This window comes from Pseudomonas sp. IPO3778, assembly GCF_013386825.1.
Classification (GTDB): Bacteria; Pseudomonadota; Gammaproteobacteria; order Pseudomonadales; family Pseudomonadaceae; genus Aquipseudomonas.
Window position 1 is genome coordinate 263,600 of record NZ_JACARC010000034.1, and the last position, 50,889, is coordinate 314,488.

Here is a 50,889-nt window from a genome sequence, read left to right on the forward strand (position 1 = left end):
CGACAGGCTATATTCAGTCGAGCCGTGCAACCATGCCCGGCACTGATATGCTTATTTCTCATCGCCTTTCTGAAACGGATGCCTTCAACGTTATGAGCCAACTGCCCTTTCTGCCGTTTTCCAAGCCCACCATTGATGAAGCCACCATCTCGGCGGTCGGCGACGTACTGCGCTCCGGCTGGATCACCAGCGGGCCGAAAGTGCAGGCGTTCGAAGCGCAGCTGTCGGAATACTTTGGCGGGCGCCCGGTGCGCACCTTTAACTCGGGCACCTGCACCATGGAGATTGCCCTGCGCATCGCCGGCATCGGGCCTGGGGATGAAGTCATCACCACCCCGATTTCCTGGGTCGCCACGGCTAACGTGATTCTTGAGGTCGGCGCCACGCCGGTGTTCGCTGATATCGACCCGGTGACCCGCAATATCGACCTCGCCCAAGTTGAAGCGGCAATCACGCCGCGCACCAAGGCGATCATCCCGGTGTACCTGGCCGGCCTCCCCGTGGACATGCCGTTGCTCTACGCGCTGGCCAACAAGTACAACCTGCGTATCGTCGAAGACGCCGCTCAGGCCCTGGGTTCCAGCTGGGATGGCGAGCGGATTGGCGCCACCGGCGATTTCGTGTCGTTCAGCTTCCAGGCGAACAAGAACATCACGTCGTCCGAAGGCGGCTGCCTGGTGCTGAACAACGCAGAAGAAGCACGCCTGGCAGAGAAATATCGCCTGCAGGGCGTTACCCGCACAGGCTTCGACGGCCTGGACGTGGATGTGCTAGGCGGCAAGTTCAACATGACCGATATCGCAGCAGCCATCGGCCTGGGTCAGTTTGCCCATATCGAGACGATCACCGCCCACCGCCAGGAACTGGCGCGGCACTATTTTGAATGCTTCGGCAGTGATTTAGAGGCGCAGTACGGTGCGCAATTGCCACCTGCCGACTTCGAAAACAGCAACTGGCACCTCTTCCAGCTGGTACTGCCAGAGCGCCAGGACGGTTTGCCGGCACGCGCCACGTTCATGGAGCAGATGCAGGCCCATGGCGTCGGCATTGGCTACCACTACCCGCCGATCCACCTGCTGAGCTTGTATAAGGCGCAGGGATTCAAGGAAGGCATGTTCCCGGTAGCGGAAAAAGTGGGGCGTTTGATTGTGTCGTTGCCGATGTTCACAGCGATGACGAAGGCGGACGTAGAACGTTCGGTAGCGGCGGTAAAAGCGGTGTTGAAGCGCTGATCAAACCTTTGCGGGAGCCGATTGCCGGCTCCCGCAGCCGGATCACTCGCCGATGGCAGCCTTATAACCGGCAGCGTCCAGCAGCTTTTCCAGGTCAGCCGGGTTGCTTGGCTTGAGCTTGAAGATCCAGGCGCCGTACGGGTCGGTATTCAACAGCTCGGGTTCGCCGCTCAAGGCGTCGTTCACCGCGATCACTTCGCCAGCAATTGGCGAGTAGATATCCGAAGCGGCCTTTACCGATTCAACCACACCCGCCTGATCAGCCGCAGCAAACACGTTGCCGACTTCGGTCAACTCAACAAACACCACATCCCCCAATGCTTCCTGGGCATGGTCCGAGATCCCGACGGTCACGGTGCCGTCAGCTTCCAGGCGGGCCCATTCGTGACTTTCGGCAAAACGCAGGTCGGCAGGGATATCGCTCATAGTCTGTGTCCTCAAGAAAAATGTCAGCGGCCATTGGCCCGCCGGAAAAGTTAAATCAGTGTTTTGCCATGGCGCACGAAGGTCGGCTTGACCACTCGAACCGGGTACCACTTGCCGCGGATTTCCACCTCGGCCCGGTCAGCCGTCGCTGCCGGCACGCGCGCCAGGGCAATGGATTTGCTTAGCGTAGGAGAGAAACTACCACTGGTGATCTCTCCTTCGCCAACATTGGCGATGCGAACCACCTGATGAGCACGTAAAACCCCACGTTCTTCCAGGACCAGGCCCACCAGCTTGGACTTCACTCCCGCGGCCTTTTCGGCCTCCAGGGCAGTACGGCCGATGAAATTGCGCTCGGCCGGTTCCCAGGCGATGCTCCAGGCCATGTTGGCGGCCAAGGGCGACACGTCCTGGTGAATATCCTGACCGTAGAGGTTCATGCCGGCCTCAAGGCGCAGCGTGTCGCGGGCGCCGAGGCCGATGGGCGAAATGCCTGCGCCCACCAGATCGTTGAAAAACGCCGGCGCCTGATCGGCCGGCAGGACGATTTCCAGGCCGTCTTCACCGGTGTACCCGGTGCGCGCAATAAACCAGTCGCCATCCGCCTGGCCCTCAAAGGGCTTGAGCTGGTGGATCAAGGTGGCACGGGATTGGGTCACCAGTTCGGCAATTTTTTGCCGGGCATGGGGACCTTGAATAGCGAGCATGGCCAGCTCGGGCCGCTCGTGAAGCTGGGCCTGATAGCTGCCGAGCCGGGCCTGCATCCAGGCCAGGTCCTGGTCACGGGTGGCGGCATTGACCACCAGCCGGTAACCGCTCTCGGTGCGATAAACGATCATGTCGTCCACCACGCCGCCCTGCTCGTTAAGCATGGCGCTGTATAACGCACGGCCGCAGCCGTGCAAGCGGTCAACATCATTAGCCAGCAAATGCTGAAGCCATTCCTTGGCCTGGGGGCCTGTGATATCGATCACGGTCATGTGGGATACATCAAACACCCCGCAGTCACGTCGCACCTGATGGTGCTCCTCGACCTGCGAGCCGTAGTGCAAAGGCATATCCCAACCGCCAAAATCGACCATTTTCGCGCCGAGGGCGAGATGCAGGTCATACAGAGGCGTGCGCTGTCCCATGGGTTTCTCCTTCCGGGCGTGGCGAAGGTGCGGACGGTTGCCGTTCGGGCCACACGCCTTGAAATACAAGGCCTGTAGCCGCGCTCAGCGACCCGATCTGAAAGATCGACCGCACCGAATGCCGCGCATTGTAGCCTCAAGGCGTAGGACTGGCACCTAACCGATTCGTCGCGCCGAACGTCGGATCAACCCGATGACCGGTAACAGGCCCACCAACACCAGGGTCAAGGCCGGCAGTGAAGCCCGCGCCCACTCGCCTTCGCTGGTCATTTCAAAAATCCGAACCGCCAGCGTATCCCAGCCGAACGGGCGCATCAGCAAGGTGGCCGGCATTTCCTTGAGCACGTCGACAAACACCAGCAGCGCCGCGCTCAAGGTGCCCGGTAGCAAAAGTGGCAGATACACTTTGCAAAACAGTCGCGGGCCACTGACCCCCAGACTGCGAGCGGCTTCCGGCAAGGACGGGCGGATTCGCGCCAGGCTGTTTTCCAGCGGTCCGTACGCCACCGCGATAAAGCGCACCAGATAGGCCAGTAACAAGGCCGACACACTGCCCAATAGCAGCGGCTTGCCGGCGCCGCCCAGCCAGCCTGACACCGGGATCACCAGTTCCCGATCCAGATAACTGAACGCCAACATGATCGACACCGCCAGCACCGAGCCCGGCAGCGCGTAGCCCACATTGGCCAGGCTGATACCTGAACGGATGGCCCGGGTGGGCGCCAGACGATGGGCGAACGCCAGCACCAGGGCCACGCTGACGGTGATCAGGGCGGCCATACCGCCCAGGTACAGGGTATGAACGATCAACCCGGCGTAGCGCTCGTCCAGATCGAAGCGGCCGCGCTGCCAGAACCAGGCCACCAGTTGCAGCATCGGAATCACGAACGCGCAGGCAAACACCAAGCCGCACCAGCCACTGGCCGCCACCGCCTTGACCCCGCGCAGGTGATACAGCGCCTGGCCGCGAGGCCGTTCGTTGCTCGGCCGGCTGGCGCCCCGGGCACGGCGTTCGCCGTACAGCACCAGCATCACCACCAGCAGTAAGAGGCTGGCCAGCTGCGCCGCACTGGAAAGGCTGAAAAAGCCGTACCAGGTCTTGTAGATGGCGGTGGTAAAGGTGTCGAAGTTGAACACCGAGACAGCGCCGAAATCCGCCAGGGTCTCCATCAGCGCCAGGGCCACGCCCGCGCCGATGGCAGGGCGCGCCATGGGCAAGGCCACGCGCCAGAACGCTTGCCAGGGCGACTGCCCCAATACCCGCGCGGCTTCCATCAGGCCTTTACCCTGGGCGAGAAACGCAGTGCGCGCCAGGAGGTAGACATAGGGATAAAACACCAGCACCAGCACGATGATAACGCCGCTGGTGGACCGCACGCGCGGCAGGCGCAGGCCCGTGCCAAACCATTCGCGCAGCAGGGTCTGCACCGGGCCGGCGAAGTCCAGCAGCCCGACAAAGACAAAGGCAAGGACATAGGCGGGAATCGCGAAAGGCAGCATCAGCGCCCAGTCCAGCCAGCGCCGGCCGGGAAATTCGCAGAGGCTGGTCAGCCACGCCAGGCTGACGCCCAGCAGCGTAACGCCCACGCCGACGCCCAGCACCAGGGTCAAGGTGTTGCCCAGCAGGCGTGGCATCTGGGTGTCCCACAAATGGGACCAGATCTGTTGATCGACGGTCTGCCACGACAGCAACAGGACGCTCAGCGGCAGCAGCACCAGGGCTGCCACGGTGAAGACCGGCAGGTACCAGCGGCGTTGGGCGGGATGGGCCAAGGAAGAACTCTCGGTCGTGGTAGGAATGCGGAACACGCCGCAACGCTACTGTAGGAGCGAGCTTGCTCGCGAAAAACGTCAACAATAACTCGGGCAGCTTGGAAGAACGCGGTGCCCTCAGGTTTTTCGCGAGCAAGCTCGCTCCTACAGGGGACACCCATCAAGCAAAACGCCCCGCAAATGCGGGGCGCAGTATATCGGACGACTTAGTTCCAGCCAGCCCGATCCATCAAGCGAATGGCCTCAGCCTGGCGCTTGCCCGCCACTTCAACCGGCAACGTATCGGCCACAAACTTACCCCAGCTGGCGACTTCAGCCGACGGCGGCACCGCCGGGTTGGCCGGGAACTCCTGGTTCACATCGGCAAAGATTTTTTGTGCTTCCGGGGTGGTCATCCACTCAACCAATGCCTTCGCCGCTTCCGGGTGCGGTGCATGCTTGGTCAGGCCGATGCCCGACAGGTTGACGTGCACCCCACGGTCGCCCTGGTTCGGCCAGAACAGCTTCACCGCCAGGTCCGGCTTCTGCTTGTGCAGGCGGCCGTAGTAGTAGGTGTTGACGATACCCACATCGCACTGCCCGGCGTTGATCGCCTCCAGCACGGCGATGTCATCGGAGAACACGTCGGTGGACAAGTTGTTGACCCAGCCCTTGACGATCTCCTCGGTCTTGGCCGCGCCATGGGTTTCGATCAGGGTGGCGGTCAGCGACTGGTTGTAGACCTTCTTGGCAGTGCGCAGGCACAGGCGGCCTTCCCACTGCTTGTCGGCCAGGGCTTCGTAGGTGGTCAGGTCGCCCGGCTTCACGCGGTCGGTGGAGTAGGCGATGGTGCGCGCACGCAGGCTCAAGCCGGTCCAGGCATGGGCCGAAGAACGGTATTGAAGGGGGATATTCTTGTTGATCACGTCGGAGGTGAACGGTTGCAGGATGCCCATCTGCTCGGCCTGCCAGAGGTTGCCGGCATCGACAGTGAGCAGCAGGTCGGCGGTGGCGTTTTCACCTTCGGCCTTGATGCGCTGCATCAGCGGCGCTTCCTTATCGGTGATGAACTTGATCTGCACGCCGGTCTTCTTGGTGTAGGCGTCGAACACCGGCTTGATCAGTTCGTCGATGCGCGAGGAGTAGACCACGACTTCGTCGGCCGCCTGCACGGTGGTGCTGCCGATAAGGGTGAGTGCCAGGGCAGTCAGGAGGCGCTTGGGTGCCAACATGGGTGCGGTCTCTCATTTGCAAAAAGAGGGCAAATGATAAGGACTCACATTTGGTAGCGCTCGACGGAGCCGTTACCAGATGTTGCACAAGCCCCTCAGGCCTTGGCCAGCGCCGGCAAATCCCCGGTCAAGCCCAACGCCTGGCGCACAAACAACGCCTTGGCTTCCGGCAGTTGCTCGACCACCTTCAACCCGGCATTACGCAACCAGCGCAACGGCAGTTGATCGGCCTGGAACAACCGCTCAAAGCCTTCCATCGCGGCCATCAGCGCCAGGTTGTGGGGCATGCGCCGGCGCTCGTAACGGCTGAGCACCTTCACATCCGCCAGGCGCTCGCCGCGCTCGTTGGCGGCCAGCAGCACTTCGGCCAGCACCGCCGCGTCGAGGAAGCCCAGGTTCACGCCCTGCCCTGCCAGTGGGTGAATAACGTGCGCCGCATCGCCAATCAACGCCAGGCCCTCGGCCACGTAGCGCTTGGCATGGCGCTGACGCAATGGCACGCACAACCGTGGGTCGGCGTTTAACACCGTGCCCAGGCGGCCTTCGAAGGCGCTCTCCAGCTCACGGCAGAAGCGTTCGTCGTCCAGGGCCATCAAGCGCTCGGACTCACTCGGCGTGGTCGACCAGACGATCGAACACCACTCTTCCTGCCCGTCCCGCACCAGCGGCAAAAATGCCAATGGGCCGTTGTCGGTAAAACGCTGCCAGGCCGTCTTCTGGTGCGCCTGACTGCTGCGCACGCTGGTGACGATGGCGTTGTGCAAATAATCCCACTCGCGGGTCGCGGTGCCGGTCAGGCGGCGCACCGCCGAGTTGGCACCGTCTGCGGCGACCACCAGCGGCGCGCGCAAGGTGCGGCCGTCGGCCAGGGTCAGCAGCCAATCGTCGCCGGAGCGGCGCATTTGCTCCAGGCGCGCATTGGCCAACAGGCCGAGGTCGCAATCATGCAGTCGATCCAGCAAGGCATCCTGAACCACACGGTTTTCGACGATATGCCCCAGCACCTCGGCGTGCACACTGGCCGCCGAAAAGTGGATCTGCCCGGTGCCGCTGCCGTCCCACACCTGCATCTCGCCGTACGGGCTGGCACGTCGTTCAACGATGCCGTCCCACACGCCAAGGCGCTCGAGGATGCGCTGACTGGCAGCCGACAAGGCGCTCACCCGCGGCTCGAACGGCGCTTGCAGGTCGAACGGCTTGACGCTCAGCGGGCTGCCGTCAAGCAGCAGCACCTGCAAGCCACTGCCCTGCAACGCCAGCGCCAAGGCGCTTCCGACCATTCCGGCCCCGACAATCAGCACATCTGCGCGCATGTCCATGCTTTAAGCCTGTCTCGATTGCGGCTTGCGCCGCACGTAAAGGGTTTTGTCGACCCGCGCCACCAGGGTGCCGGAGCCGTCATGAATCTGCACCTTGAGCTGCGGCAAGTACTTCTCGCCACTGGCGGTGTGCTGGCGAATCTCGTCCAGCAACGGTTGGTCGATGGAAAATTCGGCAAACACCGGGCCTTTGCCCGGCGAGATAAAGTCGATGGTGGCAGCCTTGTCCCAGACGATGTAGTCGCGCCCCAGGTTCTCCATCAGCATCAACATGTAGAACGGGTCGACCATCGAATACAGGCTGCCGCCAAACTGCGTGCCGACGTAATTACGGTTGTACCAGCCCAGGCCCATGCGCACCTTGACCTCGCGAAAGTCGCTGCTGAGGTGCTGCACCCGAACCCCGGCGCCGAGGTACGGCGGGTACAGGGTCATGATCCAGCGTAACAGCCGAGCCTTGCCCAGGCGCTGGGTCAGCCACTTACGCATCGGGGCGAGTGCCCAGGCCCATGGCCTGGCGCGCGAACCAGCGCTTGGCCGGCGGCAACAGGTCCAGGCCCAGCAGGCCCATGTTACGCCCCAGCGCCACCAGCGGCTGGGCACTGCCAAACAGCCGGGTGACTTGATCGGAGAAGCCGACGGTGAGCTTCTGGTCCATGCGCTGACGCTCGCGGTACGCCTGCAAGGTCGCCAGGTCGCCCGGGATCGCCGGCCCGGCCAGCAACGCCTCGGCCAGGGCGCAGGCATCGCGCAGGGACAGGTTGAAGCCCTGGCCGGCAATCGGGTGCAGGCTGTGGGCGGCATTGCCGAGCACGGCCAGGTGGGAGCGCACTTGCTCTTCCGCTTCCACCAGGGTCAGCGGGTACAAGTGACGGGCACCGACCTGCTTCAGGGTGCCGAGGCGATAGCCGAACACGCCCTGCAATTCACTGAGGAAGCTGCGCTCGTCCAGCTCGGCCAGACGCTGGGCGTCCATGCCGATGCGGGTCCACACCAGCGCGCAGCGGTTGTCGGGCAACGGCAGCAAGGCCATCGGCCCTTCGTCGGTGAAACGCTCGAACGCCTCGCCGTTGTGGGCTTCGCTTGGGGTGATATTGGCGATCAGCGCACTCTGGTTGTATGGGCGTTTTTTAACGCCAATGCCCAGTTGCTCGCGCAAGCCGGAGCGGCCGCCATCGGCCAGCACCGCGAGGTCGCACTCCAGCACGGTTTCATCATTGAGGGTCAGGCGGTAGCCATCGGCAAGCGGCTCCATGCGGGTAACTTCCGCCGGGCAACGCCAACTGACCACATCGTTATCAAGGCCTTGCCACAGGCACTGGCCGAGCCAGGCGTTTTCCACCACGTAGCCGAGGGCGGGCACGCCTTCTTCCATGGCCGACAGGCGCGCGGTAGAGAAGCGGCCACGGTCCGACACATGAATCTGCTTGATCGGCTCGGCGCGACGGGAAATCTCCTGCCACACGCCCAACCGTTGATAAATCTGCCGAGCGCCGAAGGACAGCGCCGAAGAGCGCGCGTCATAACTCGGCTGGTAACTGTCGCCGGGGGCAAATGGCTCGATCAGCACGATCTTCCAGCCACGGGCCTTGGCCCCGGCCTGCAACGCCAATGCGAGGCTGGCGCCCACCAGGCCGCCGCCGATAATCGCCAGACTGACCCGGCTCATCGGGCGCTCGCCATCAGCGCTTCAATCTCGGCGACGGCCTTGGGCACGCCAGCGGTCAGAATTTCACAGCCTTGCTTGGTCACCACCACGTCGTCCTCAATGCGTACGCCAATGCCACGCCATTTCTTCGCCACGTGCTGGTTGTCGGGCGAGATGTAAATCCCCGGTTCCACGGTCAGCGCCATGCCGACTTCCAGCACGCGCCACTCGCCGCCCACCTTGTATTCGCCCACATCGTGCACGTCCATGCCCAGCCAATGGCCAGCGCGGTGCATGTAGAAGGCTTTATAGGCTTCGCTGCCGATCAACTCGTCGACGTCACCTTGCAACAGTCCCAGCTTGACCAGCCCGGCGGTGATCACGCGCACCGTCGCCTCGTGGGCCTGGTTCCAATGCTTGTTCGGGGCGATTTCGGCAAACGCGGCTTCCTGGGAAGCCAGCACGATTTCATAAATCGCCTTTTGCTCGGCGGAGAACTTGCCGCTCACCGGCCAGGTGCGGGTGATGTCGCTGGCATAGCAGTCGATCTCGCAACCGGCGTCGATCAGCACCAGGTCGCCGTCCTTGAGCACCGCGTCATTCTGCTGGTAATGCAGGATGCAGCTATTGCGCCCGGAGGCGACGATGGAGCCATAGGCCGGCATCTTCGCCCCGCCCTTGCGAAACTCGTAGTCGAGCTCCGCTTCAAGGCTGAACTCATACAACCCGGCGCGACTGGCCTGCATCGCCCGCACATGGGCTGCGCAGGAAATCCGCGCGGCCTCACGCATCACCTTCACTTCTGCCGCCGATTTATACAGGCGCATGTCGTGAAGCAGATGATCCAGGGCAACAAATTCGTTCGGTGGCTGGGCGCCGAGGTGTGCTTTAGAGCGGATCACATTGATCCACTCCATCAGGTGCCGGTCGAATTCGGCATTGCTGCCCATGGCCGAATACACCCGGTCGCGGCCTTCGATCAGGCCGGGCAGGATGTCGTCGATATCGGTAATCGGGAACGCATCGTCGGCGCCGAATTCGCGGATCGCGCCTTCGGTGCCCGCCCGCAGGCCGTCCCACAGTTCGCGCTCGGCGTTGCGTTCGCGGCAGAACAGCACGTACTCGCCGTGCTGGCGGCCGGGCATCAGCACGATCACCGCTTCCGGTTCAGGGAAGCCGCTCAGGTACTGAAAGTCGCTGTCCTGACGGTAGACGTGCTCGACGTCCCGGTTGCGGATGGCCACCGCGGCCGCCGGCAGGATGGCGATGCTGTTGGGTTCCATCTGCGCCATGAGCGCCTTGCGGCGCCGGGTGTATTCCGCTTTGGGGATATGGATCATGGGCAGATGGGCTTCCTTTCTTAGTGCAGCGACGGCTTGGGTGCTGCGGGCTCAGCCGACTTTCGGGTCTCGGTGAACAGCAGCAGCGGCGCGACGCGCAGGTATTCCATCACTTCCATGTAGTCGCTTTCGCCGTCTTCGGACTCTTCCAGGGCGTCTTGCACCTGGGAGATGGCGGCCAGGTCTTGCAGCACTTCCTGGGCATCGGTGCTCAGGTCGAGGCCGCCGGCGTTCACGCCAAAGCCGTGGAGGAAGCCTTGGCACCACTGGCCCAGTGCGGCGGCGCGCTCAGTGAGCGGCGCGTCATCGGTAGGCAGCAGCAAAACGACGGTGACGTCATCACCCGTCAGCTCGCCTTTGACCATCTCTTGCAGGCCGATGAGGGCGTTGCGCACGTTTTCGGTGGGCTCGGTTTCCAGCAGCTCGGCAACGTCGGCCAACCAGTTGTCGGCATCGAAGCCGACACCGGTGCAACTGCGGCCCAGCAGCACGCCGTGGAGCTCGGCAGGCGAGCAAGGATGACCGCTGGTGCTCAGCAGTTTGGAAAAAGCATCGTACGGGGAGTTCTGAATGGGCATGGTGAGCTAGGCGCCAGACGGCGCAATGTCTAGAATGAAGCGCTGTATCCTAGCATCGGCAGACGTACCAAGACTATCGAGGGCGTCAGATCGTTTATCCAGCAGTTGCCATTCATCAGACAAATCCAGTGGAACCCAATGGAAGACACCGACCTGCAAGCGCTGATGGCCAGACTCGAGCTGCTAATTAACCGGGTCGAGCAACTTAAGAGTCAAAACGGACTCCTATTAGCTCAGGAAAAGACCTGGCGCGAGGAACGCGCTCACCTCATTGAAAAAAACGAAATCGCCCGGCGTAAGGTCGAATCGATGATTTCGCGCCTGAAGGCCCTGGAGCAAGACTCATGAGTTCAAGCAATAGCGTCACCGTGCAGATTCTCGACAAAGAATATTCGATCATTTGCCCACAGGAAGAACGCAGCAATCTGGTGAGCGCTGCCCGCTACCTGGACGGCAAGATGCGTGAAATCCGCAGCAGCGGCAAAGTCATCGGCGCCGATCGCATTGCGGTGATGGCCGCGCTGAACATTACCCACGATTTGCTGCATAAGCAGGAACGGCCTGACGTGCAGGCCAGCGGCTCGACACGCGAGCAGGTGCGCGACCTGCTGGAGCGGGTTGATCTGGTACTTTCTACCGATCCAGAGCCACCCAAGGGCTGATTGCGGCGTCGGTTTCGGGTATACTCGCCCCACTCCCTGGCGTGCTTGCCAGTCGGCGATGTCCCTGAGCCGATTCGCACTACCCTGGAAGTTACACGTTGGGCTGGTGTGCATGTCCGCTAGACGGAAAGCCTTAAAGCCTACTGTTTCTTCCACCTTGAACTTTCGGGTTCAAGGGCTAAGTCGACAGCGGTTCTGTCGGGGAGCCTGATTCCCAAATCCAATGCCAGTCTCAGGACTGGCATTGTTTTATGAGCCGAACACCATGACCGAACCTGCGCCGCTTTCCCGCCCGCAACTTCGACGCATGCTGCGCAAAGCCCGCCGCGCCCTGACGCCCAGCGAGCAACGCCAGGCCGCCCTTGGCCTGTATCGGCAACTGGCACAGCACCCGCTGTTTCGCCGGGCCAAACACATCTCTTTATATCTACCGACGGACGGTGAAATCGATCCGCGCCTGCTGCTGCGCGCTGCACAGCGCCGGGGCAAGGCGACGTATCTGCCGGTGCTCAGCGCGTGGCCGCGAACCAAGATGGTGTTTCAGCAAGTGCGCCCGGGCGAGAAGCTGAGCCCCAACCGTTTCCGCATCCTGGAGCCACAGGTGAATGTCAGCCGCCAACGCAAGGTCTGGGCGCTGGACCTGGTGCTGCTGCCCTTGGTCGGGTTCGATGATGTGGGCGGACGGCTGGGCATGGGCGGCGGCTTTTATGACCGCAGCCTGGCCTACATGGCCCGCCGCAAATCCTGGCGCAAGCCGACGCTGTTGGGCCTGGCCCATGAATGCCAGAAGGTCGAACGATTGGCGCAGGCGAGCTGGGATGTCCCGCTTGAGGGCACAGTCACCGATAAGGATTGGTATGTAGCAGAGACGCCACTGGAATCAGCAGCGCCTTGAAGACGGGTCAGCGTTTGAACGGTTGCGGCTGTTGCTGTGCGAGTTCAATCGGTGCGTCAGTCTTGTTCGACCACAAGCTCTGCGCATAGCCGGTGGTCACAACGCCCAGGCCGAACAAAATAACCAATATCCATAGTAAATCCGGTTTGCGTTTCATCGATTGCCCCCCTTCAGGCATCTTGCACACGATGACAGCAACGTTCCATTAGTAGTCCGTGCCAGCTGCGTCAAGCTCAAAACCCCGGCATTCTGCGTTAACGTGAACCAACACGCAAACCTTGACGCCAACCGACTGTCGGTTTGTCATAAAATTGCAGGACAACTTTCCCAATCGACTTTTGAGGAGCGAAAACATGGCCTATTGGCTGATGAAATCCGAGCCCGATGAACTGTCCATCAAGGGCCTGGAAAAGCTCGGCGAAGCCCGTTGGGACGGAGTGCGCAACTATCAGGCACGCAACTTCCTGAGGGCGATGGCGGTGGGTGACACGTTCTTTTTCTACCACTCCAGTTGCCCGGAACCGGGGATTGCCGGCATCGGCAAAATCGTCGAGGCGGCCTACCCGGACCCGACCGCACTGGAGCCGGACAGCCATTACTTCGACGCCAAGGCCAGCCCTGAAAAAAACCCGTGGAGCGCAATCAATGTCGCCCACGTTGAGACCTTCCCCAAGGTGCTGGGGCTGGGCTATCTGAAACAGCAGACTGCCCTCGCCGAGTTGCCCCTGGTGCAAAAAGGCAGCCGCCTTTCAGTGATGCCGGTGACCGCCGAGCAGTGGGCTGCCGTGCTCGGCCTGCGTTAACCGGAGCGAGCCTGCTCGCGAAAGGCGCGAAGCGACCGGATTACTGGATGATCAGGTTGTTGAACAACAGATCCTCGACCATCGGCTTGCCGGTTTCGTCGTTCATCACTTGCTGGGTCTGTTTCAGGGCTTCCTGGCGCAGTTTTTCCTTGCCGTCGACGCTGCTCATGGTGTCGTTGGTTTGCTGGGTAAACAGCGCCACCAGTTGGTTACGAATCAGCGCGTCGTTGGCTTTGACGGCCGCCGCCGCCTCGGGGCCAGTCACCCGCAGGGCAATATCAGCCTTGAACACCCGCAATTTGGCAGTGCCATCCAGGCCATAGTTACCCACGAACGGCGGGCTCAGGCTGATGTAGCTGACCTTCGGCGCGTCGCCTTCTTTGGCTTCTTCAGCCAGGGCTGCCGTCGGCAGTGTCAGGGCCAGCATCAACAGGATCCACGCTTTCACAGTTCATTCCTCAATTCGGTTGCCCAGTAGCATAACGCTAGCAGCCCTGAGCACAAGCTTATGGCGACTTATCAGGCCGGGGCATGCTCGTTGACCCGCCGCCCTGCCCACCTACACTTATCGGCCAACACGCCAAAAGGAATAGTCCGATGAAAGCTGTGCTGTGCAAAGCCTTCGGCCCCGCCGAAACCCTGGTGCTGGAAGACGTCGAAAGCCCGGCGATCAAGAAGAACGAAATCCTGTTGGACGTGCATGCGGCCGGGGTCAACTTTCCGGACACCCTGATCATTGAAGGCAAATACCAGTTCAAGCCGCCCTTCCCGTTTTCGCCAGGCGGTGAGGCGGCCGGTGTGGTCAGCGAAGTCGGTGAGAAGGTCAGCCACCTGAAGGTCGGTGACCGGGTGATGGCGTTGACCGGCTGGGGCAGCTTTGCCGAACAGGTCGCCGTGCCGGGCTACAACGTGCTGCCGATCCCGCCGAGCATGGACTTCAATACCGCCGCCGCCTTCAGCATGACCTATGGCACCTCGATGCACGCGCTCAAGCAGCGGGCCAACCTGCAACCCGGGGAAACCCTGTTGGTGCTCGGCGCCTCCGGCGGCGTCGGCCTGGCGGCGGTGGAAATCGGCAAGGCCATGGGCGCCCGGGTGATCGCCGCGGCCAGCAGCGCCGACAAGCTGGCGGTGGCCAAGGCCGCCGGCGCCGATGAGTTGATCAACTACAGCGAAGCCAGCCTCAAGGATGAAATCAAACGCCTCACCGGCGGCAACGGGGTGGATGTGATCTACGACCCGGTAGGCGGCGACCTGTTTGATCAGGCCATCCGCGGCATCGCCTGGAACGGCCGGCTGCTGGTGGTGGGTTTTGCCAGCGGGCGCATTCCCGAGCTGCCGGTCAACCTGGCGCTGCTCAAGGGTGCGGCAGTGGTGGGGGTGTTCTGGGGCTCGTTCGCCCAGCGCCAGCCCCAGGACAACGCGGCCAACTTCCAGCAACTGTTCGGCTGGTTCGCCGAGGGCAAGCTGAAGCCGCTGGTGTCCCAGGTGTACCCGCTGGAGCAGGCCGCGCAGGCGATTAATGACCTCGGCCAGCGCAAGGCTGTCGGCAAGGTCGTGGTGCAGCTACGCTGACTATTGTTTCATTTTGTCCACGAGGTGCCTGGGCCCATGATCGGCCGAGGCACTCATTCATTGGCAGGAAGAATAATGGTCACACGGTTGCGCGCGCTGTTCCTGGGGGTGTTGATGGTGGTGTCGGCCCAAGCCTTTGCTCATAAAGAGGACAAGGACGTACGCGGGCTGAACAATGTGACGGTGCTGATCGTGCGCCATGCAGAAAAACCCGATGAGGGCCCGTTGCTGAGCCCCAGAGGCGAACAAAGGGCGGCAGCCTATGCCAGCTATTTCGACCCGCTGCTGTTGAACGGCATCTCTGTGGTGCCCCAGCGGCTGATCGCTACCAGCGACAGCAAGGAAAGCTCCCGCCCGCGCCTGACCCTGACACCCCTGGCCCAGCGCCTGCAGCTCCCGCTTGAAACACCCTACTCAGACGATCAAGTCGGCAAGCTGGTGAAGTCCCTGCGCAAGTCCAACCAGGCGCAAACCGTGCTGATCGCCTGGCACCACGGGCATATCGATAAGTTGATCGAAGCCTTTGGTGGCGACGGCCAGGCGCTGACCGGCATGAAAAAATGGCCGGAAAATGTGTATGACTGGCTGATCGTGTTGCGCTTCGACGAACAAGGCCAACTGGTGGAGTCCCGCAGCCAGAAGGTCCAGGAGCACCTGCTTCCAGGGGATATTGCAGCGAATGGATAGAGCGCTCACAGCTGTCGAATAACAACGGTGGCGAGGGGGCTTGTCCCCCGTTGGGCTGCGAAGCGGCCCTGAGTCAGCCCACGCCGTCTTGCTGAAAGAACTCAATACCTTTCTGGGGCCGCTTCGCAGCCCAACGGGGGACAAGCCCCCTCGCCACAGGGTGTTAGCCAGGCGATCATCCCTCTGAAAACGCCCCTCACTTGCCTCTAAGCGACATGTTCGTAAAAGAACATGCAATTGCACTCTATTCCTATGCCCGCAGATAAGAGGCGGTGCTATTTTCGGTAACGAAACTGTAACATTCGCATCCGCAGTCAAAACAAGAAATCTGGAGCTCTTGAATGTTTGCTTTCTTCCGTCCTGCCGCACATCAGGCGCCCCTGTCTGAAGAAAAAATAGACAACACCTATCGACGCCTGCGCTGGCAGATCTTCGCCGGTATTTTCTTCGGTTACGCCGGGTACTACCTGCTGCGCAAAAACTTCTCCCTGGCCATGCCGTACCTGATCGACGAGGGTTACACCCGTGGTCAGCTGGGCCTGGCGATGTCGGCGATTGCGATTGCCTACGGCCTGTCCAAGTTCCTTATGGGCCTGGTGTCCGACCGCTCCAACCCGCGCTATTTCCTGCCCTTCGGCTTGCTGGTATCCGCCGGAGTCATGTTCATTTTCGGTTTCGCACCTTGGGCTACTTCCAGCGTGACGATGATGTTCATTTTGCTGTTCATCAACGGCTGGGCCCAGGGCATGGGCTGGCCGCCAAGTGGGCGGACCATGGTGCACTGGTGGTCGCAGAAGGAACGCGGCGGTGTGGTTTCCGTATGGAACGTGGCACATAACGTCGGCGGTGGCTTGATCGGCCCGCTGTTCCTGCTGGGCATGGCCTGGTTCAACGACTGGCACGCGGCGTTCTACGTCCCGGCCACCGTGGCCCTGCTGGTGGCGGCGTTTGCCTTCATCACCATGCGCGATACCCCGCAATCGGTGGGCCTGCCGCCTATCGAGCAGTACAAGAACGATTACCCGGAAGGCTACGACGCCAGCCACGAAGACGAATTCAGCGCCAAGGAAATCTTCGTCAAATACGTGCTGCGCAACAAAATGCTCTGGTACATCGCCTTCGCCAACGTCTTCGTCTACCTGCTGCGCTACGGCGTACTGGACTGGGCACCGACGTACCTCAAGGAAGCCAAGCACTTCGACGTGGATAAAACCTCGTGGGCGTACTTCTTCTACGAGTGGGCGGGCATTCCGGGCACGCTGCTGTGCGGCTGGATGTCGGACAAGATCTTCCGTGGCAACCGTGGCCTGACCGGCATTGTGTTCATGGCATTGGTGACAGTGGCGACCCTGGTTTACTGGCTCAACCCGCCCGGCAACCCGATGGTCGACATGATCGCGCTGTTCTCCATCGGCTTCCTGATCTACGGCCCGGTGATGCTGATCGGCCTGCAGGCGCTGGAACTGGCACCGAAGAAAGCCGCCGGTACCGCAGCGGGCTTTACGGGTCTGTTCGGTTATCTGGGTGGTTCGGTGGCAGCGAGTGCGGCCATGGGCTACACCGTTGACCATTTCGGCTGGGACGGCGGGTTTGTACTGCTGATCGGCGCGTGCCTGCTGGCAATCGCGTTCCTGATCCCCACCTTGTGGCACACCAATAGCGTCAGTGCCGCACGTTAATCGTCGGAACAGCCTTTGGAACACCGCTTGAGCCGCGCCTCCAGATTCTTGTCTGGCATGGCGTGGCTACGCAGGGCGTTGACGGTCTGCTCGACATAATCGCGAGTGGTACCGTAACGCCCGCAAGCGCTTTGCAGCACGTGATTGAGCACGATGTCGGGCAAGTTTCCGGCATAACTGGGCAGGTGCCGCTCCAGGACAAATCCCAATGCCTGTACCTGACTGCCATCTTCAAGACGGCAGGTGAGCCAGTGTGGCCGGTAGGAAGGGTAAGGCATCTCGCGTTGCCACAGGGCATAAAGCGAGGCCTCCAGTTGATCTTCCGGCAAGCGATAGGCGAACCCGCTGCACGAGCCACCGCGATCCAGGCCAAACACCAACCCCGGTATTTCCGGCGTGCCCCGGTGCTCATGGGACCACAGGTACAAACCCCGGTGATAACCGTGAACCCGGGCCCGCATCCGCTGGGTCGACGAACATTCAGGCCGCCAGATCAGCGAGCCGTAAGCGAAGAGCCAGACCGGCCCACCCTTATGCCGGGCCATGGTGGCCTGCATCGAGCTCATCAACTGTTCGTGAGTGAGTTGCGGCCCCAGATCGAGCCGCGGAGGGTAAGCCAATTGCAAAAGATCGGATTCAATGGCGGTCATGGCAAATCGCTTAGGTCTCCTTTGTTGTGACGGGAAGCCGTTACCAGTTGTAAGCAACTTTACCGTAATAGAACGCGCCGCTGTAACCGTACGGCGAAAAAGTGCTATAGGCCAAATTGCCACCACTGCTGGCGTAGGCGTTGAGCTTCTCCGGGTACTTGTCGGTGACGTTGTCGCCGCCGACGGTGAAGGTCCAGTTTTTCAGCTTATAGTCGGCCGACAGGTCCAATAGCCAGGCTGCCTTGAAGCGCTGGTCGTTGGTGGGGTCTGCCTGATAGCTGGTAAATGAACCATAGCGCACCAAATTACTGTGCAGCGCCCAATTGCCGAAACTCAGGTCGTTGCCCAGGCTCAGCTTGTGCTGGGGCGTGGTGTCGCCCAACAGGCCGATGCGCTCGCGGCGGTCCACCCGCACCAAGCTCGCCCCCAGGCTATCCAATACCGCCGGGTTGGCTTTTACGTCGGTGACCTTGGTGTGGTTGTAGTTGTAGCCCACGGTGCTGTTCCAGCGCACACCGTTATCCAGCTGATAGCGATAGTTGGCCACCAGATCGACGCCATCGGTGGTGGTGTCGGTGGCGTTGGTGAAGTAGCGCACAGTGGTGTAATTGATGTTGCCGACACCGTTGGCCTGGAGATACGCGAGCGCGGCCGGGTTCTTGCTCAGGTCCAGGTTGGAGGACAGGCTGATGCGGTCGCTGATGTCGATGCGGTAGACGTCGGCCGTCACGGTCAGGCTGTCGGTCGGCTCCAGCACCAGGCCGAGGCTGTAGTTGCGGGACTTCTCGGCTTTCAGGTCTTCAGCGCCGAGCAGGCGTGCCACCTGGCTGTTGGCCGGGAAGGTGCCGGCCTCCTGAATGGTGTTGCCGATCAGTTGCGACGAGGTGTAGGCGAAGTTTTGCTGTGCCAGGGACGGCGCACGGAAACCGTTGGAAACGCTGCCGCGCAAGGCCACTTGCGGGGTGAAGTCGTAACGGGCCGAGAGCGAGCCGCTGACGTTGGAGCCAAAATCACTGTAGTCCTCGTGACGCACGGCAGCCGAGGCGCTGAGTTTTTCGGTGAAGTTGGTTTCCAGGTCCAGGTACTGGGCCCAGTTATGCCGTGTGCTGGTGCCGGCGTCGGAATCCCGGAAGCCGCCCAGGCCCGAACTGCCGGTCTGGTAGTAGGACGCCGGATCGCCCGCCTTGATCTGGTAACCCTGGTCCAGGTATTCGCCACCCAACGCGACCGACACCGGGTACGGCAACCAGCCCAGGCTGAATTCCCGCGACAGGTCCAGGCTGAGCTGCTTCTGGTCATTGACCAGGGTGCCGTTGTCGAACTTGCGCGGCGTGGCCAGGCCCAAGGAGGTGTTGATGGTTTCAGTGCCGATCTGATACTGGTTCTTGCCGTAGTTGACCGACACATCGTAGTGCCAGTCATAGGCCAACAACCCGCGCAGGCCCACCGCCAGGGACGTGTCTTCCACGTCACCGCGAATCAGCGGCAGGTAACCGTTGGGGTTGAGCGCAGGAATGTTGTTGCTCGCGTTGCTGGCCCGGTAGAACGCTGCGGTCTCGCCACGGGTCTTGCTGTAGCCGCCAAACGCGTAGAACTCAGCCGCTTCGCTGAAGGAATAGGCCGAGTTGAGAAACAGCTTGCCCTGATCGGTGGCCGGTTCGCCCTGGCGGAATACGCGCTGGCCATAGGTCGTCGAACCGACGCTGCCCGGACGGAAATCCTTGCCGGCGCGGTTGGTGTAATCGTTGTCGGCACCTTCGGCCGAGAGGTTGATAAAACCGTTGTCCCCCAGCGCCACACCGGTGTTGCCGCTGAGATTGCGCTGGATACCGTCGCCCTTTTTGTATTCACCGAACTTGCTGGTGATCGAGCCGCCGTGGTCGTCATGCTTGAGGATCACGTTGATCACCCCGGCAATCGCATCGGAGCCATAGCGGGCGGAGGCGCCGTCACGCAGCACTTCGATATGGTCCACCGCCGACAGCGGGATCGCATTCAGATCCGCCGGGGCCGAGCCGCGCCCAACTGCGCCACCAAGGTTGACGAAAGCGCTGGTATGGCGACGCTTGCCGTTGACCAGCACCAATACCTGGTCCGGTGACAAACCGCGCAATTGCGCCGGGCGCACCAGTTCGGCGCCATCCACCAGGCTTGGGCGTGGGAAGTTGATGGAAGGAATCAAACGGGCCAACACCGCGCCCAGCTCGTCAGAACCGGTGCTGCGCAGGGTGTCGCCGGAAATCACATCGATGGGTGACAGCGAAGCACTGGCGGTGCGCTCTTGGGCGCGGGTGCCGGTGACGATGACTGTATCGAGTTTGGGTACATCGGCAGTGGCCGTTTCGGCGGCTGTCACTGGATTGAACCCCACAGCGGTCAGCAAATTAGCCGACAAAATCGCCGTGTACAGCAGGTGCTGCTTGTTACTCCCCATACCGCTCCCCTTGGAATCAAAAGCCAGAGCTTCAATGCTCTGAGCTCATACGATCGATCCGTGTGGCGGACGGTGGCGGTCATTTATTGGTTATTGGCAGATAGTCGGTAGTCCGTTGTCATATAGCTTAATGATATTTATGTAACAAATTAAATACCTTTAAGGAATAAGCGAATGCATAAGCGCCGCCCGTCCGCTCATCAGGATTGAGCCGCACAAGGCCGCTACCTTCAGCGCCCGTTCAGCCTTTATGGGGTTTGAGCCTTCAAAATGGCCATCTGTCACGACCCACTTAGCCGCCCAATCACCGACTATCGAGGTCGCATCATGAAATATCGACTTTCCAGCCTGCTGCTCCTGGCCCAGGCCACCACCGCCCTGGCGGTTGAAGCACCAAGCCAGGACGAAAAGGGCTTCTGGTACGCCCAGACAAGCGTCTACACCCGGCACTTTGCACCGGACAAGGACCACAACAACAATCAGGACCTGATCGGCCTGGAGCGCAATGAAGCGTCAGGCCTGGTGTATGGCGGGGCAACGTTTCGCAACTCGTTCAGCCAGCGCTCGTACTACGTCTACGCCGGCAAGCGCTACGACATGACCGATTACCCGGTGTACCTGAAGCTGACGGGGGGCGTGATCCAGGGCTACCGCGGCAAGTACCGCGACAAGATTCCACTGAATGGGCTGGGGGTAGCGCCCGTGATCATCCCGTCGGTGGGTACTCACTACGGGCCGGTCGCCGCAGAACTGGTGTTGCTGGGGTTTAATGCGGCGATGGTGACGACAGGCGTTCGGTTCTGATTGAACCGCTGAAGGGCTTCTGTGGCGAGGGAGCTTGCTCCCGCTGGGTCGCGAAGCGGCCCCTAAAGTTCATGCGGTCTTTCAGATAGCACCCAGCGACTGTTTTGGGGCTGCTACGCAGCCCAGCGGGAGCAAGCTCCCTCGCCACATGTTACGGACGGGGCGCGTAGGCAAATACATCGGCGCGCATCTGGTGTGCATCCATGCCGGCCTCGACCAGCGCATCCAACGTGCCATAGATCATTGCCGGTGATCCGCTGGCGTAGACGTGCACGGCCTTGAGGTCGCTGATGTCTTCGCACACCGCTTCATGCAACAACCCGCAGCGCCCTTCCCAACCACATAGATCGCTGACCACTTTGTGCAGGAACAGGTTAGGCAGTTGCAGCCACTGGTCCCAGTGCTCGATCTCGTAGAAATCTTCGGGCCGACGCACACCCCAATACAGGTGCACCGGGTGCTTGAAGCCGTTGGCACGGCAATGTTCGATCAGGCTGTGCATCTGCGCCATGCCGGTACCGGCGGCAATCAGCACCAGCGGCCCGTCGGGCAATTCTGCCAGGTGGGTATCGCCGAATGGCATCTCGATGCGCGCCATCTGGTTGCGCTGCAGCTGTTCCAACAGGCTGCGAGCGCTGTCCTCCCGGGCCAGTACGTGCAGCTCCAGCTCGCGCCCGGCGTGGGGTGCCGAGGCCAGGGAGAATGCCGACTTCTCGCCGCTTTCCCGCTCGATCATCAGGTATTGACCGGCGTGGTAACGCACCGCCTTGCCGGCCGGAGCCCGCAGGCGCACTCGCCACACGTCACCGCCCACCTCGACGCACTCACTCAGTTGGCAAGACAATTTGCGCACCGGCAACTCTCCCGGCGCCAGCACGCCATCCCACAACACAATGCAATCTTCCAGCGGCTCGGCAATGCAGGTATAGAACTCGCCATGGTCACGCACCTCACCGGCTTGCTGCACCCGGCCTTCCACCAGCAGCGCCGCGCACACGTGGCACACGCCATTGCGGCAAGCCTGAGGACAATCGTAGCCCAGGCGGCGTGCGCCCTCGAGAATCCGCTCACCGGGCGTCAATTCAAGTACCGCACCGGAAGGCTGCAGGGTTACACGCATCAATCTATTCCTAATTCTTTCCAGAGCGCATCGACACGAGCAGTGACCGCTTCGTCCTTGACGATTACGCGGCCCCATTCACGGGTGGTTTCACCCGGCCATTTATGGGTGGCATCCAGGCCCATTTTCGAGCCAAGGCCCGATACCGGCGAGGCAAAGTCGAGGTAGTCGATCGGCGTGTTATCGATCATCACCGTGTCGCGCTTGGGGTCCATGCGCGTGGTGATAGCCCAGATCACGTCGTTCCAGTCCCGAGCGTTGATGTCGTCGTCGGTGACAATAACGAACTTGGTGTACATGAACTGTCGCAAAAACGACCACACACCCAGCATTACCCGCTTGGCGTGCCCCGGGTACGACTTCTTCATCGTCACGATGGCCATGCGGTATGAGCAGCCTTCGGGCGGCAGGTAGAAGTCGGTGATTTCCGGAAACTGCTTTTGCAGGATCGGCACAAACACTTCGTTCAAGGCCACGCCGAGGATGGCCGGCTCATCCGGCGGACGGCCGGTGTAGGTGCTGTGATAGATCGGCTTGATGCGGTGGGTGATGCGCTCGACGGTGAACACCGGGAAGCTGTCTACTTCGTTGTAGTAGCCAGTATGGTCGCCGTACGGGCCTTCATCGGCCATCTCGCCCGGGTGAATCACCCCTTCAAGGATGATTTCAGCGGTGGCCGGCACTTGCAGGTCGTTGCCACGGCATTTCACCAACTCGGTGCGGTTACCACGCAGCAGGCCCGCGAAGGCGTACTCGGACAGGCTGTCAGGCACCGGCGTGACGGCACCGAGGATGGTCGCCGGGTCTGCTCCCAGGGCCACGGACACCGGGAAGGGTTTACCGGGATGCTTTTCGCACCACTCACGGAAATCCAGCGCGCCGCCACGGTGGCTCAGCCAGCGCATGATGACCTTGTTGCGGCCGATCACTTGCTGACGGTAGATGCCGAGGTTCTGGCGGTCCTTGTTCGGGCCCTTGGTGACGGTCAGGCCCCAGGTGATCAGCGGGCCGACGTCGCCGGGCCAGCAGGTTTGCACGGGCAGCATGCCGAGGTCGACGTCGTCGCCTTCGATGACCACTTCCTGGCACACCGCGTCCTTGACCACCTTGGGGGCCATGGCAATGATCTTGCGGAAGATCGGCAGCTTGGACCAGGCATCCTTCAGGCCCTTGGGTGGCTCGGGCTCCTTGAGGAAGGCCAGCAGCTTGCCGATCTCGCGCAGTTCGCTGACGGACTCGGCGCCCATGCCAAAGGCCACGCGATCGGGGGTGCCGAACAGGTTGCCGAGTACCGGGATATCAAAACCCACCGGATTTTCAAACAGCAGCGCCGGGCCCTTGTTGCGCAAGGTACGGTCGCAAATCTCAGTCATTTCCAGCACCGGGGAAATCGGCACCTGGATACGTTTCAACTCTCCGCGCTGCTCAAGTTGCTGCACGAAATCCCGAAGATCCTTGAATTTCATTAACCATGCCACCCGTAAAATAGGCGTACATCCTACCTGCTCTTACGGTCGCTGGCAGCTTATTGAGCAGCATTGCCGACGACACCGACTCAACGAGCCGATGCCTGGGTTTGATCGCGCAAGGTCTGGAACAACGGCTCAAGGAACGCCTCGACGTACCGCGAACCCACCGCAGAGAGGTGATTGTCGTCGGTGTACAGCGAATGGCCCTTCAGCTCCACGCGGCACCAATCATTCACACTGCAGAGCTTCGGCGCCGGATCGAGCACCTTTACCTCGGGATCAGCAGCAGCAATTTGCGCGAATACGTGGTTGATGTAGGCCTGCCGCTTGAGGTGATCCGCCAGGGGCATTCCCTCTTTATCGGTGGGCCGGCCAAGCATCGCCAGGCGGCTGAGGCGGTAAGGGGCACTGAACTCCTGCAGGGGGACTTCCTTGACCAGCCACACTCGATGACCACTGGCGCGCAATTGCTGCACAAGGGCGCGCAAGCTTTCGGCGAAGCGGCGCTCGGCGAAGGCCCGGTCATAGGCTCCGGTTGCAGGGTCCAGCAGCGACACCTCCGTGTCACCATCACGCTGCCCATAGACGTAAAGGCTCCAGCGCGCCACCAACACCACGTCGCTAAAGGTTTCCTGGCCCAACATCCGGGTGACCCGCTGGTTGAAGCTCAAACAACCCGGAGTGCTTTCTTTGCGGTCAAACGGCAGGCAACCGGCATACCCGGCCTGAGTGACACTGACCCCATATTTGCTCGCACCGTCTTGCAATGCCGGAACCAGGGACGTGGCATGGCTATCGCCCCAAACCAATGCGCGTGTCGGCCCGGACTGAGGTCCGAAATGACAAAATCCATGGCGACGATTTTTCTTCCCGTCCGCCAGGCAGGCCATCAGGTCCGGACTCCAGGTACGCGCCTGGGCAAATTGCAAGGCTTCGGGTGACAGGCGCCAAGGCAAGCCTTGCGTCCAGACCAGGCTTTTGCCGAGCAGTCCAAACCCAAGCAGCGCAATACCTGCCACCACCAGGATTTGCCGGCGCCCTGCCAACAATCGACGCTCGCGAAACGGCGCCTCGACAAACCGCCAGGACCCATAACCGAGCAACAGGCTCAATACAAACAGCGCACCGAGCTCCCAAGGGGCCAAGCCTTCGACACTGGCGTACTTGCCGAACACGTACACCGGCCAATGCCACAGGTACCAGGAGTAGGAGATCAGGCCAATGCCCACCAGCACACGGCTGCCCAACAGCTTGCCCGCCAGGGTGGCTTGCTGACCATTGCCCCAAATCAGGCACACCACGCCCACCACCGGCAACAAAGCCGCGACGCCGGGAAACGGAGTGCTTGGATCAAAGCTGAAAACGGCCAGCAGGATCAGGCCCAGACCGGCAAGGCTGACAACCTGAGCCAAGGCCGGGCTGGCGCGGTAGTCGCGCATCGGGATTACCGCCAGCATTGCACCTGCCAGCAACTCCCAGGCACGCATCGGTAACAGGAAGAAGGCTTTTTCCGGATGGTGGGCCACCGCCCACACACTCATTGCGAAAGACACCAGCAACAACACGAACAACGCCGTGCGCCAGTGTTTGAGCCGGCTCGACAGCAGCGTCAGCAGCAGCGGGAAAACGATGTAGAACTGTTCTTCAACCGACAACGACCAGGTATGCAGCAATGGCTTGAGGTCGGAGGCCACATCAAAATAGCCGTCCTGGCGCATGAAAAACAGGTTGGAGATAAACACCACCTGGTTATGTACCGAGCGCCCCAACTCGCTGTAGTCCTTGGGCGCCAGCAGGAACCATCCCACCACTAGCGTGCCGAGCATCATCACGAAGAGTGCTGGAAGGATGCGCCGCGCTCGCCGGGCCCAGAAGCCGATGAAACTGAAGCGCTCGGCCTGACGCTCACGCCAGATGATCGAGGTGATCAAGTAGCCGGAGATCACGAAAAAAACGTCGACACCGACAAAGCCGCCAGTAAAGCCCGGTACACCAAAATGAAACAGCACAACCGCGATTACAGCTATGGCGCGCAGGCCATCAATGTCCCTGCGATAAGCGAGAATGGTCATAAATCTTGTAGTTAGCCTGATCAGATTGACGCAAGCGTAGTCGCACTTGCCTTTTTGTCTCTAAACAGACACACGCTTTAGCCAAACCTCCCTTTTTTGACACAAAAAAAATGACGCCCCGTGGGGCGCCATTCTTTTGGACCTGAAGCGTCGTGTTACTTACGCTTCATCGACAGGAAGAACTCGTCGTTGGTCTTGGTGGTTTTCAGCTTGTCGATCAGGAACTCGATGGCGGCCACTTCGTCCATCGGGTGCAGCAGCTTGCGCAGGATCCACATGCGCTGCAGTTCGTCGTCGGCGGTCAGCAACTCTTCGCGGCGTGTGCCGGAACGGTTGATGTTGATGGCCGGGAACACACGCTTTTCAGCGATGCGACGGTCCAACGGCAGTTCCATGTTACCGGTACCCTTGAACTCTTCGTAGATCACTTCATCCATCTTCGAGCCGGTTTCAACCAGCGCGGTGGCGATGATGGTCAGCGAACCGCCTTCTTCGATGTTCCGCGCAGCGCCGAAGAAACGTTTCGGTTTCTCCAGGGCGTGGGCATCGACACCACCGGTGAGCACTTTGCCGGAGCTCGGGATCACGGTGTTGTAGGCACGGGCCAGACGGGTGATGGAGTCGAGCAGGATCACCACGTCTTTCTTGTGTTCGACCAGGCGCTTGGCCTTCTCGATCACCATTTCCGCAACCTGCACGTGGCGGGTTGGCGGCTCATCGAACGTCGAGGCAACCACTTCGCCGCGCACGGTGCGCTGCATTTCGGTAACTTCTTCCGGACGCTCATCGATCAGCAATACGATCAGGTGAACTTCAGGATTGTTACGGGCGATGTTCGCTGCGATGTTCTGCAGCATGATGGTCTTGCCGGCTTTCGGCGGCGCAACGATCAGGCCGCGCTGGCCTTTGCCGATCGGGGCGCACAGGTCGATAACGCGACCGGTCAAGTCCTCGGTGGAACCGTTACCGGCTTCCATCTTCATGCGCACGGTCGGGAACAGCGGGGTCAGGTTCTCGAAGAGAATCTTGTTTTTCGCGTTCTCGGGACGATCGTAGTTGATCGTGTCGACCTTGAGCAGGGCGAAATAACGCTCGCCTTCCTTTGGAGGGCGGATCTTGCCAACGATGGTGTCACCGGTGCGCAAGTTGAAGCGACGGATCTGGCTCGGCGAGACGTAGATATCGTCTGGGCCGGCAAGATAGGAGGCGTCTGCAGAGCGGAGGAAGCCGAAGCCGTCCTGGAGAATCTCCAGCACGCCATCACCGGAGATTTCCTCGCCGCTTTTCGCGTGCTTTTTCAGCAGGGAGAAAATCACGTCCTGCTTGCGCGAACGGGCCATATTTTCTATGCCCATCTGTTCGGCCAATTCGAGCAGTTCGGTAATCGGCTTTTGCTTGAGTTCAGTCAGATTCATATAGGAATGACGTAATCATTTATGGAGGGGGGGAAATTAAGCTTTTGGCTTAATGAGGCCGCGCCGCAGAGAAGGCGACAGGATCGCGTACTAATCGAAAAGGAGAGCGTCGGCGACGGCTTGCAGGGGGCAGTGGAGAAACCAGTGCGGGGCCGAATGTACCACCTGAGTTTCAGAGCGTCTAGCCCTGTTTCACGAAAAAGCCCCGCTATTTGCGGGGCTTTTTGAGGACGCTTAGATATTGGCGTCCAGGAAAGCTTGGAGCTGGGACTTCGACAGCGCGCCGACCTTGGTGGCCTCGACGTTGCCGTTCTTGAACAGCATCAGGGTCGGGATGCCACGCACGCCGTGCTTGGCCGGGGTTTCCTGATTGTCGTCGATGTTCAGCTTGGCAATGGTCAACTTGCCTTCATAAGTAGAAGCAATGTCGTCCAGGACCGGAGCGATCATTTTGCAAGGACCGCACCACTCAGCCCAGTAGTCAACCAGCACCGGGCCCTGGGCCTTCAGTACTTCGGCCTCAAAGGTCGCGTCGGTGACGTGCTTGATAAGATCGTTGCTCATGGATGTCTCCGGGTTGTAAGCAAAAAAAACGTTGCCCATCATAGCCGCCCTTCCCGCGTTCAGGAAGCCGCAGCTGATTGACTCTTGCTATGGTGGTGCATGAGTTTGGGTATAGCCCGACTCAAGGGGTCACGGGAGTGATGAACGCAATGCCCGTACGCAGCGCCGCGTTACGTACGTGTTCCTGCATGCTTTTCTGCGCCGCCCCGCTCGCGCGCCGGGCCAGGGCACGGAGGATCTTGCGGTGTTCCTGCCAGGTCTCCATGGCCCGTTCCGGCCGGATGAACGGTAGTTTCTGACTCTCCAGAAACACCTCGGCACTGGCACTGAGGATGCTCACCATCGCCTGATTGCCGCTGGCCAGCAGGATGCGCTGGTGGAATTCGAAGTCCAGCCGGGCTGCCGCTTCAAAGTCGCCGGCCTTTAACTCCTTGCGCATCGCCTCGACATTGTCTTCCAGGATGTCCAGTTCATCGGTGGTCAACGTCACTGCCGCCAGCCCCGCCGCAAAACCTTCCAGGGCGTAGCGCAGTTGAAAGATATCCAGCGGCGTTGCCTGCGCGGTAAACGGCCAGGCCAACCCCGGGAGCTCCTCGGCCGCCTGCACGAATACGCCTTTGCCCGGCTGCACACTCACCACACCCAATGCACTGAGGGATGACAAGGCTTCACGCAATGAGGCCCGGCTCACGCCCAATTGCAGCGCCAGATCACGCTGGGAGGGCAATGCATCGCCCGGCCCGAAGCCCTCGTCAGCGATCAATTTACGGATGGCCTGTAGCGCCACTTCCGGTACGGCTTGGGCGATGGAATTCATAAAAACTCAAGTTTCCAGTCAACTGAGCGCCTAGTTGTAAAGCTATTCTCGGCGCCCGGCAAGCCACGCCCCAAAGGGGCTCGCGGGGTTTTGTCGACGCTCGAAAAGGGTGCAGAAAGCGCAGCAACTGTTCAGACCAGTAAGACCGCTGAAACTCAACGACTACCGGCCTCTGCGCGCATTAAGGCAGTGCTGGCATGGGCTGTGCACTGGCAAAACCCAGAAAATCCTTTCGTCCTTTTCGGAGAGTTGCCATGACCAAGCGTTGCAGCGCCCTGCTCACTGCCCTGTTTGCCAGCCTGATGCTGAGCCAGGCGCCCGCCCAGGCCAACGGTCTGGACGATATCGTCGCCCGTGGCACCCTGAAGGTGGCCGTGCCCCAGGATTTCCCGCCGTTCGGTTCGGTGGGCCCGGACATGAAGCCCCGCGGCCTGGACATCGACACCGCAAAATTGCTGGCCGACCAGCTCAAGGTCAAACTTGAACTGACCCCGGTCAACAGCACCAACCGCATCCCGTTCCTCACCACGGGCAAGGTCGACCTGGTGATTTCCAGCCTGGGCAAGAACGCCGAGCGAGAGAAGGTCATCGATTTCTCCAAGGCCTACGCGCCGTTTTACCTCGCCGTGTTCGGGCCGCCGGATGCGCCGATCAGCACCGTTGACGACCTCAAGGGTAAAACCATCAGCGTGACCCGTGGCGCCATTGAAGACATTGAGCTGACTGCCGTTGCGCCTAAAGAAGCCACGATCAAGCGCTTCGAAGACAACAACTCGACCATCGCCGCCTACCTGGCCGGCCAAGTGGACCTGATCGCCAGCGGCAACGTGGTGATGGTGGCTATCAGCGAGCGCAACCCCAAGCGTGTGCCCGCACTGAAAGTGAAGCTCAAGGACTCGCCGGTGTACGTGGGCGTGAACAAGAACGAGCCGGCGCTGCTGGACAAGGTCAACCAGATCCTGGTGGCGGCCAAGGCTGATGGCAGCCTCGAAAAGAATGCAATGCAGTGGCTTAAAGAACCGCTGCCGGCTGATCTCTGATCGCAGTAACGAGGGTTAGATATGGCCTATCAATTCGACTTTGTGCCGGTGCTGGCCAATACCGATCTGTTGCTGCGCGGTGCGCTGTTCACCCTTGAGCTGACCGCCATCGGCGCGGTGCTGGGTGTAGCGCTGGGAATCGTCGGCGCGGTGGTGAGGGCGTGGAAGATCCAGCCGTTCAGCTGGATCTTCGGGGTGTATGTCGAGTTGATCCGCAACACGCCGTTTCTGGTGCAGTTGTTTTTTATCTTCTTCGGCCTGCCGTCCCTCGGCCTGAAAATCACCGAATGGCAGGCGGCAGTGCTGGCGATGGTGATCAACCTGGGGGCCTATTCCACAGAAATCATCCGCGCCGGGATCCAGGCCATCCCCCGCGGGCAACTGGAGGCGGCGGCGGCGCTGGCGATGACGCGCTTCGAGGCGTTCCGCCATGTGGTGCTGCTGCCTGCGCTGGGCAAGGTCTGGCCGGCCCTGAGCAGCCAGATCATCATCGTGATGCTCGGTTCGGCAGTCTGCTCGCAGATCGCCACCGAAGAGCTGAGCTTTGCCGCCAACTTTATCCAGTCGCGCAACTTCCGCGCCTTTGAAACCTATGCACTGACCACCCTGGTCTACCTGTGCATGGCGCTGATGATCCGCCAATTGCTCAACTGGATTGGCCGTCGCTATGTGATGAGGAACGCCCGATGAGTGATTTTTCCTTCTGGGACATCGTGCGAAACCTGCTCACCGGCCTGCAGTGGACGCTACTGCTGTCTCTGGTAGCGTTTATCGGCGGCGGCGTGATCGGCTTGCTGGTGATGATCCTGCGCATCAGCAACAAGGCCTTCCCGCGCAATGTCGCCCGTACCTACATCGAACTGTTCCAGGGCACGCCGCTGTTGATGCAACTGTTCCTGGTGTTCTTCGGCGTGGCCTTGCTCGGCGTGGATATTTCGCCCTGGCTGGCGGCGGCGATTGCCTTGACCCTGTTTACCAGCGCCTATCTGGCCGAGATCTGGCGTGGTTGCGTCGACTCCATCGCCCACGGGCAATGGGAGGCGTCCGCGAGCCTGGCCCTCAACCCGCTTGAGCAATTGCGCTACGTGATCCTGCCCCAGGCCCTGCGCATTGCCGTGGCGCCGACCGTGGGTTTCTCGGTGCAAGTGGTCAAGGGCACCGCCGTGACCTCGATCATCGGCTTCACCGAACTGACCAAAACCGGCGGCATGCTCGCCAACGCTACCTTCGAACCCTTCATGGTCTATGGCCTGGTGGCGCTGGGTTACTTCCTGCTCTGCTACCCGTTGTCCCTCAGTGCGCGCTACCTGGAAAGGAGACTGCATGCCTCTGCTTAGAATTTCTGCCCTGCATAAATATTACGGCGACCACCATGTACTCAAGGGCATCGACCTGACGGTCGAAGAAGGCCAGGTGGTGGCGATCATCGGCCGCAGCGGCTCGGGTAAATCCACCTTGCTGCGCACCCTCAACGGCCTGGAATCGATCAACGACGGGGTAATTGAAGTCGACGGCGAATACCTCGACGCCGCCCGCGCCGACCTGCGCACCTTGCGCCAGAAAGTCGGCATGGTGTTCCAGCAGTTCAACCTGTTCCCGCACCTGACCGTGGGCGAGAACGTGATGCTCGCGCCGCAGGTGGTGCAGAAAGTACCCAAGGCCAAGGCGGCGCAACTGGCGCGACAAATGCTCGAGCGGGTCGGGCTCGGGGAGAAGTTCGACGCCTTCCCCGATCGCTTGTCAGGCGGCCAGCAGCAGCGGGTAGCCATCGCCCGCGCACTGGCCATGTCGCCCAAGGTATTGCTGTGCGATGAAATCACCTCGGCCCTGGACCCGGAATTGGTCAATGAAGTGCTCAGCGTAGTGCGCCAACTGGCCAAGGATGGGATGACGCTGATCATGGTCACCCATGAAATGCGTTTTGCACGGGAAGTGGGTGACAAGCTGGTGTTCATGCACCAGGGCAAGGTGCACGAAGTCGGCGATCCGAAAATCCTGTTTGCCAATCCGCAGACGGCTGAGCTGGCCAACTTTATCGGTTCAGTGGAGCGGACGGACTGATGCATCAGGCCCCGGGAGCCCACTCAAAACCACCCTGCCCCTCAACTATTGTTTCATCCCTTACGGCCAGCAAAGCAATGGGCAGGAAGGTCTCGACGTTGACCAAGGCGGTAAAGCGGCGCCCAAGCACCGGCACACCGGCCACCTGTGCAACGAGCCTATGGCCTGGCAACAATAGGCCGGGCGCCGGCTCGTCAGACGAGGGCGATGTCACCAGCTCAACGTTTTTTCCATCGATTTGAGCCGATTGCAGGCTCAGCGTGAAATGCCCCTGGCGCCCAAACCGAAACCCCTGCGCGCCAGCGGGTACACCGGTGAAACGCAACGCCATGGGTACCGGCACCTCACAGGCAACGCTCAGGCGAAGCGTGCGCGTGCCCAGCGCAATCTGTGGCGAACCCCGCTCGGCTTGGCGAACCACACCGTAGTCAACCCGAGGTTGGTTCAAGGACACACGACAGTTATGTGCCTGGGCCTCATTGGCCAACATCACCACAAAAAGCAGCAGATAGAGGAACAGCCCGTAACGCAAGCGCCCACATTCAAAATGCCCTGCGGGCTCAGAGGGTACGGCAGACCGCCGAAGCTGTTTCATAGAATTTGTCGTCATTGGATTCTGGCTCAAGGTGCAGTTGCAACAGGCAGGTGGTTGAGTCTGGCAAGGCGATACTCAACGCCCGCGACTCATCCAGGCTGTTCAGGAAAACCATGCCCTCACCCACTACGCTGGTCAGGAAAGCATTGTTGCTGTCGAATACCGAGGCCCCTTGCGGCAAAGGTTGTCCCTGCGCGTTCCGAACCTCCAGTAATAAACGGCGCACTTTCACCACCTCAAAATCGATCGTGTTGAAAGAACCGCGTCCGGCGGCCAGGACCTTGGTACCGTTCTTCAGGTCGACGCGCCTGGGCAGGGACTGGGTTTGCACTTCAACATTGCTGCTGTGGTAGGCAGGCAGGCTTGCGATCACCGCCTGCCCCCGATAATCAGTCCAGACGGGCCCTTGCGGGGTCGAGACCTTGGCTGCCCCCACATCGCCCACCGAGACGATTCCAAAGGTGTCCTGGATCGCATAGGGCGAGAACGTCATGCCCCTCTCGTGAGCCACGACACCACCTTGCAATTGGCCGGTATAACCTGTGCCCAGTGAATCACGCCGCACGCCCAATCCCAGCTGGGTGTAACGCGGCATGACATTCAAACGGGCCTGAGCCGACTGGGTACGGCTCGCCTGCTCACGAGCGACACCCACTTCATAGTTCACATAATCGTTGACCCGATCACTGAACGCGGTCCCAAGATCGACCCTCTCACCACGCCGACTGGCATACGACGTGACGCGACGATCCCCGCCAAACGGCACGGTGACCTGAAGCCGAAGCGAAAGCCCCTTGTCTGACGCCTCACGGCGCTCGTCTCGAAGGGTATGTTTGAGCTTGCGCGGTCGAGAGCCGCCCACCCGGGAGTCCGCAATCACTGCCACCTGGGTGCCATTGAACTGCTGATTCCATGAGGCAAATACGTGTTCGGCCGATTGACCATCAAATTGCGAACTGCGGGAGTAACTGACCGAGAAGCCTCCCAACGACTGATCTGCCCAGCTCAAACCCAACGTGTATTGATTCTTGAAACGGGCCTCCAGTTCGTCATGACGCGTCGACTGCCCCGCTTCCAGTACTTCACGATAGCCCCGCGTCTGGGTCGTGGCGCTCACATTCATTTCAACGCCGGCAAACAGCGGGCTCCCCAGGGAAACGGCGCTGCGAGCCCCGCTGACGTGATCCTGGCCATCGCGAGACAGGTTCTGACGCACGCCAACCGACAGGCGTTGGAAAAAAATACTGCTCAACGTTCCCCCCGCCGCGTGGTACTCGTCGGTACTCAACAGGCCAAACCCCAGCGAAGAGTCCCGCCCCAACCCCCAGGTTCCACTGCCCATCGCCACCACCGGAGGTTCCCCGGCATCAAGCCTTGCCCCACGCACCTTGCCCAGGGAGAAGTAATAACCCGGTACCACCGGTACCGCCCCCGCAAAGGACGCGGCGGGCACGGTAAAGCTATGCCTGCTGCCGCGAGTGCCCATGACACTGACCTCAAGATCGCTGGTGCCATTGAGCAATGACAGTCCGGTCAATGTAAACGGGCCTTCCGGTACCAGTGTCGTATGGATCAGTACCCCTGCCTGGCGCACCTCAACCCGGGAAGGGTTTTGGGCCAAGCCTTCGACCACCACACTGCTGCTGCCACCCGGACTGCGCGACCGGCCATCGGGCGAGAGCTGGAAACCTGACATCTGTAACCCGCCGAACACCGGGTTGTTGCTGGAAATTTGCCCGGCCTGGAAGGTCGACTTCAGGGGCGCAAGATCGCGTTGAGCGTATGCATTCACATGCTCACTGCTGCTCTTGCCATTGTCGGAGACATAGAACTGGCGACTGCGAACAATCCAGTTCCCGATATTGAATCCCGCCTCGGTATAGGCCGAAACGGAGCGGGAAGAGCCGCTGCTGAAGCGGTCCTCGGCCCCCTGCACGTCGTAATTGAACAAGGCTGCCGATCCGCCTTGGGAAAAGCTCCCGGCATCCCACTCGGGCTCCCGCATTGACTGGGTGGGAACGACCAGCGATACCTCATCGCTGCCAGGGCGCAGCCTGATAATCGTCGCAGGATACTCGCCGAGAAAGTCATGACACGCCTGATCGGGAGCAATGCCCTGTCGAAGAACGACGGTGGGCACCCTTAACCCGGCCTTTTCCAGCAGAGCCGGGGTAAAACACAACTGTCCCTGGTAATCGAAACGCGCCTCTACCAAGCCCAATGAGTTGCCATTGACCTGCAGCCCCACCACATGTGCGCCCTCGCGAAAGCGCGCCGCGCTGCGAAAATACTGGGCAACCTTCGGGTCGATTCCGTTCGCAGACAGAACGGCGAGATCAAAACCTTCCCCCAGCTCAAGCGCCTGTAATGGAAGGCTCCAGAGCGTTGCCAGGCCGATACAGGCCCGGGAAACCGAGGTTCGCATGGGCGGTGCAGAAAGGCCCAGACAGTTTGCATCAGCAGCATCTCTCATAAGCCGATCAACCCGCCTCGACAACAATGGAGGCTTCGTAGGCGGTCGCCGAATAACCGTAAACCGTCGCCGGTTGAATCTCGACTCCGCTGACCCGGGCCACCCCCTCTCCGGCGCTGGTCGATAACACCTCGCCAGGCAGGATATAGGTACGCGGCAATATCGCCGGGCGCCTCGACGGCAGCAGGTGCACCTCCAGTCCCATCCGCACAACGTAAGCACTGTCGTTATGAACCGTCAGCCGATTGCCCCGCAGCGTCCACTTCAGCAACTTCCAGGGCTCTTGATGGCGCGGCAAGCCTTGTGGATGCAAGATCAATGGCAAATCCTGTCGAATGGTAATGCCAATGGTCGCGCGCCCTTCGGCGCGCACCTGAGGAATGCCTTCAAAGGTGACGCGCTTCAAACGCTGAGTCTTGAGCGGCTCCTTCAAGGTACTGATAAACCGCACAAGCTGAGTGTCGCCAGGCTCGACACGGGCGATAGGGGGTGTAACGATCAATAGCGGTTCAGGATCTTCCGGAATATTTTGAATGACCGAATGAAGTAAAGCCGGACCCGCATCCGTATTTTTTACGTTGATCGTCGCCTCACCGTTCTCTTCATAAAGAATAACGACGGATGTTTCTGGCTCCATTCCATCCGCCATTGCACCGCCACTAATCCAAAGAAACAAATTCCCACACCAGAACAGGGTAATAACCGCGCTTGAAAGACGACTCATTGAGCGCTACCCGTAAACAAATAAAGTGCCATTAATCACCAGAAAATACATATGCGCATATAAACAGCCAGCACGAAGCCGCAGTGCATTACCGCCTGCCAAATGCTGGCCGTGTTTATAGAGTTAGATCCGAGTGACGACCAACGTGGCAAGTCCATTCAACGGAATGTCTTTGCTGAGATCCAGCGCACTGCCACGATTGATAACGGCCCTGACTACGAGAGTGCCAGTGACTGAAGTGACCGAGGCTGGAGTCGGGCTGGTATTACGGCTCCAGGAGTGTTGGTAAGGATGCTTGTCTACCCGGCCGTCACTGCTGTAGAGCCAGGCACCGCCGGAGCTTGTCCTTTTAAGCGGGTAAAGAGCAGTTCCGGCGCTGGTCAAGCTGGAGAGCCTGACCGAATAGCCGCCGGTGCGGTTGGTCCCGACCATGCCAAGACCAAAGTTCTGGCTCTCGGGAAAGCCGGTTCCCAGGATACCGGCCACGGTACTGGCTGCCTGCGTGTCAGTAACGGACAGTGCCATCTGAGCCGCTGCCGTACCGCAGTTGACGTTCAGGGGCAGCGTCTTTTCTTGCAGGGGGAGGAAAGAGGACGTCGGAATGTTCGACGCATTGATCGTGCCGTAATCAACAGTGCCGCCGGTGGCCCCGAGGCTTACCGTGCATGCCGCTGGTTTAATGGTGCCGATGACCCTCAGGTTCCCGGAGCCACTTGTATCTGCTTGAGCGCCAACACTTACCGCCAGGTACACGATACCTATTGCCAAACCAAATTGTTTTTTCATGTTCATCCTGTCACTGAAAGTTATCAGGTGCACTGGGTTCACCGGGCAACTCCGTGCCCAACAACTATCAACCTTGATAGGCGAACCACAAATAAATAACACCACGGCACAATCGCCGAGTGACAGTCTCTCTCGTTAACACCCAGAGAAAGAATGAGACGGCGCCCTATCTAATGTCAGAACGGTAAAAAAATAATGTCCCCTTAAGTCATCCCGCTAGTAGTCCTGACTTAATTATCGTCTAAAACAAAATAACCCACCTATGTAGGGATATTCGGAGACCCTATTAAAATTAGAAAAAACTATTATTCCTCCTGCCCTAAAGACCAATCGCCAGGAATATCGAGAATCGCCCTACACTTCCCGCAAATTTTGCTCCAAGACACCGGTGGGAAAATTCCCCGAGCACTTCGCGTTGGCGTCAGCGGTTGATCGTGGCACGATGGCGAGGTTATCGACCGAGACCCCTTAACCATGCCGCAATCCCAAGCCAAGAATCTGTCCCTGATCGCCGCCATCGACCTGGGCTCCAACAGCTTTCACATGGTCGTGGCCAAGGCCCAGAACGGCGAAATCCGCATCCTTGAGCGGCTCGGCGAGAAAGTGCAACTGGCTGCCGGGATCGACGACGAGCGCCAGCTCAATGAAGAATCCATGCAGCGCGGACTCGATTGCCTGAAGCGCTTCGCCCAACTAATCAACGGCATGCCCCCGGGCGCCGTGCGGATCGTGGGCACCAACGCCCTGCGGGAAGCCCGCAACCGTGGCGAGTTCATCCGTCGCGCCGAGGAGATCCTCGGGCACCCGGTAGAGGTGATCTCCGGCCGTGAGGAAGCACGCCTGATCTACCTCGGCGTGTCCCACACCCTGGCCGACACACCCGGCAAGCGCCTGGTGGCCGACATCGGCGGTGGCAGTACCGAGTTCATCATTGGCCAACGCTTTGAACCGCTGCTGCGCGAAAGCCTGCAGATGGGTTGCGTGAGCTACACCCAACGCTATTTCAAGGATGGCAAGATTACCCCGGCCCGCTACGCACAGGCTTACACGGCGGCGCGGCTGGAGATCATGAGCATCGAGCACGCCCTGCACCGCCTGACCTGGGATGAGGCCATCGGTTCGTCCGGCACCATCCGCGCCATCGGCCTGGCACTCAAGGCCGGCGGCCATGGCACTGGCGAGGTCAACGCCGAAGGCCTGGCCTGGCTCAAGCGCAAACTGTTCAAGCTGGGAGATGCCGAGAAGATCGACTTCGACGGCATCAAGCCCGACCGCCGCACGATTTTCCCGGCGGGCCTGGCGATCCTCGAAGCGATTTTCGACGCCCTCGAACTGCAACGCATGGACCACTGCGACGGCGCCCTGCGTGAAGGCGTGCTGTACGACCTGCTGGGCCGCCATCATCACGAGGACGTGCGCGAGCGCACCCTCAGCTCGTTGATGGAGCGTTACCACGTCGACCTGGAACAGGCGGCGCGGGTTGAACGCAAGGCACTGCATGCCTTCGACCAGGTTGCGGCGGACTGGGACCTGGAAGACGGCGTCTGGCGCGAACTGCTGGGCTGGGCGGCCAAGGTGCATGAAGTGGGGCTGGACATCGCCCACTACCATTACCACAAGCACGGCGCCTACCTGATCGAACACTCGGACCTGGCGGGCTTCTCCCGCGAGGACCAACAGATGCTCGCGCTGCTGGTACGCGGGCACCGCCGCAATATCCCCCGGGACAAGTTTGCCGAGTTCGGCGCCGAGGGCATCAAGCTGATTCGCCTGTGTGCGCTGCTGCGCTTTGCGATCCTGTTCCACCACATCCGTGGTACCCAGGAAATGCCGCAGGTGGTCCTGCGCGCCAATGCCGACAGCCTGGACGTAGTGTTCCCGAAGAACTGGCTGGATGAAAACCAACTGACCCAGGCGGATTTCGCCCAGGAAGCGGAATGGCTGACGCGGGTCGGGTTTACGCTGAACGTGCGCTGATACGATCTACTGTGGCGAGGGGGCTTGTCCCCCGTTGGGCTGCGAAGCAGCCCCAAAACCTGCAAAACCAATCTGACAGACAGGGCGATCAGGGGCTGCTGCGCAGCCCAACGGGGGACAAGCCCCCTCACCACAAAAGCATCCCCTGCTCTGTTGATGCCTATGCGCCCCAAAAAAAACGGCCCTCGAAAGGGCCGTTTTTTTATGCCGCCAAATCCAGCCTCAATTCACCGTCAGAATCGGGCTGCCCAGCTTCTCCAGCAACGTCGCCTGGGCGCTGCGCGGGTTCTGGTTGCCGGTCGGCGTGTTGCGCACGTAGCGCCCATCCGACTGCAGGCTCCAGCTGTGGGTGTTGTCGGTGAGGTAACTCTCCAGCTCCTTCTTGACCCGCATGATCAGCTTCTTGCCTTCCACCGGGAAGCACGTCTCCACACGCTTGTCGAGGTTGCGCTCCATCCAGTCGGCACTGGAAAGGAACATCTGCTCCTCGCCACCATTGAGGAAGTAGAACACCCGCGTGTGCTCCAGGAAGCGCCCGATGATCGAACGCACGTGGATGTTATGGGAAACCCCGGCGATACCCGGACGCAGGCAGCACATGCCTCGCACCACCAGGTCAATACGCACGCCCGACTGGCTGGCCTTGTACAGCGCGCGGATGATCTTCGGATCGGTCAGCGAGTTGAACTTGGCGATGATGTGCGCCGGTTTGCCTTCCAGGGCGAACTGGGTCTCGCGGGCAATCATGTCGAGCATGCCCTTCTTCAGGGTGAACGGCGCGTGCAGCAGCTTCTTCATGCGCAGCGTCTTGCCCATGCCAATCAACTGGCTGAACAGCTTGCCGACGTCTTCACACAAGGCGTCGTCGGAGGTCAGCAAGCTGTAGTCGGTGTAGAGCTTGGCGTTGCCGGCGTGGTAGTTGCCGGTGCCCAAGTGGGCGTAACGCACGATCTCACCGGCTTCACGGCGCAGGATCAGCATCATCTTGGCGTGGGTCTTGAAGCCCACCACACCGTAGATCACCACCGCACCCGCCGCTTGCAGGCGGCTGGCCAGTTGCAGGTTGGACTCTTCGTCGAACCGCGCCCGCAGTTCGATCACCGCCGTCACTTCCTTGCCGTTACGCGCGGCATCTACCAGCGCATCGACGATTTCCGAGTTGGCGCCGGAGCGGTACAGGGTCTGGCGTACAGCCAGCACGTGCGGGTCCTTGGCCGCCTGGCGCAGCAGGTCGACCACCGGGGTGAAGGACTCGAACGGGTGCAGCAGCAAGATGTCCTGCTTGCTCACGACGCTGAAGATGTTCTCGCTGTTTTGCAGCAGTTTCGGGATCTGCGGGGTGAACGGCGTGTATTGCAGCTCCGGGTGGCTGTCCAGGCCGGTGATGCTGAACAGGCGCGTGAGGTTCACCGGGCCATTGACCTGATACAGCTCGGTCTCGCTCAGGTTGAACTGCTTGAGCAGGTAGTCGGACAGGTGTTTCGGGCAGGTGTCTGCCACTTCCAGGCGTACCGCATCGCCGTAGCGACGGGAGAACAGCTCACCGCGCAGGGCACGGGCCAAGTCTTCGACGTCTTCGGAGTCCAGCGCCAGGTCGGCGTTACGGGTCAGGCGGAACTGGTAGCAGCCCTTGACTTTCATGCCCTGGAACAGGTCATCGGCGTGGGCGTGGATCATCGACGAAAGGAATACATAGTTATCGCCAGCGCCCCCCACCTCTTCCGGTACCTTGATGATCCGTGGCAGCAAGCGCGGCGCCGGGATGATCGCCAGGCCCGAGTCGCGACCGAAGGCATCAATACCTTCCAGCTCGACGATGAAGTTCAGGCTTTTGTTCACCAGCAGCGGGAACGGGTGCGTCGGGTCGAGACCGATCGGGGTGATGATCGGCGAGATTTCATCGCGGAAGAAACGGCGCACCCAAGTCTTGAGCTTGGTGGTCCAGTAGCGGCGACGGATGAAGCGGACCTGATGTTTTTCCAGTTCCGGCAGCAGAATGTCGTTGAGGATCGCGTATTGGCGGTCCACATGGCCGTGCACCAGTTCGCTGATGCGAGCCAGGGCCTGATGAGGTTGCAGGCCGTCGGCACCGGCTTGTTCACGGGCGAAGGTGATCTGCTTTTTAAGGCCGGCGACGCGAATCTCGAAGAACTCGTCCAGGTTGCTGGAGAAGATCAGCAGGAACTTCAACCGCTCCAGCAACGGGTAGGACTCATCCAGCGCCTGTTCCAGCACGCGGATGTTGAATTGCAGTTGTGACAGCTCGCGATGGATGTACAGGCTGCTGTCATCCAGGTTGGTAATCGCAACCACCGGCGCCGGTGCAGCGGCTGGGGTTTCGGCGACCACGGCCGGCGGCGCCGGCTCCAGCTCCGGCGGGGTCTCGGTGACCTGTTCAACCACCGGGTGAGCGTCTTTTACGGCAACTTCTGTGAGTCCTTCGGTATTCATCGAGTGTTCCTGTGAGGGCTAGTGTTGCTCTCTAAGCAATTGGGCGGCGCGGGCGGCGAAGTAAGTCAGGATGCCATCGGCACCCGCACGTTTAAAGGCAGTCAGGGATTCAAGAATCACCCCTTCACTCAACCAACCATTCTGGATCGCGGCCATGTGCATGGCGTATTCACCGCTGACCTGATAGACAAAGGTCGGCACCTTGAATTCATCTTTGACCCGATAAAGGATGTCGAGGTACGGCATCCCGGGCTTGACCATGACCATATCGGCGCCTTCGGCCAGGTCTGCCGCCACTTCGTGCAGGGCTTCGTGGCTGTTGGCCGGGTCCATCTGGTACGAGGCCTTGTTGGCCTTGCCCAGGTTCAGCGCCGAGCCCACCGCATCGCGGAACGGGCCGTAATAGGCGCTGGCGTACTTGGCCGAGTAGGCCATGATTCGTACGTTAACGTGGCCGGCCAGCTCCAGGGCCTCGCGAATCGCCTGGATGCGGCCGTCCATCATGTCTGACGGTGCCACCACCTGGGCGCCTGCGGCGGCGTGGGACAAGGCCTGCCTGACCAGCGCATCAACGGTGATGTCGTTCTGAACATAGCCTTCTTTGTCCAGAATGCCATCCTGACCGTGGGTGGTGAACGGGTCCAGGGCCACATCGGTAATCACCCCCAGCTCCGGAAAGCGTTCGCGCAAGGCACGGGTGGCGCGCTGGGCGATACCGTCCGGGTTCCAGGCTTCGGCGGCGTCCAGGGACTTGAGTCCGGACGGCGTGACCGGGAACAGCGCCAGCGCAGGAATCCCCAGCTCAACCCAGTTCGCGGCCTCTTCGAGCAGCAAATCAATGGTCAACCGCTCCACGCCCGGCATCGACGCCACCGCTTCCCGACGATTTTCACCGTCCAGCACAAACACTGGCAGGATCAGATCATTCACCGTCAGGACGTTTTCTCGCACCAGGCGACGTGAAAAATCATCACGACGGTTGCGACGCAAACGGGTGGCGGGAAACAGGCGGTTGGCGGGGGTAAAGCTCACGGCAGACTCCTGAGCCCGGCTTGACGGGCGAGCGTGACAGTTATAAGCGGCCATTATGACGAAGGAATTACAGTTGTGGTTAGCTCATCCCATGTAAGGCGACGGGCATGCGACCCGTAGTCGCATTCGTCGTTTATGTAGGAATTGTTCACTTCGTGACACATCTCGATACTTTCATGAATGTTCACGAAGGCGTAGGCTGCGCGTTCATTTCGCCAGCACCCAAACCATGCTTCAACAATTTCTGCATGACTTCGGCTACTTTGCGCTGTTCCTAGGCACCTTTTTCGAAGGCGAAACCATTCTGGTTCTCGCAGGCTTCCTGGCGTTCCGTGGATACATGGATATCAACCTGGTGGTGGTCGTTGCCTTCTGCGGCAGCTACGCCGGCGACCAGCTGTGGTATTTCCTGGGGCGCAAGCACGGCCGCAAACTGTTGGCACGCAAGCCACGCTGGCAACTGCTGGGCGACCGAGCGCTGGAACATATCCGCAAACACCCGGACATCTGGGTGCTGAGCTTCCGGTTTGTCTACGGTTTGCGCACGGTGATGCCCGTGGCCATTGGCCTGTCGGGCTACCCGCCGGGTCGATACCTGTTGCTGAACGGGATTGGCGCGGCCGTGTGGGCCGCTGCGCTGGGCGCTGCGGCTTACCATTTCGGCGCGGTACTGGAAGGCATGCTGGGCAGCGTCAAGAAGTATGAGCTGTGGGTGCTGGGCGCCCTGCTGGTGCTGGGCCTGGGCTTGTGGCTGCGCCGGCGCATCAAGAACGCCCGCCTGACCCGTGAAGCGTGCGCCGCTGAAAAGGTCCGCCTGGCGGCAGGCGAACCGGAAAAGACCGAGAAGCCTACGACGCCAGTCGAGTAAGCCGGTCTCTGCAACAGTAGAGGCCGATGCCGCTGAGCAAGCTGTAACTGACCAGGCCCAGCCAGCCCAACGAGCTGGCCGGCCACAGCCCCACCAGCGGTGCCAGCCACACCAGTGGCACATTCAGCGCCAGGCGCACCAGCTCAGCCTTCAACGCCCACGGGCGATTCTCCAAAGCCACCCCCAGGGTGAACAACCCCAACGCCATCGCACTCCAGCCCAACACGAGGGCCGCGGTCGGCAAACCCTCGCCGAAATTCATCAAATAGCTGCCAAACCCCACGTACGCGGCAAACTGCAGGGCGACGTAAATCTGTTGGCGCCCCTCCAGCGGCACCTCGAATTTACGGAACTGGCTCAAGTCCGGCTTGGCCATCGGGTACTTCGCCGCCACATCCGCCGGGCGCCAGCCGGTGCGCATGAACCAGATGCGCAGCTTGTCCCACCGGTTTTCGGTACGCCGCGCATCACTCCACAGCTGGGCATAAAACTGCAGGTTGGCCCACAGCGGGTTCCAACTGGCCAATGGCGTGGTCACGCCAAAGATCACCGGTTCGTTATCGTCTTCTTCCTGGAAGGAGCCAAACAGGCGGTCCCAAATAATGAACACCCCGCCGTAGTTGCGATCCATGTACAGGGCGTTCTGTGCATGGTGGGCCCGGTGATTGGACGGCGTGACGAAGAACCACTCGTACCAGCCGAGCTTGGGCACATGGCGCGTATGCACCCAGAATTGATACAGCAGGTTGAGGGACGCCACGCTGATAAACACCACCAGCGGCACGCCCAGCACGGCCAGCGGCAGGTAGAAGATCCAGCTCAGCAGGAAGCCGGTGCTGGTCTGGCGCAAGGCGGTGCTGAGGTTGTAGTCCTCGCTCTGGTGATGCACCGAGTGCGCAGCCCAGAGGATGTTGCGCTCATGGCCCATGCGGTGCAGCCAGTAGTAACAGAAGTCATAGAAGACAAAGGCAAACACCCAGGTCCAGACGCTCTGGGCCGACAGCTCAATGATCGCCAGGTGCTTGAGGGCGAAAGCGTAGGTAAGAATGCCCACACCCTTGGTCAAGAGCCCGGTGGTGGTGGACAGCACGCCGGCGCTGAGGCTGTTGATGGCGTCGGCCACCCGGTAATTGCGTTGGCCGCGCCGGTAGTCGGCCAGCAGCTCGACCACGATCAAGGCAATGAAAAACGGTACCGCGTAAGGGACGAAGTTCATGGGCAAGTCCGGTCAATTATTGTTACATCTAGAGTAGGTGTAGCGGCTGGATATCCCATTGGCAATGAGTGACAAATGAGTAGACATTTAACGCCATGAATCAGGAGAAATGCCCATGAGCAAAAAGATTGCAGTGATCCTTTCCGGCTGTGGCGTGTACGACGGCGCCGAGGTTCATGAAAGCGTGATCACCCTGCTGCGCCTGGACCAGCGCGGCGCTGAAGTGCAGTGTTTTGCGCCGGATATTGCCCAGTTGCATGTGATCAACCACCTGACGGGCGAGGAAATGCCCGAGTCGCGCAATGTGCTGGTGGAGTCGGCGCGCATTGCCCGGGGCGAGGTGAAGGACATCCAGGAGGCCAACGCCGAGGATTTCGACGCACTGATCGTGCCCGGTGGGTTTGGCTCGGCAAAAAACCTGTCGAATTTCGCGGTGGAAGGCGCCGGGTGCAGCGTCAACCCGCAAGTGCTGGAACTGGCCGAAGCCTTTGCCGAAGCAGGCAAGCCAGTCGGGCTGATCTGCATCTCGCCGGCCCTGGCGGCGAAGATCTATGGCCCGGGCGTGACCTGCACCATCGGCAACGATGCCGACACCGCGGCCGCCATGGACAAAATGGGCGCCACCCACCAGGAATGCGCGGTCGACGACATCGTCGAAGACAAGGCCCGCAAGCTGGTGAGCACCCCGGCCTACATGCTGGGCAAGCGCATCAGCGAGGTGGCTTCAGGCATCAACAAGCTGGTAGACCGGGTACTGGAACTGACCCACGAGAACGATTAGGCCTTCATCAGCCGGGTCAGAATCCGATCCAGTGAGTTGGCAAACGCCTGCTTCTCCTTGTCCCCATGGGGCGGCGGGCCGCCGCCCATCTGGCCTTGCTCACGCAGATCGGTGAACAGGTTACGCACCGCCAGCCGTTCGCTCATGTTCTGCGGGCTGAACTCCTTGCCTCGCGGGTCCAGCGCCGCCACGCCGTTCTTCACCAAACGGTCGGCCAGGGGCACATCGCTGCAGATCACCAATTCGCCAGGCACCGCGTGTTCCACCAGGTAGTCATCGGCCGCGTCCGGGCCGCTGGGCACCACGATCAGCTTCACACACGAGAAGCTCGGCTTGATCTGGCTCTGGCCGGCCACCAGCACCACTTCGAACTGGCGCTTGAGGGCGAACTTCACCACTTGGTCCTTGGCCGCCCGCGGGCAGGCGTCGGCATCGATCCACACGCGCATGGCTAGGCCACCACGCGGCGTTTTTCAGCCAGCCGGCTGCGGCCGTACAGCACCACAATCGCCAGGATAGCCACGGCTTGGGCGCTCAACGAATACGCGTCGGCGTGGATGCCCAGCCAATCGAAGTCAAAGAACGCCACGGGCCGGGTGCCGAAGATCCCGGCTTCCTGCAACGCCTTGACGCCATGCCCGGCGAACACCACCGACAGCGCGCACAGCAGCGCGGCGTTGATGCCGAAGAACAGCGCCAGCGGCAGTTTTGCCGAGCCCCGCAGAATTACCCAGGCCAGGCCTACCAACAGCACCAGCGCCGTGGCGCCGCCGGCCAATACCGCGTTGTGCCCGGCAGGGCCAGCCTGGAGCCACAGGGTTTCGTAGAACAGGATCACTTCGAACAGCTCGCGGTACACCGAGAAGAACGCCAGCATGGCAAAGCCGAAACGCCCGCCACCGCCCACCAGGCTGCTCTTGATGTAGTCCTGCCAGGCCGCCGCGTGGCGCCGGTCGTGCATCCACACCCCGAGCCACAGCACCATGACGCTGGCAAACAGCGCCGTGCAACCTTCCAGCAGCTCGCGCTGGGCGCCGCTGACGTCAATCACATACGCCGCCAGGGCCCAGGTCGCCAGCCCGGCCAGCAGCGCCAGGCCCCAACCGACGTTCACGCTGCGCACCGCCGATTGCTGGCCGGTGTTACGCAGGAAGGCGAGGATCGCCGCCAGCACCAGAATCGCTTCCAGGCCTTCGCGCAGCAGGATCAGCAAACCGGAGATATAGCTCAGGGACCAACTCAGGCCATCGCTGCCCAGCAGGCCGGCGGATTCGGTGAGTTTGCCCTTGGCCACGTCCAGGCGCTGCTGCACTTGCTCGATCGGCAAGCCGTCCTGCAACGACTGCCGGTAGGCCATCAGGGCCTTTTCGGTGTCCTTGCGTACGTTGGCGTCGACGTTGTCGAGGGAGCTTTCAACCAGCTCAAACCCTTCCAGATAAGCCGCTACCGAGAGGTCGTAGGCCTGCTCATGCTCGCCATTACGGAAAGCAGCAAGGCTTTTGTCCAGGGTGGCAGCGGTGTAATCGAGTAGCTGCGCCGGGCCACGCTTGACCTGCGGCGGTTGGGCGCGCTGGGCACGAAAGGTGGCAACGGCGTCCGGGCCTTCGGCGGCCAGCACTTCATTGGGGGTCTGGCGCGCGAGGTCGGCGAGGTTGAAGGACTTTTCGCTTTTCGCTGTAGCCGGGTCAGCGGTGAAGCCGGCGATGTAGGTAGCCAGGTCCCAGCGCTGACGGTCGTCCAGTTGATCGGCGAAAGACGGCATGTCGGTGCCTTCCACACCCAGCCCAAGGGTGTTGTAGATCGCATAGAGGCTTAAACGGTCGAGGCGCGCAGCATCCCGCAGGTTGGCGGGCGGCGGGGTCATACCGACGCCTGCGGGGCCATCGCCGGCGCCGGCGGCACCGTGGCACACCGAGCAGTTCTGGGCGTAAAGCGGTGCGCCACGCGTCGGGTCTGGAGTTATGGCCGGGGCCTGGCTGACTTCATACGCCACCGCCAGCTTGGCGCCCAATTGCCGGGCCTGGCGGGCAACCGCCGCGCCATCCTGATGGGTGGTGACGGCTGCCAGCAGCTCATCCACGCCCTTGATCAGCTCAGCGCGCTCGGGCTTTTCCGGCAATTGAGCCACCAAACCCTGCAAAACCCCGAGAAACTCCACCTGTTCGCGGTATTCAGAATCATCGATGACCTTGCCTGCCTCCACCGTCGGCGGGTAGTCCGCGCCGATGTAATCCAGTAAATGCAGGGCCTGGGGTGCGCCCTCGGCAGTGGCGGCCAGCAGGTTGAAGCTGCACGACATGATTGCCGGCAACACCAGCCAGGCCAGAAAACGGGAGGGGGAAATCATCAATGAATCTCAAAGGTAAACAAGAAGTAACATATTGTTTAACGTTAAGACGTTTGACTCAAGGCGTTAGTGACTGGGCGGGGGCAATACCGGGAGATTTTGGATAAGGGGCCAGGCAACACCAAACAAACTGTGGGAGTTGGCTTGCCTGCTCCCACAGTTTTGATCCGGTTTCGTCAGTTACGCCGTCGCGCGATGCAGGCTGGCCAGGAAGCCGGCGGCGCCGACGAACAACCCGGCAAACGTACGGTTCATGCGCTTCTGCTGCTTGGGTGTGCGCAACAGGCGCAACACTTTCGAGGCCAGCCCGGTGTAGCCGGCCATCACGATCATGTCCACGCAGATCATGGTCGCGCCCAGGATCAGGTATTGGTTCAGCAACGGCGCCTGCGGGTTCACGAACTGCGGCAGCACCGCCAGCATGAACACCAGGGCCTTGGGGTTACTGGCGTTGACCAGGAACCCACGGAACATCATCGCCATCGGCTTGCCGATCGGGCGAATCGCCGCGTCATCGCTAAGGTCGGTAGGCAGCGCGCGCCATTGCTTGATGGCCAGGTACACCAAGTACGCCACGCCAAACCATTTGATCGCGTAGAAAGCGGCCGAGGAAGCCGCGAGAATTGCGCCCAGGCCTCCGGCAACTACGGCGATTTGCATCGCCAGGCCCAGTTGCAGGCCCAGGGCATTCCAGTAGCCGCGCAGGAAACCGTATTGCAGGCCGCTGGACATCGACGCAATGGCGCCGGCGCCAGGAGAGAGACTGATGACCCAACTGGCCAGGAAAAAGGCCAGCCATGTGTCGAGTGCCATACACACCTCAGAGCTGAGTTTGTTGAACTTTCTAAACTAACGCTGCTGCCCGAGAAATGGCTACAAAAATTTTGGTCTGGGCCTTTGTGGCGAGGGAGCTTGCTCCCGTTGGGTTGCGTAGCGGCCCCAAAAAAACGGGAGCGCTACGCACTCCAACGGGAGCAAGCTCCCTCGCCACAGCAAGCTCCCTCGCCACAGGTCAAGGCAGCACATCGCTGCCGCGCCAACGGCGTACCGAGCGCTGGAAAAACAGACTGTTGGGCACTTGCACCATGACGCTGCCCGTCCCGGCCTCTTCCACTTCGATCAGTGTGGTGTAGAGCAGGTTGATCGCCACCACCCGACCTTTGACGCCAGGCTTGTCGACGGTATCAACCAACTCCACCACATCGCCCAGGCGGAACGGTCCGACGGTGAAAATCAGAATGGCGCACAGCAGGTTGGACAGCACCGACCACATGGCGAAAAACGCCACCGCCGCCACCGCCACAAAGCCCGACAACGCCGTCCACAGCACCGTGGCAGAAACGCCCAGGCGCTCCAGCACAAAGATCAGCGCACTGCCCATGATCAGCCAGCGCAGGCCACCGCGCAGGGGCATCAGCAACTGCGGCGGGAACGGGTAACGCTCCCCCAGACGGTTCAGGCATTTGGCGACAAAACGCTGGGCGAAGTAACCGGCCAGCAGGATCAGCAGAATCTGCAGGGCCACCCAGATCGGCGCGATCCATTGGGCCGGCAGCGGCAGTTGCAGCGCGTCCATCAGGACAGCGCCTCCAACTCCGCTTGCAAGGATTCCAGCAATTCGAGGGCTTCCATCCAGGTCTCCTCCAACTGCGCTTCACGCACCTTGAGCTTGGCCTGTTCGGCCAGCAGGTCGCGCAATTCATCCTTGCGGGCCGGCTCGTACACGGCGCTGTCGCCGAGGCTGGTTTCGATCTTGGCCAGCTTCTCGTGGATTTTGCCCAGCTCGGCTTCCAGCTTGTCGGCCTCACGCTTGTGCGGGGCCAGTTGCTGGCGCAACGCAGCCGCGGCCTGGCGCTGGGCTTTCTTGTCGGTCTTGTCCGGGTTGACCGGCGTATTGCTGACCGGCGCGTTGCGCAGGCGGTAGTCCGACAGCCAGCGTGCGTAGTCTTCCAGGTCGCCGTCGAATTCCTCGACCTTGCCGTCAGCTACCAGCAGGAAGTTATCCGTGGTGCTCTTGAGCAAGTGACGATCGTGAGACACCACCAACACCGCGCCGCTGAATTCCTGCAGGGCCATGGTCAGCGCCAGGCGCATTTCCAGGTCGAGGTGGTTGGTGGGTTCGTCGAGCAGCAATAGGTTTGGCCGGTCCCAGGCGATCAGCGCCAGGGCCAGGCGAGCCTTTTCACCCCCGGAGAAGTTCAGCACCGGCTCGTCGATGCGCGCGCCACGGAAGTCGAAACCACCGAGGAAGTCTCGCAGGGTTTGTTCGCGTTCGGTCGGCGCCAGGCGCTGCAGGTGCAGCAACGGGCTGGCCTTGGCGTCGAGGGAGTCCAGCTGATGCTGGGCGAAGTAGCCCACAACCAGGTTCTCACCGCGCACCAAGCGACCGGCCAAAGGCTGCAATTCGCCCGAGAGGTTTTTGATCAGGGTCGACTTGCCCGCGCCATTGGGGCCCAGCAGGCCGATTCGTGCGCCGGGGGTGAGCTGCAACTTGACCTTCTCAAGGATGGTCTTGTCGCCATAGCCCAGGCGGGCGTCGGACAGGTCGAGCAGCGGGCTGGAGATTTTCACCGACTCGCGGAACACAAAGTCGAACGGTGAATCGACGTGGGCCGCCGACAGTTCTTCCATGCGCTCCAGCGCCTTGATCCGGCTCTGGGCCTGACGGGCCTTGGTGGCCTGGGCCTTGAACCGGGCGATGTAGCTTTCCATGTGCGCCCGTTGCGCCTGTTGCTTCTCGTAGGCTTGCTGTTGCTGGGCCATACGCTCGGCGCGCGCACGCTCGAAGGCGCTGTAGCCACCGCGGTACAGGGTGATTTTCTTCTGGTCGACGTGGGCAATGTTGTCGACCACGGCGTCGAGGAAATCCCGGTCGTGGGAAATCAGCAGCAAGGTGCCCGGGTAGCTTTTCAGGAAGTCTTCCAGCCACAGGATCGCATCGAGGTCCAGGTGGTTGGTCGGCTCATCGAGCAGCAACAGGTCCGAGGGGCACATCAGTGCCTGGGCCAGGTTCAGGCGCATGCGCCAGCCGCCGGAGAAGTCGGCGACCGGGCGGTCCATCTGTTCGTTGGTAAAGCCCAGGCCGGCGAGCATCTTGCGGGCGCGGGCGTCGGCGGTGTAGCCGTCGGCACTGTCCAGCTCCGAGTGCAGGCGGGCCTGTGCGGCGCCGTCCTGGGCTTTCTCGGCCTCGGCGAGGTCGTGTTGCACCTGGCGCAGGCGCAGGTCGCCATCGAGCACGTAGTCGATCGCAATGCGGTCCAGGGTGTCGATCTCCTGGCGCATGTGGGCGATGCGCCAGTCGGCCGGCAGCAGACAATTCCCGGAGTCGGGCGTCAGCTCACCCAGCAGCAAGGCGAACAGCGTGGATTTGCCGGCGCCGTTGGCACCGATCAGGCCGGCTTTGTGACCGGCGTGCAGGGTCAGCTCGGCGTCTTCGAGAAGACGTTGCGGGCCACGCTGTAATGTTAGGCTTTGAAGTCGGATCATAATGGCGGCGGAGTCTACCAGCTTCGTTGGCCGCTGGCTTGGGTGTGAATATGTGCGCTGACCTGTGGAGCTTTGCCCTTTCGACTTACGCCCGCCCGGGTGCCGAGGACGCTTGCCTGCGCTTGCAAGCCCAAGGGGCTGATGTGTGCATGGTGTTGTGCGGGTTGTGGCTGGAGCGACGGGGAGTGGCGCCGGAACCGACGCGTTTGCAGGCACTGCGGCAGATCGCCGGGCCGTGGCAGGCCGATGTGGTCGCGCCGCTGCGGCACGTACGCACGCAATGGAGGGCCATGGCGCAGCACGATGCTGAGCTGGGCGCGTTACGGGAGCGGGTCAAGGCACTGGAGCTGGAAGCCGAACGGCTGCTGTTATCGCGATTGGAAGGCGTGGCGCAGCATTGGCCGATGGCCGAGGTGAACGATCAAGCATGGCTTGAAGGACTGACGGCCGGAGCCGCCAACCTTGACCACGACGCGCTGCATCAGCTGCGCGCCGCGGTCACCGGCACTTAGGAAGCGCTGGTTGGGGTGACGCTTGGCGCTGCCGGAGCAGGCGTGCTGCTGGCCGGTGCGGTTGGGGCGGCGGTGCTGGCAGCAGGTGCAGCCGGGGTCGCAGGCTTGGCAGCTGGAGTCGCTGGTTTGGCCGGTGCAGGCTTGGCGGCGGCTGGCTTGACTGCTGGTTTTGCAGCAGCGGGCTTGGCAGCAGCAGGTTTTGCGGCTGGCTTGGCGGCTGGTTTCGCAGCAGCA

The 50,889-nt window shown here is 61.1% G+C and carries 49 protein-coding genes and 1 other RNA gene; 18 read left to right on the forward strand and 32 right to left on the reverse strand.

What is annotated here, in order from left to right:
- The first annotated feature begins 92 nt into the window (after positions 1–92).
- Positions 93–1,232: a DegT/DnrJ/EryC1/StrS aminotransferase family protein gene (locus HX855_RS17430; protein ID WP_177086711.1), complete on the forward strand. Its 1,140-nt coding sequence runs from the start codon at positions 93–95 to the stop codon at positions 1,230–1,232.
- 42 nt (positions 1,233–1,274) lie between these two features.
- On the opposite strand, the gene gcvH is transcribed toward HX855_RS17430, so the two are convergent.
- The 9 genes from gcvH to HX855_RS17475 all read right to left on the reverse strand — a co-directional run bounded on the left by gcvH (position 1,275) and on the right by HX855_RS17475 (position 10,660).
- Positions 1,275–1,658 carry a glycine cleavage system protein GcvH gene (gcvH, locus tag HX855_RS17435; protein WP_177086709.1) on the reverse strand — a complete coding sequence of 128 codons (384 nt, stop codon included), beginning with the start codon at positions 1,656–1,658 and terminating at the stop codon, positions 1,275–1,277.
- A 50-nt stretch (positions 1,659–1,708) separates the two neighbouring features.
- The gene (gene gcvT, locus HX855_RS17440) at positions 1,709–2,791 is read right to left on the reverse strand and encodes a glycine cleavage system aminomethyltransferase GcvT (protein ID WP_177086707.1); all 1,083 of its coding nucleotides are present in this window, start codon (positions 2,789–2,791) and stop codon (positions 1,709–1,711) included.
- A 156-nt stretch (positions 2,792–2,947) separates the two neighbouring features.
- Positions 2,948–4,564 (reverse strand): iron ABC transporter permease, encoded by a 1,617-nt coding sequence (locus HX855_RS17445; RefSeq protein WP_177086704.1) that lies wholly within the window; start codon positions 4,562–4,564, stop codon positions 2,948–2,950.
- Between the two features lie 206 nt (positions 4,565–4,770).
- On the reverse strand, positions 4,771–5,775 hold the full coding sequence (locus HX855_RS17450) for an extracellular solute-binding protein (RefSeq protein WP_177086702.1): 1,005 nt from the start codon (positions 5,773–5,775) through the stop codon (positions 4,771–4,773).
- A gap of 95 nt (positions 5,776–5,870) precedes the next feature.
- Positions 5,871–7,088, reverse strand: a complete 1,218-nt coding sequence (locus HX855_RS17455) for a 2-octaprenyl-3-methyl-6-methoxy-1,4-benzoquinol hydroxylase (RefSeq protein ID WP_177087117.1) — start codon at positions 7,086–7,088, stop codon at positions 5,871–5,873.
- A 9-nt stretch (positions 7,089–7,097) separates the two neighbouring features.
- Entirely contained in the window at positions 7,098–7,583 is a 486-nt protein-coding gene (locus HX855_RS17460; RefSeq protein ID WP_177086700.1) for a DUF4442 domain-containing protein, read from the reverse strand.
- Complete coding sequence (gene ubiH / locus HX855_RS17465; protein WP_177086698.1) at positions 7,576–8,763, reverse strand: 2-octaprenyl-6-methoxyphenyl hydroxylase; 1,188 nt, start codon at positions 8,761–8,763, stop codon at positions 7,576–7,578. The genes HX855_RS17460 and ubiH overlap by 8 nt, the downstream gene beginning before the upstream one ends.
- Positions 8,760–10,082 (reverse strand): Xaa-Pro aminopeptidase, encoded by a 1,323-nt coding sequence (pepP, locus tag HX855_RS17470; protein ID WP_177086696.1) that lies wholly within the window; start codon positions 10,080–10,082, stop codon positions 8,760–8,762. The genes ubiH and pepP overlap by 4 nt, the downstream gene beginning before the upstream one ends.
- Positions 10,083–10,102: 20 nt before the next feature.
- A complete protein-coding gene (locus tag HX855_RS17475) occupies positions 10,103–10,660 on the reverse strand; it encodes a YecA family protein (RefSeq protein ID WP_078050646.1) in 558 nt (185 codons plus the stop codon).
- A 138-nt stretch (positions 10,661–10,798) separates the two neighbouring features.
- Here HX855_RS17475 and HX855_RS17480 point away from each other — a divergent pair, with 138 nt between their 5' ends.
- From HX855_RS17480 to HX855_RS17495, 4 genes are all read left to right on the forward strand, one after another.
- On the forward strand, positions 10,799–11,008 hold the full coding sequence (locus HX855_RS17480; protein ID WP_003213954.1) for a TIGR02449 family protein: 210 nt from the start codon (positions 10,799–10,801) through the stop codon (positions 11,006–11,008).
- Complete coding sequence (locus HX855_RS17485; RefSeq protein ID WP_003213956.1) at positions 11,005–11,322, forward strand: cell division protein ZapA; 318 nt, start codon at positions 11,005–11,007, stop codon at positions 11,320–11,322. The genes HX855_RS17480 and HX855_RS17485 overlap by 4 nt, the downstream gene beginning before the upstream one ends.
- A gap of 30 nt (positions 11,323–11,352) precedes the next feature.
- Positions 11,353–11,531, forward strand: a non-coding RNA gene (gene ssrS, locus HX855_RS17490) — 6S RNA.
- A 56-nt stretch (positions 11,532–11,587) separates the two neighbouring features.
- Positions 11,588–12,217, forward strand: a complete 630-nt coding sequence (locus HX855_RS17495) for a 5-formyltetrahydrofolate cyclo-ligase (protein ID WP_177086694.1) — start codon at positions 11,588–11,590, stop codon at positions 12,215–12,217.
- A 7-nt stretch (positions 12,218–12,224) separates the two neighbouring features.
- Here the strand turns inward: HX855_RS17495 and HX855_RS17500 are convergent, their stop codons facing one another.
- Positions 12,225–12,374 carry a hypothetical protein gene (locus tag HX855_RS17500; RefSeq protein WP_003213959.1) on the reverse strand — a complete coding sequence of 50 codons (150 nt, stop codon included), beginning with the start codon at positions 12,372–12,374 and terminating at the stop codon, positions 12,225–12,227.
- A 196-nt stretch (positions 12,375–12,570) separates the two neighbouring features.
- Here HX855_RS17500 and HX855_RS17505 point away from each other — a divergent pair, with 196 nt between their 5' ends.
- Positions 12,571–13,020 carry an EVE domain-containing protein gene (locus HX855_RS17505; RefSeq protein ID WP_177086692.1) on the forward strand — a complete coding sequence of 150 codons (450 nt, stop codon included), beginning with the start codon at positions 12,571–12,573 and terminating at the stop codon, positions 13,018–13,020.
- A gap of 40 nt (positions 13,021–13,060) precedes the next feature.
- On the opposite strand, the gene HX855_RS17510 is transcribed toward HX855_RS17505, so the two are convergent.
- Entirely contained in the window at positions 13,061–13,468 is a 408-nt protein-coding gene (locus tag HX855_RS17510; protein ID WP_177086690.1) for a flagellar basal body-associated protein FliL, read from the reverse strand.
- A 149-nt stretch (positions 13,469–13,617) separates the two neighbouring features.
- On the opposite strand from HX855_RS17510, the gene HX855_RS17515 reads away from it, so the two are divergent.
- From HX855_RS17515 to glpT, 3 genes are all read left to right on the forward strand, one after another.
- Entirely contained in the window at positions 13,618–14,595 is a 978-nt protein-coding gene (locus HX855_RS17515; RefSeq protein WP_177086688.1) for an NADPH:quinone oxidoreductase family protein, read from the forward strand.
- A 75-nt stretch (positions 14,596–14,670) separates the two neighbouring features.
- The gene (locus HX855_RS17520) at positions 14,671–15,282 is read left to right on the forward strand and encodes a flagellar basal body-associated protein FliL (protein WP_177086686.1); all 612 of its coding nucleotides are present in this window, start codon (positions 14,671–14,673) and stop codon (positions 15,280–15,282) included.
- Between the two features lie 341 nt (positions 15,283–15,623).
- Positions 15,624–16,961, forward strand: a complete 1,338-nt coding sequence (gene glpT / locus HX855_RS17525; protein ID WP_177086684.1) for a glycerol-3-phosphate transporter — start codon at positions 15,624–15,626, stop codon at positions 16,959–16,961.
- Here the strand turns inward: glpT and HX855_RS17530 are convergent.
- Both HX855_RS17530 and HX855_RS17535 read right to left on the reverse strand, forming a co-directional pair.
- Positions 16,958–17,611 carry a gamma-glutamylcyclotransferase gene (locus HX855_RS17530; RefSeq protein ID WP_177086682.1) on the reverse strand — a complete coding sequence of 218 codons (654 nt, stop codon included), beginning with the start codon at positions 17,609–17,611 and terminating at the stop codon, positions 16,958–16,960. The two genes, glpT and HX855_RS17530, sit on opposite strands and share 4 nt — an antisense overlap.
- 40 nt (positions 17,612–17,651) lie before the next feature.
- A complete protein-coding gene (locus HX855_RS17535) occupies positions 17,652–20,045 on the reverse strand; it encodes a TonB-dependent siderophore receptor (RefSeq protein WP_177086680.1) in 2,394 nt (797 codons plus the stop codon).
- Positions 20,046–20,369: 324 nt separating this feature from the next.
- On the opposite strand from HX855_RS17535, the gene HX855_RS17540 reads away from it, so the two are divergent.
- Positions 20,370–20,849, forward strand: a complete 480-nt coding sequence (locus HX855_RS17540) for a sn-glycerol-3-phosphate transporter (protein ID WP_177087115.1) — start codon at positions 20,370–20,372, stop codon at positions 20,847–20,849.
- Between the two features lie 151 nt (positions 20,850–21,000).
- On the opposite strand, the gene HX855_RS17545 is transcribed toward HX855_RS17540, so the two are convergent.
- From HX855_RS17545 to HX855_RS17570, 6 genes are all read right to left on the reverse strand, one after another.
- Entirely contained in the window at positions 21,001–21,969 is a 969-nt protein-coding gene (locus HX855_RS17545; RefSeq protein WP_177086678.1) for a CDP-6-deoxy-delta-3,4-glucoseen reductase, read from the reverse strand.
- Positions 21,969–23,435 (reverse strand): 4-hydroxy-3-polyprenylbenzoate decarboxylase, encoded by a 1,467-nt coding sequence (gene ubiD / locus HX855_RS17550; protein ID WP_017476626.1) that lies wholly within the window; start codon positions 23,433–23,435, stop codon positions 21,969–21,971. The genes HX855_RS17545 and ubiD overlap by 1 nt, the downstream gene beginning before the upstream one ends.
- A gap of 89 nt (positions 23,436–23,524) precedes the next feature.
- Complete coding sequence (locus HX855_RS17555; RefSeq protein WP_177086676.1) at positions 23,525–25,510, reverse strand: acyltransferase family protein; 1,986 nt, start codon at positions 25,508–25,510, stop codon at positions 23,525–23,527.
- Positions 25,511–25,665: 155 nt separating this feature from the next.
- Complete coding sequence (gene rho / locus HX855_RS17560; protein ID WP_008438874.1) at positions 25,666–26,925, reverse strand: transcription termination factor Rho; 1,260 nt, start codon at positions 26,923–26,925, stop codon at positions 25,666–25,668.
- 234 nt (positions 26,926–27,159) lie between these two features.
- Positions 27,160–27,489, reverse strand: a complete 330-nt coding sequence (gene trxA / locus HX855_RS17565) for a thioredoxin TrxA (RefSeq protein WP_034116347.1) — start codon at positions 27,487–27,489, stop codon at positions 27,160–27,162.
- Positions 27,490–27,610: 121 nt separating this feature from the next.
- Positions 27,611–28,306 (reverse strand): FadR/GntR family transcriptional regulator, encoded by a 696-nt coding sequence (locus HX855_RS17570; RefSeq protein ID WP_177086674.1) that lies wholly within the window; start codon positions 28,304–28,306, stop codon positions 27,611–27,613.
- A 254-nt stretch (positions 28,307–28,560) separates the two neighbouring features.
- Between HX855_RS17570 and HX855_RS17575 the strand changes: the two genes are divergently transcribed.
- From HX855_RS17575 to HX855_RS17590, 4 genes are read left to right on the forward strand one after another with little or no spacing between them, the layout of a single operon-like run.
- On the forward strand, positions 28,561–29,346 hold the full coding sequence (locus tag HX855_RS17575) for a transporter substrate-binding domain-containing protein (protein WP_076013092.1): 786 nt from the start codon (positions 28,561–28,563) through the stop codon (positions 29,344–29,346).
- A gap of 21 nt (positions 29,347–29,367) precedes the next feature.
- Complete coding sequence (locus HX855_RS17580) at positions 29,368–30,036, forward strand: amino acid ABC transporter permease (RefSeq protein WP_003213995.1); 669 nt, start codon at positions 29,368–29,370, stop codon at positions 30,034–30,036.
- The gene (locus tag HX855_RS17585) at positions 30,033–30,683 is read left to right on the forward strand and encodes an amino acid ABC transporter permease (protein WP_177086672.1); all 651 of its coding nucleotides are present in this window, start codon (positions 30,033–30,035) and stop codon (positions 30,681–30,683) included. The genes HX855_RS17580 and HX855_RS17585 overlap by 4 nt, the downstream gene beginning before the upstream one ends.
- Positions 30,670–31,407 (forward strand): amino acid ABC transporter ATP-binding protein, encoded by a 738-nt coding sequence (locus HX855_RS17590; protein ID WP_177086670.1) that lies wholly within the window; start codon positions 30,670–30,672, stop codon positions 31,405–31,407. Before HX855_RS17585 ends, HX855_RS17590 begins: the two co-directional genes overlap by 14 nt.
- A gap of 4 nt (positions 31,408–31,411) precedes the next feature.
- On the opposite strand, the gene HX855_RS33670 is transcribed toward HX855_RS17590, so the two are convergent.
- The 4 genes from HX855_RS33670 to HX855_RS17610 form a co-directional block, all read right to left on the reverse strand.
- Entirely contained in the window at positions 31,412–31,738 is a 327-nt protein-coding gene (locus tag HX855_RS33670; RefSeq protein WP_306219160.1) for a hypothetical protein, read from the reverse strand.
- A 229-nt stretch (positions 31,739–31,967) separates the two neighbouring features.
- Complete coding sequence (locus tag HX855_RS17600; protein ID WP_177087113.1) at positions 31,968–34,427, reverse strand: fimbria/pilus outer membrane usher protein; 2,460 nt, start codon at positions 34,425–34,427, stop codon at positions 31,968–31,970.
- 55 nt (positions 34,428–34,482) lie between these two features.
- On the reverse strand, positions 34,483–35,199 hold the full coding sequence (locus HX855_RS17605) for a fimbria/pilus chaperone family protein (protein WP_177086666.1): 717 nt from the start codon (positions 35,197–35,199) through the stop codon (positions 34,483–34,485).
- Between the two features lie 123 nt (positions 35,200–35,322).
- Positions 35,323–35,985 (reverse strand): DUF1120 domain-containing protein, encoded by a 663-nt coding sequence (locus HX855_RS17610; protein ID WP_177086664.1) that lies wholly within the window; start codon positions 35,983–35,985, stop codon positions 35,323–35,325.
- A gap of 474 nt (positions 35,986–36,459) precedes the next feature.
- On the opposite strand from HX855_RS17610, the gene ppx reads away from it, so the two are divergent.
- Entirely contained in the window at positions 36,460–37,962 is a 1,503-nt protein-coding gene (ppx, locus tag HX855_RS17615) for an exopolyphosphatase (RefSeq protein ID WP_177086662.1), read from the forward strand.
- Positions 37,963–38,184: 222 nt separating this feature from the next.
- On the opposite strand, the gene ppk1 is transcribed toward ppx, so the two are convergent.
- Positions 38,185–40,413, reverse strand: a complete 2,229-nt coding sequence (gene ppk1 / locus HX855_RS17620) for a polyphosphate kinase 1 (RefSeq protein WP_177086660.1) — start codon at positions 40,411–40,413, stop codon at positions 38,185–38,187.
- 18 nt (positions 40,414–40,431) lie between these two features.
- Complete coding sequence (gene hemB / locus HX855_RS17625; RefSeq protein ID WP_177086658.1) at positions 40,432–41,445, reverse strand: porphobilinogen synthase; 1,014 nt, start codon at positions 41,443–41,445, stop codon at positions 40,432–40,434.
- Between the two features lie 229 nt (positions 41,446–41,674).
- Between hemB and HX855_RS17630 the strand changes: the two genes are divergently transcribed.
- Positions 41,675–42,313 carry a DedA family protein gene (locus tag HX855_RS17630; RefSeq protein WP_177086656.1) on the forward strand — a complete coding sequence of 213 codons (639 nt, stop codon included), beginning with the start codon at positions 41,675–41,677 and terminating at the stop codon, positions 42,311–42,313.
- Here HX855_RS17630 and HX855_RS17635 read toward each other — a convergent pair.
- Positions 42,294–43,529: a sterol desaturase family protein gene (locus HX855_RS17635; RefSeq protein WP_177086654.1), complete on the reverse strand. Its 1,236-nt coding sequence runs from the start codon at positions 43,527–43,529 to the stop codon at positions 42,294–42,296. The two genes, HX855_RS17630 and HX855_RS17635, sit on opposite strands and share 20 nt — an antisense overlap.
- A 115-nt stretch (positions 43,530–43,644) precedes the next feature.
- On the opposite strand from HX855_RS17635, the gene elbB reads away from it, so the two are divergent.
- Positions 43,645–44,310: an isoprenoid biosynthesis glyoxalase ElbB gene (gene elbB, locus HX855_RS17640; RefSeq protein WP_177086652.1), complete on the forward strand. Its 666-nt coding sequence runs from the start codon at positions 43,645–43,647 to the stop codon at positions 44,308–44,310.
- On the opposite strand, the gene HX855_RS17645 is transcribed toward elbB, so the two are convergent.
- From HX855_RS17645 to HX855_RS17665, 5 genes are all read right to left on the reverse strand, one after another.
- The gene (locus HX855_RS17645; RefSeq protein WP_177086650.1) at positions 44,307–44,759 is read right to left on the reverse strand and encodes a YaiI/YqxD family protein; all 453 of its coding nucleotides are present in this window, start codon (positions 44,757–44,759) and stop codon (positions 44,307–44,309) included. The genes elbB and HX855_RS17645 overlap by 4 nt on opposite strands.
- 2 nt (positions 44,760–44,761) lie before the next feature.
- Positions 44,762–46,657 (reverse strand): FTR1 family protein, encoded by a 1,896-nt coding sequence (locus HX855_RS17650; RefSeq protein ID WP_177086648.1) that lies wholly within the window; start codon positions 46,655–46,657, stop codon positions 44,762–44,764.
- Positions 46,658–46,837: 180 nt separating this feature from the next.
- A complete protein-coding gene (locus HX855_RS17655; RefSeq protein ID WP_177086646.1) occupies positions 46,838–47,470 on the reverse strand; it encodes a LysE family transporter in 633 nt (210 codons plus the stop codon).
- Between the two features lie 199 nt (positions 47,471–47,669).
- On the reverse strand, positions 47,670–48,233 hold the full coding sequence (locus tag HX855_RS17660) for a mechanosensitive ion channel family protein (RefSeq protein ID WP_177086644.1): 564 nt from the start codon (positions 48,231–48,233) through the stop codon (positions 47,670–47,672).
- The gene (locus HX855_RS17665; RefSeq protein ID WP_088422115.1) at positions 48,233–50,143 is read right to left on the reverse strand and encodes an ATP-binding cassette domain-containing protein; all 1,911 of its coding nucleotides are present in this window, start codon (positions 50,141–50,143) and stop codon (positions 48,233–48,235) included. Before HX855_RS17665 ends, HX855_RS17660 begins: the two co-directional genes overlap by 1 nt.
- 50 nt (positions 50,144–50,193) lie before the next feature.
- On the opposite strand from HX855_RS17665, the gene HX855_RS17670 reads away from it, so the two are divergent.
- Entirely contained in the window at positions 50,194–50,655 is a 462-nt protein-coding gene (locus HX855_RS17670) for a TIGR02444 family protein (RefSeq protein WP_177086642.1), read from the forward strand.
- On the opposite strand, the gene HX855_RS33890 is transcribed toward HX855_RS17670, so the two are convergent.
- Positions 50,652–50,889 (reverse strand): hypothetical protein (locus tag HX855_RS33890; RefSeq protein WP_218644347.1); only part of this gene is annotated, 238 nt, incomplete at its 5' end. The genes HX855_RS17670 and HX855_RS33890 overlap by 4 nt on opposite strands.

Coding starts and splice junctions, on each gene's coding strand:
- HX855_RS17430 (WP_177086711.1), top strand. CDS start 93: ATGAGCCAACTGCCCTTTCTGCCGTTTTCCAAGCCCACCATTGATGAA.
- gcvH (WP_177086709.1), bottom strand. CDS start 1,658: ATGAGCGATATCCCTGCCGACCTGCGTTTTGCCGAAAGTCACGAATGG.
- gcvT (WP_177086707.1), bottom strand. CDS start 2,791: ATGGGACAGCGCACGCCTCTGTATGACCTGCATCTCGCCCTCGGCGCG.
- HX855_RS17450 (WP_177086702.1), bottom strand. CDS start 5,775: ATGTTGGCACCCAAGCGCCTCCTGACTGCCCTGGCACTCACCCTTATC.
- HX855_RS17455 (WP_177087117.1), bottom strand. CDS start 7,088: ATGCGCGCAGATGTGCTGATTGTCGGGGCCGGAATGGTCGGAAGCGCC.
- HX855_RS17460 (WP_177086700.1), bottom strand. CDS start 7,583: ATGCGTAAGTGGCTGACCCAGCGCCTGGGCAAGGCTCGGCTGTTACGC.
- ubiH (WP_177086698.1), bottom strand. CDS start 8,763: ATGAGCCGGGTCAGTCTGGCGATTATCGGCGGCGGCCTGGTGGGCGCC.
- pepP (WP_177086696.1), bottom strand. CDS start 10,082: ATGATCCATATCCCCAAAGCGGAATACACCCGGCGCCGCAAGGCGCTC.
- HX855_RS17475 (WP_078050646.1), bottom strand. CDS start 10,660: ATGCCCATTCAGAACTCCCCGTACGATGCTTTTTCCAAACTGCTGAGC.
- HX855_RS17480 (WP_003213954.1), top strand. CDS start 10,799: ATGGAAGACACCGACCTGCAAGCGCTGATGGCCAGACTCGAGCTGCTA.
- HX855_RS17485 (WP_003213956.1), top strand. CDS start 11,005: ATGAGTTCAAGCAATAGCGTCACCGTGCAGATTCTCGACAAAGAATAT.
- HX855_RS17495 (WP_177086694.1), top strand. CDS start 11,588: ATGACCGAACCTGCGCCGCTTTCCCGCCCGCAACTTCGACGCATGCTG.
- HX855_RS17500 (WP_003213959.1), bottom strand. CDS start 12,374: ATGAAACGCAAACCGGATTTACTATGGATATTGGTTATTTTGTTCGGC.
- HX855_RS17505 (WP_177086692.1), top strand. CDS start 12,571: ATGGCCTATTGGCTGATGAAATCCGAGCCCGATGAACTGTCCATCAAG.
- HX855_RS17515 (WP_177086688.1), top strand. CDS start 13,618: ATGAAAGCTGTGCTGTGCAAAGCCTTCGGCCCCGCCGAAACCCTGGTG.
- HX855_RS17520 (WP_177086686.1), top strand. CDS start 14,671: ATGGTCACACGGTTGCGCGCGCTGTTCCTGGGGGTGTTGATGGTGGTG.
- glpT (WP_177086684.1), top strand. CDS start 15,624: ATGTTTGCTTTCTTCCGTCCTGCCGCACATCAGGCGCCCCTGTCTGAA.
- HX855_RS17530 (WP_177086682.1), bottom strand. CDS start 17,611: ATGACCGCCATTGAATCCGATCTTTTGCAATTGGCTTACCCTCCGCGG.
- HX855_RS17535 (WP_177086680.1), bottom strand. CDS start 20,045: ATGGGGAGTAACAAGCAGCACCTGCTGTACACGGCGATTTTGTCGGCT.
- HX855_RS17545 (WP_177086678.1), bottom strand. CDS start 21,969: ATGCGTGTAACCCTGCAGCCTTCCGGTGCGGTACTTGAATTGACGCCC.
- ubiD (WP_017476626.1), bottom strand. CDS start 23,435: ATGAAATTCAAGGATCTTCGGGATTTCGTGCAGCAACTTGAGCAGCGC.
- HX855_RS17555 (WP_177086676.1), bottom strand. CDS start 25,510: ATGACCATTCTCGCTTATCGCAGGGACATTGATGGCCTGCGCGCCATA.
- rho (WP_008438874.1), bottom strand. CDS start 26,925: ATGAATCTGACTGAACTCAAGCAAAAGCCGATTACCGAACTGCTCGAA.
- trxA (WP_034116347.1), bottom strand. CDS start 27,489: ATGAGCAACGATCTTATCAAGCACGTCACCGACGCGACCTTTGAGGCC.
- HX855_RS17570 (WP_177086674.1), bottom strand. CDS start 28,306: ATGAATTCCATCGCCCAAGCCGTACCGGAAGTGGCGCTACAGGCCATC.
- HX855_RS17575 (WP_076013092.1), top strand. CDS start 28,561: ATGACCAAGCGTTGCAGCGCCCTGCTCACTGCCCTGTTTGCCAGCCTG.
- HX855_RS17580 (WP_003213995.1), top strand. CDS start 29,368: ATGGCCTATCAATTCGACTTTGTGCCGGTGCTGGCCAATACCGATCTG.
- HX855_RS17585 (WP_177086672.1), top strand. CDS start 30,033: ATGAGTGATTTTTCCTTCTGGGACATCGTGCGAAACCTGCTCACCGGC.
- HX855_RS17590 (WP_177086670.1), top strand. CDS start 30,670: ATGCCTCTGCTTAGAATTTCTGCCCTGCATAAATATTACGGCGACCAC.
- HX855_RS33670 (WP_306219160.1), bottom strand. CDS start 31,738: ATGGCGTTGCGTTTCACCGGTGTACCCGCTGGCGCGCAGGGGTTTCGG.
- HX855_RS17600 (WP_177087113.1), bottom strand. CDS start 34,427: ATGCGAACCTCGGTTTCCCGGGCCTGTATCGGCCTGGCAACGCTCTGG.
- HX855_RS17605 (WP_177086666.1), bottom strand. CDS start 35,199: ATGAGTCGTCTTTCAAGCGCGGTTATTACCCTGTTCTGGTGTGGGAAT.
- HX855_RS17610 (WP_177086664.1), bottom strand. CDS start 35,985: ATGAAAAAACAATTTGGTTTGGCAATAGGTATCGTGTACCTGGCGGTA.
- ppx (WP_177086662.1), top strand. CDS start 36,460: ATGCCGCAATCCCAAGCCAAGAATCTGTCCCTGATCGCCGCCATCGAC.
- ppk1 (WP_177086660.1), bottom strand. CDS start 40,413: ATGAATACCGAAGGACTCACAGAAGTTGCCGTAAAAGACGCTCACCCG.
- HX855_RS17630 (WP_177086656.1), top strand. CDS start 41,675: ATGCTTCAACAATTTCTGCATGACTTCGGCTACTTTGCGCTGTTCCTA.
- HX855_RS17635 (WP_177086654.1), bottom strand. CDS start 43,529: ATGAACTTCGTCCCTTACGCGGTACCGTTTTTCATTGCCTTGATCGTG.
- elbB (WP_177086652.1), top strand. CDS start 43,645: ATGAGCAAAAAGATTGCAGTGATCCTTTCCGGCTGTGGCGTGTACGAC.
- HX855_RS17645 (WP_177086650.1), bottom strand. CDS start 44,759: ATGCGCGTGTGGATCGATGCCGACGCCTGCCCGCGGGCGGCCAAGGAC.
- HX855_RS17650 (WP_177086648.1), bottom strand. CDS start 46,657: ATGATTTCCCCCTCCCGTTTTCTGGCCTGGCTGGTGTTGCCGGCAATC.
- HX855_RS17655 (WP_177086646.1), bottom strand. CDS start 47,470: ATGGCACTCGACACATGGCTGGCCTTTTTCCTGGCCAGTTGGGTCATC.
- HX855_RS17660 (WP_177086644.1), bottom strand. CDS start 48,233: ATGGACGCGCTGCAACTGCCGCTGCCGGCCCAATGGATCGCGCCGATC.
- HX855_RS17665 (WP_088422115.1), bottom strand. CDS start 50,143: ATGATCCGACTTCAAAGCCTAACATTACAGCGTGGCCCGCAACGTCTT.
- HX855_RS17670 (WP_177086642.1), top strand. CDS start 50,194: ATGTGCGCTGACCTGTGGAGCTTTGCCCTTTCGACTTACGCCCGCCCG.